This is a genomic window from Desulfovibrio sp. SGI.169 (assembly GCF_050313595.1).
GTDB lineage: Bacteria > Desulfobacterota > Desulfovibrionia > Desulfovibrionales > Desulfovibrionaceae > Desulfovibrio.
The window spans coordinates 1-45,811 of record NZ_JBNPLS010000021.1 but is presented as its reverse complement, the minus strand read 5'-3'; the positions used below and the strand labels follow the sequence as shown (position 1 = coordinate 45,811).

The 45,811-nt window shown below is 58.9% G+C and carries 36 protein-coding genes; 21 read left to right on the top strand and 15 right to left on the bottom strand.

Features of this window, described 5'->3' with window-relative positions:
• Positions 1 to 13: 13 nt before the first annotated feature.
• Positions 14 to 2,644, bottom strand: a complete 2,631-nt coding sequence (locus ACQRA4_RS10540) for a mechanosensitive ion channel family protein (protein WP_427823035.1) — start codon at positions 2,642 to 2,644, stop codon at positions 14 to 16.
• Between the two features lie 121 nt (positions 2,645 to 2,765).
• Between ACQRA4_RS10540 and ACQRA4_RS10535 the strand changes: the two genes are divergently transcribed.
• A complete protein-coding gene (locus ACQRA4_RS10535; protein WP_427823034.1) occupies positions 2,766 to 3,770 on the top strand; it encodes a DUF362 domain-containing protein in 1,005 nt (334 codons plus the stop codon).
• Between the two features lie 11 nt (positions 3,771 to 3,781).
• Positions 3,782 to 4,429, top strand: a complete 648-nt coding sequence (thiE, locus tag ACQRA4_RS10530; RefSeq protein WP_427823033.1) for a thiamine phosphate synthase — start codon at positions 3,782 to 3,784, stop codon at positions 4,427 to 4,429.
• 120 nt (positions 4,430 to 4,549) lie between these two features.
• Here thiE and ACQRA4_RS10525 read toward each other — a convergent pair whose 3' ends face one another.
• The 4 genes from ACQRA4_RS10525 to ACQRA4_RS10510 all read right to left on the bottom strand — a co-directional run bounded on the left by ACQRA4_RS10525 (position 4,550) and on the right by ACQRA4_RS10510 (position 8,413).
• Entirely contained in the window at positions 4,550 to 4,873 is a 324-nt protein-coding gene (locus ACQRA4_RS10525) for a hypothetical protein (RefSeq protein ID WP_427823032.1), read from the bottom strand.
• A gap of 17 nt (positions 4,874 to 4,890) precedes the next feature.
• Positions 4,891 to 5,502 (bottom strand): hypothetical protein, encoded by a 612-nt coding sequence (locus ACQRA4_RS10520; RefSeq protein ID WP_427823031.1) that lies wholly within the window; start codon positions 5,500 to 5,502, stop codon positions 4,891 to 4,893.
• A gap of 90 nt (positions 5,503 to 5,592) precedes the next feature.
• Positions 5,593 to 7,263 (bottom strand): glycosyltransferase family 9 protein, encoded by a 1,671-nt coding sequence (locus tag ACQRA4_RS10515; RefSeq protein ID WP_427823030.1) that lies wholly within the window; start codon positions 7,261 to 7,263, stop codon positions 5,593 to 5,595.
• Between the two features lie 19 nt (positions 7,264 to 7,282).
• Positions 7,283 to 8,413, bottom strand: a complete 1,131-nt coding sequence (locus tag ACQRA4_RS10510) for a hypothetical protein (protein WP_427823029.1) — start codon at positions 8,411 to 8,413, stop codon at positions 7,283 to 7,285.
• A 551-nt stretch (positions 8,414 to 8,964) separates the two neighbouring features.
• Here ACQRA4_RS10510 and ACQRA4_RS10505 point away from each other — a divergent pair.
• The 18 genes from ACQRA4_RS10505 (at position 8,965) to ACQRA4_RS10420 (ending at position 33,601) form a co-directional block, all read left to right on the top strand.
• Positions 8,965 to 10,095, top strand: coding sequence for a DegT/DnrJ/EryC1/StrS family aminotransferase (locus ACQRA4_RS10505; RefSeq protein ID WP_427823028.1), 1,131 nt, complete (start codon positions 8,965 to 8,967; stop codon positions 10,093 to 10,095).
• 19 nt (positions 10,096 to 10,114) lie between these two features.
• Entirely contained in the window at positions 10,115 to 12,133 is a 2,019-nt protein-coding gene (locus tag ACQRA4_RS10500; RefSeq protein WP_427823027.1) for a glycosyltransferase family 2 protein, read from the top strand.
• Positions 12,130 to 13,437 (top strand): UDP-N-acetyl-D-mannosamine dehydrogenase, encoded by a 1,308-nt coding sequence (gene wecC / locus ACQRA4_RS10495; protein ID WP_427823026.1) that lies wholly within the window; start codon positions 12,130 to 12,132, stop codon positions 13,435 to 13,437. The genes ACQRA4_RS10500 and wecC overlap by 4 nt, the downstream gene beginning before the upstream one ends.
• 11 nt (positions 13,438 to 13,448) lie before the next feature.
• The gene (locus tag ACQRA4_RS10490; RefSeq protein ID WP_427823025.1) at positions 13,449 to 14,309 is read left to right on the top strand and encodes a glycosyltransferase family 2 protein; all 861 of its coding nucleotides are present in this window, start codon (positions 13,449 to 13,451) and stop codon (positions 14,307 to 14,309) included.
• The gene (locus tag ACQRA4_RS10485) at positions 14,306 to 15,553 is read left to right on the top strand and encodes a glycosyltransferase family 4 protein (protein WP_427823024.1); all 1,248 of its coding nucleotides are present in this window, start codon (positions 14,306 to 14,308) and stop codon (positions 15,551 to 15,553) included. Before ACQRA4_RS10490 ends, ACQRA4_RS10485 begins: the two co-directional genes overlap by 4 nt.
• Before the next feature lie 2 nt (positions 15,554 to 15,555).
• On the top strand, positions 15,556 to 16,710 hold the full coding sequence (locus tag ACQRA4_RS10480; protein ID WP_427823023.1) for a 3-oxoacyl-ACP synthase III family protein: 1,155 nt from the start codon (positions 15,556 to 15,558) through the stop codon (positions 16,708 to 16,710).
• Entirely contained in the window at positions 16,710 to 16,931 is a 222-nt protein-coding gene (locus ACQRA4_RS10475) for a phosphopantetheine-binding protein (protein WP_427823022.1), read from the top strand. The genes ACQRA4_RS10480 and ACQRA4_RS10475 overlap by 1 nt, the downstream gene beginning before the upstream one ends.
• Positions 16,928 to 17,680, top strand: a complete 753-nt coding sequence (locus ACQRA4_RS10470) for an SDR family NAD(P)-dependent oxidoreductase (RefSeq protein ID WP_427823021.1) — start codon at positions 16,928 to 16,930, stop codon at positions 17,678 to 17,680. The genes ACQRA4_RS10475 and ACQRA4_RS10470 overlap by 4 nt, the downstream gene beginning before the upstream one ends.
• Complete coding sequence (locus ACQRA4_RS10465) at positions 17,680 to 18,351, top strand: acetyltransferase (protein ID WP_427823020.1); 672 nt, start codon at positions 17,680 to 17,682, stop codon at positions 18,349 to 18,351. The genes ACQRA4_RS10470 and ACQRA4_RS10465 overlap by 1 nt, the downstream gene beginning before the upstream one ends.
• Positions 18,344 to 19,636: a glycosyltransferase family 2 protein gene (locus ACQRA4_RS10460; RefSeq protein ID WP_427823019.1), complete on the top strand. Its 1,293-nt coding sequence runs from the start codon at positions 18,344 to 18,346 to the stop codon at positions 19,634 to 19,636. Before ACQRA4_RS10465 ends, ACQRA4_RS10460 begins: the two co-directional genes overlap by 8 nt.
• A 1-nt stretch (position 19,637) precedes the next feature.
• The gene (locus ACQRA4_RS10455) at positions 19,638 to 21,239 is read left to right on the top strand and encodes a methyltransferase domain-containing protein (protein ID WP_427823018.1); all 1,602 of its coding nucleotides are present in this window, start codon (positions 19,638 to 19,640) and stop codon (positions 21,237 to 21,239) included.
• On the top strand, positions 21,227 to 24,622 hold the full coding sequence (locus ACQRA4_RS10450; protein ID WP_427823017.1) for a methyltransferase domain-containing protein: 3,396 nt from the start codon (positions 21,227 to 21,229) through the stop codon (positions 24,620 to 24,622). Before ACQRA4_RS10455 ends, ACQRA4_RS10450 begins: the two co-directional genes overlap by 13 nt.
• A 97-nt stretch (positions 24,623 to 24,719) precedes the next feature.
• Positions 24,720 to 26,549, top strand: a complete 1,830-nt coding sequence (locus ACQRA4_RS10445) for a B12-binding domain-containing radical SAM protein (RefSeq protein ID WP_427823016.1) — start codon at positions 24,720 to 24,722, stop codon at positions 26,547 to 26,549.
• Positions 26,550 to 26,682: 133 nt separating this feature from the next.
• Positions 26,683 to 28,425: a hypothetical protein gene (locus ACQRA4_RS10440; RefSeq protein WP_427823015.1), complete on the top strand. Its 1,743-nt coding sequence runs from the start codon at positions 26,683 to 26,685 to the stop codon at positions 28,423 to 28,425.
• Positions 28,426 to 28,507: 82 nt separating this feature from the next.
• On the top strand, positions 28,508 to 29,638 hold the full coding sequence (gene wecB, locus ACQRA4_RS10435; protein WP_427823014.1) for a non-hydrolyzing UDP-N-acetylglucosamine 2-epimerase: 1,131 nt from the start codon (positions 28,508 to 28,510) through the stop codon (positions 29,636 to 29,638).
• Positions 29,639 to 31,240, top strand: a complete 1,602-nt coding sequence (locus ACQRA4_RS10430) for a class I SAM-dependent methyltransferase (RefSeq protein ID WP_427823013.1) — start codon at positions 29,639 to 29,641, stop codon at positions 31,238 to 31,240.
• A gap of 76 nt (positions 31,241 to 31,316) precedes the next feature.
• Positions 31,317 to 32,456, top strand: coding sequence for an FkbM family methyltransferase (locus ACQRA4_RS10425; RefSeq protein WP_427823012.1), 1,140 nt, complete (start codon positions 31,317 to 31,319; stop codon positions 32,454 to 32,456).
• Positions 32,457 to 32,647: 191 nt separating this feature from the next.
• Positions 32,648 to 33,601 (top strand): radical SAM protein, encoded by a 954-nt coding sequence (locus ACQRA4_RS10420; RefSeq protein ID WP_427823011.1) that lies wholly within the window; start codon positions 32,648 to 32,650, stop codon positions 33,599 to 33,601.
• A gap of 121 nt (positions 33,602 to 33,722) precedes the next feature.
• Here the strand turns inward: ACQRA4_RS10420 and gatA are convergent, their stop codons facing one another.
• The 4 genes from gatA to dnaK all read right to left on the bottom strand — a co-directional run bounded on the left by gatA (position 33,723) and on the right by dnaK (position 39,047).
• Positions 33,723 to 35,186: an Asp-tRNA(Asn)/Glu-tRNA(Gln) amidotransferase subunit GatA gene (gene gatA, locus ACQRA4_RS10415; protein ID WP_427823010.1), complete on the bottom strand. Its 1,464-nt coding sequence runs from the start codon at positions 35,184 to 35,186 to the stop codon at positions 33,723 to 33,725.
• Between the two features lie 10 nt (positions 35,187 to 35,196).
• On the bottom strand, positions 35,197 to 35,493 hold the full coding sequence (gene gatC / locus ACQRA4_RS10410) for an Asp-tRNA(Asn)/Glu-tRNA(Gln) amidotransferase subunit GatC (RefSeq protein WP_427823009.1): 297 nt from the start codon (positions 35,491 to 35,493) through the stop codon (positions 35,197 to 35,199).
• 67 nt (positions 35,494 to 35,560) lie between these two features.
• Complete coding sequence (locus tag ACQRA4_RS10405; protein WP_427823008.1) at positions 35,561 to 36,967, bottom strand: hypothetical protein; 1,407 nt, start codon at positions 36,965 to 36,967, stop codon at positions 35,561 to 35,563.
• Positions 36,968 to 37,127: 160 nt separating this feature from the next.
• Complete coding sequence (dnaK, locus tag ACQRA4_RS10400; RefSeq protein WP_427823007.1) at positions 37,128 to 39,047, bottom strand: molecular chaperone DnaK; 1,920 nt, start codon at positions 39,045 to 39,047, stop codon at positions 37,128 to 37,130.
• A gap of 315 nt (positions 39,048 to 39,362) precedes the next feature.
• Here dnaK and ACQRA4_RS10395 point away from each other — a divergent pair, with 315 nt between their 5' ends.
• Complete coding sequence (locus ACQRA4_RS10395) at positions 39,363 to 40,196, top strand: split-Soret cytochrome c (protein ID WP_427823006.1); 834 nt, start codon at positions 39,363 to 39,365, stop codon at positions 40,194 to 40,196.
• Positions 40,197 to 40,462: 266 nt separating this feature from the next.
• On the opposite strand, the gene ACQRA4_RS10390 is transcribed toward ACQRA4_RS10395, so the two are convergent.
• The 6 genes from ACQRA4_RS10390 to dnaX form a co-directional block, all read right to left on the bottom strand.
• Entirely contained in the window at positions 40,463 to 40,615 is a 153-nt protein-coding gene (locus tag ACQRA4_RS10390) for a hypothetical protein (RefSeq protein WP_427823005.1), read from the bottom strand.
• Entirely contained in the window at positions 40,612 to 42,039 is a 1,428-nt protein-coding gene (locus tag ACQRA4_RS10385; RefSeq protein ID WP_427823004.1) for a methyl-accepting chemotaxis protein, read from the bottom strand. The genes ACQRA4_RS10390 and ACQRA4_RS10385 overlap by 4 nt, the downstream gene beginning before the upstream one ends.
• Before the next feature lie 158 nt (positions 42,040 to 42,197).
• Positions 42,198 to 43,004, bottom strand: coding sequence for a ZIP family metal transporter (locus ACQRA4_RS10380; RefSeq protein ID WP_427823003.1), 807 nt, complete (start codon positions 43,002 to 43,004; stop codon positions 42,198 to 42,200).
• A 71-nt stretch (positions 43,005 to 43,075) separates the two neighbouring features.
• On the bottom strand, positions 43,076 to 43,687 hold the full coding sequence (recR, locus tag ACQRA4_RS10375) for a recombination mediator RecR (RefSeq protein ID WP_427823002.1): 612 nt from the start codon (positions 43,685 to 43,687) through the stop codon (positions 43,076 to 43,078).
• Positions 43,688 to 43,693: 6 nt separating this feature from the next.
• A complete protein-coding gene (locus tag ACQRA4_RS10370; protein WP_427823001.1) occupies positions 43,694 to 44,005 on the bottom strand; it encodes a YbaB/EbfC family nucleoid-associated protein in 312 nt (103 codons plus the stop codon).
• Positions 44,006 to 44,021: 16 nt separating this feature from the next.
• The gene (gene dnaX / locus ACQRA4_RS10365; RefSeq protein WP_427823036.1) at positions 44,022 to 45,797 is read right to left on the bottom strand and encodes a DNA polymerase III subunit gamma/tau; all 1,776 of its coding nucleotides are present in this window, start codon (positions 45,795 to 45,797) and stop codon (positions 44,022 to 44,024) included.
• Positions 45,798 to 45,811 lie beyond the last annotated feature (14 nt).

The following is a 45,811-nucleotide window of genomic DNA, read 5'->3' as shown; positions in this document are numbered from 1 at the left end:
GGGCCATGCCTCATCAAGGAGCAGGGGGCCGCTTTCCATCTGCCGACGCGCTCTCCGGCGTCGCGGCCCTGACGTTTTTCGCCGTGCCGTCCCGCTGTGCGGATCGGGTCTGCGGCGCTCGGTGCGGGAGCCGGCGCGCGGGGCGTCCAACGCGAGCGCGGGACGGCGCCTGCGGGCTTTTGACGCGCGGCGGCATGTCCTTGATATGCACGTCCAGTTGCGGAAAGGCCACTTCAATGTGATGTTCACGGAACTGTTTTTCAATGGCCAGGCGAATGTCCGAGGCGGTGGACACGCCCACATCATAGTCTTTGACCCAGAATCGCAGCAGAAAATCCAGGGTGCTGGCCCCGAAATCGTTGAAAGTGACCGAGGGCGTGGGATACTTGAGCACGTTTTCGTGCCCGTTGGCCACGGCCAGCAGCAGCTTCATCACCAGGGCCGTATTTGAGCCGTAGGCCACGCCCAGCTTGATTTCGCGCCGCACGGTGCGGCTGTTGCGGGTCCAGTTGATCAGACGGCTGGCCACAAATTCGGAGTTCGGCACATAGATGAGGGCGTTGTCGTAGGTTTCCACCATGGTGGCGCGCACGCTGATCTTGCGCACCCGGCCCGTGATGCCGCCCACTTCCACCACGTCTCCGGCCTGGAGCGTGCGGCTGAAGATCAGAATCAGGCCGGAAAGAAAGTTGTTCACAATGGTCTGCATGCCAAAGCCGATGCCCACGGAAAGGCCGCCGGCCACCATCGCCAGGTTGCTCAGCTCCATGCCCAGCGCCCGCAGCACAAACAGGCCGAAGATGGCCCAGACCGCATAGGTGAAGGCCGTCTGCATGGGCGGAATCAGCGTGGCGTCGATTTGCAGGCCCTGCTTGGGCAGTTTGGCCAGAAAGCGAGACCCCATGGCCACGGCCGTGCGCGTGAGATAAAACACGCTGATGATCAGCAGTATCTGGACAATGTTGAACTGGGTTGCGCCCACATTCACGCCCTTGAACACATATTCGCCCAGCAGGTACATGCCGCCGGGCAGGGTGCCCACCCAGAGCAGCACGCCCACCACGGCCGCCACCAGAACAACGGGCGCGGCCAGGGCCACCAGCAGGCGGGCCAGGGCGGCGCGCGCGCCTTCCTTGGGCAGGTGTTCGTTGATGTTGCTGATCAGGGCCATGCCGCCCAGGCTGAGTTCCAGCGCCAGAGAACAGGAGACGAAAAGCAGATAGAGGGCCATGCTGTAGATGTGCAGGCCCGAAAGAGCCAGCAGCAGGCAAAGCCAGAGCACGATGGAGTCGCCGTCCAGCACGCTGGATTCCAGTTGCAGAGAGCCGCAGTTGGCTTTGCGCCAGCGTTGTCGCCAGACCAGGGAGGCAATGAGCAGGGCCGCCCAGAGCGCCAGCACCAGGGGTTTGGTCAGAGGCAGGTAGAGCAGGGCATAAGCGCAGAGGGTCAGGGGCATGAGCCGCAGGAAGGGCGCGGGCTGCTCCTCCACATCCGGGTATTTCAGCAGGCGCAGATCCCAGGCCAGAAAAACCTGCCCCAGAATGATGGACAAATTGCCCAGCGCCAGAAAAAGCCGAAAAAATTCGCCCGCGGCGGACAGGGAACTGCCCAGCAGGGAAAGGCCCAGGCAGAGCCAGGGCAGGCTGACGCGAAAAATATGGCGGGCGGCGCTTCTGGAATCCCGCTTGATCCAGCGCCGGTAAAGCAGCAGCGTGATCACGCCGGTGAACAGCAGGCAGATCAGAAAGCGCAGGGCCGCCGTGCCCCACTGATCCGGCGTGACCGGCATTTCCACGGGCAGGCGCAGCATCATGCCCTGGTAGGAGTAACGCATCTGCTGGCCGAAATCGGCCCAGGCGTCGGGGCTGAGATAGGGCACGGGGCTTTGCAGATAATAGTTTTTCCAGAGAACGGGCAACTGGTTGCTGATGTCCTGGCGGGTTTTTTCCAGCCGGGCGAGCAGGGCCAGGGAGGGGGCCAGCGCCGAATCGCACTGGGCCAGCACGGCGGCCAGGCGCAGCCTGGCCTGACCGATCTCCTGAATATAATTCTGCATTTCCGGGCTGAGCCGCTCGTCGTGCAGGTCATCAGGCAGGCTGTCGGCCATGTAGTTGACGCGCTCCAGCAGGCCCTGCGCTTCGGAACGGGCGAGCATGACCGGCTCCAGCAACTGGTTCAGCTGGGTGACCGTGACCGTGATGCGGCGGCTCACGGCCTCCATGGGGTTGGGCCAGTTTTTGAAGGTGTTGGTCAGCACCAGCAGGCGGCGGGCTTCTTCTTCATAGGGCTGCACCTTGTCCGTCAGGTTGGCCGCCTGGCCGGAGAACGCGTCGCTCAGTCTGACGGCGGTGGCCTTGATGTCGTTGAGCATGTCGCGCTGACCGGCCCAGATCATCTCCCACGGGTCATGCCGGGTCGGCGCGTTTTCCGCCCCGGTCGCGCCGCCGTCGGCCTGCTGTTTTGACGCGGCGTCCGCATCCTTGCTTTGGGCGGCGTTGTTTGTGCCGGACGCGGCCTGGGCGGCCGATGCCGTTTTGACCGCGCTGGCGTCGGCCGCCTGCGCCGTGGCGGAAGCCGCCAGGCCCGGCGCGGCCCACAGGCAGAGCGAAAGCAAAAGCAGTATGCTGAAGCGGAAATGGCGCATGATGAATATCCTTGCTGTGTCGCGTGAATGCGGCTGACCGTTTTTACGCCAAGAAAGGCGGCTTGAAAAGAGCGCAGGCTCTGCCCTTTACAATCGGGGGTTGTGGCGTCATAGTCGCCGCATGACGGACGCCTCTTCCTCCGCATCGCGTTCCGCCGGGGCGGGCGTGCTGCCTGTGGCCCTGCTGGCCTGTTCGGACTATGCCGCGCCCAGGCTCCGGCAAGCCGTGTTTCAGGCCCTGGAGGCCGCCGGGCCACGCGTGAACGCGGGCGCGCGCGTGCTGGTCAAGCCCAATTTAATCACGGCGCAGCCCTTGGCCTGCGCCAGCCCTGAAGTGACGGCGGCGGCCTGCGCCTGGCTGCTGGAACGCGGCGCCAGGGTGGAGGTGGCAGACTCGCCGGGTTTCGGACGCGCCGAGGCCGTGGCCCGCAAAATCGGGCTGGAGGAAGCCTTGCGCCCCCTGAAGCTCAGGGTGCGCGCCCTGAACCGTCCTGTGCCCGTGCGGCTGAGCCTGTCCGCGTCATCCCCGGCCTGTGCCGCGTTTCTGGAAGGGGGGCCGCGTTTCATGATCTCCCGCCGCGCTCTGGAATGCGACCTGATTCTTTCCGTGCCCAGGGTCAAGGCGCACAGCCAGATGCTGCTGACTATGGCGGTCAAAAACTGTTTTGGCTGCGTCAGCGGCCTGCGCAAGGCCCTGATTCACACCCGCGAAGGACGCGACCCCGGCTGTTTCGCGGATTGTCTGGCCGCCCTCTGGGCGGCGCTGCCGCCGGTGGCCGGGCTGGCCGACGGCGTGCGGGCCATGCATGTCACCGGCCCCAGCCGGGGCAAGCCGTTCGCTCTGGGGCTTGTGGGCGCGAGCCCGTCAGCCGTGGCGCTGGACGAGGCCCTCTGCGCCGTGCTGGGGCTGCCCCCCGGCGCGACGCCGCTGGGGGCGGCGCTGGAGCGGCGCAGGGCCGAAGGCTGCGGCGCGGCCGGCTGGCGCGCCGCATATGTGCGCGGGCGACCTGAAGACTTTGACGCGCGCGGCTTTGAATTGCCGCGCGATTTGGCCCATACCTCGTTTCATCCCGCGCGCTTTGCCAAAAGCTGCGCCCGCCGTCTGTGGGCGGCGTGCAAACCCTGAAGGAGACAGCCATGCCCGCCATTTTGCCCGGACAGACTGATATTTACGCTCTGACTGATTCGCGCCTTTCCCTGGGCCGCCCCCTGGCTGTGGTGGCCGGGGCGCTGCTGGACGCGGGGGTGCGCATACTGCAATACCGGGAAAAAAAGTTCAAAGCGGGCAAAATGCTGGAGGAATGCCGCCTGCTGCGCCGGCTGACGCAAAAGGCCGGGGCCTGCTTCATCGTCAACGACCACATTGACATTGCCATGCTGGTGGGGGCCGACGGCGTGCACATCGGGCAGGAGGACCTGCCCGTGCCCGAAGTGCGGCGTCTGGTGGGGCCGGATATGCTCATCGGGCTCTCCACCCATTCTCCGGAACAGGCTGTGGCCGCCGTAAACTCAGGCGCGGACTATATCGGGGTGGGGCCCATTTTCGCCACCCAGACCAAGGAAGACGTGGTGGCCCCGGTGGGCTTTGAATATCTGGATTGGGTGGCGCGCAACATTGATCTGCCTTTTGTGGCCATTGGCGGCATCAAGGCGCATAATATCGCCGAAGTGGCCCGTCACGGCGCGCGCTGCTGCGCTCTTGTCTCGGAACTGGTGGGCGCGCGGGACATACCCGCCCAGGTGGAGGCCGTGCGCCTGGCCATGCGTGAAGGGGCCGGCCGGTAAGCGGCCCGGCTTTCGCCATGCGCAAAACGCTCCGGCCGCCAGACGGAAGCCGGAGCGTTTTCATTTTTTGTCGCATGTCGAAGGCATGCCGGGCCTGTGCCGTTCTGCCCGCTGCGGCATTTATTGCAGCGCCTGCCCCACCGCCTGATGATAACCCCGCATGCGCTGTCTCTCAAGCCGTGAGCGTTGCAGGCTTGCCCGAACGACTTCCTGCGCCTGGGCGGCCAGTTCGCTCAGATGTTCCTGAAGCCGGGTGAGTTCAATAAGGCGCTTGCGGTACTGATCGACGCCGTCAGATTCCAGCAGTTGCCACGCCATGCCGGTAAGCTCGCCGCGCCGCTCCGCCAGTTCCACCGCTCTGTCATAGGCCCCGTCCTCCAGGGCCGCCATTTCCTGGCGGGCGAGATCCAGAGCCTGATCCAGAAGAGAGAGTCCCTGATTCATGGGCGTTCCTTTCGCGCCTACTGGGCTACATGGACATGTTTGACCATCTGGGCGTGCAGATGTTCGCTGACCTCCTGCCATTCCTCGCACATGGGCAGGAATTCGTATTCCAGCAGGTCGGCCAGCAGAATCCAGTCTTCATTTTCCAGCACGTCGCTCATTTCGGAAAGCAGGTCGGCCAGCTTTTCGGCCTTGCGGGTAAATTCCTCATCCGCGCCGCCGAGATAGCGGTCGCGCAGCGCGGTGAGCATGCCCATGAAGTCGCGGGTCACGTCCAGCAGATCCTGCAAGAGTTCCAGGGCGTCGGTGTCCGAGGCTTCACGGAACAGGCGGGCCACATTGCGAGCGCCGCTGCCCATCATCCGGGCCACCTTGCCCATTTCCGCCGACATGTCCACGGCCAGTTCGGCGATGGGCACGGAGCGCACCTCCACGGAAGAGATGTTGTCGCAAGACATGTCTTCGGCCTGATGCGGATAGATTTCCGAAAAACTTTCATTGTTCACGAAAACATCGGTGACCACCCGGTCGTCCATCTTTTCGTCCTGCATCACATTGGCCAGCACTTCTTCCAGATTGGCGAAACTGGAAATTTCCCTGTCGCTTTTGCAACCGTCAACAATAATCATGGTTCCCTCCTTGCTCCCCACGGGGAATTATTTGCCGATACGTTGTGCGATTTGTGTTATGCAAACCATATGCCATATAAATGATTACAATCAGTTATCGTCTGAATCTGCCATCTGGGCGGCCCAGCGCTCAAGATGCCCGGCCAGCAGACCTATGAAACGCAGCAATGCGTCCAGGCGATCGCCGCGTTCCTGCTGCAATTCGCGCCAGAAACAGGCCAGAGAGGCCAGCGGCGGGCAGGCGTTCAGAAGAGTTTGCAGGCGGTCGCAATTGAGCAGAAAGAGCCGCCCCGCTCTCGCGGATTTGCCCGCCAGGCGGCCCTGTTCGGCCAGCATGTCCAGCAGGCGCGCGGCCTGGGCCAGTACAGGCGTCACCTGACGGCGGAAATCCGGAGAGCAGGGCGGCACATGCGTCTGGTCGCCCGCTTGTTTGCGGTCGTCCGCCGCTTCGGCGGCGCGACCGGCCCCGTCGTCGCTCAAGTCGTCAAGAATATGACGCCAGAACAGGCGTTGCTGGCTGAGCCAGAGGCTGCGGTCTTCAGCGTCATGGCCGGAAAGGCTGCGAACCCTGGCAAAGCCCTGTTCGTCGCTTTCCGTCAGCCAGACGCGGGCTTCATGGCAAAGTTCCCGGCTCAGGCCCGCCTGCCAGCCGTCGCCCTCCAGGCGGGCAAGAATCAGGTCGCCGGCGCTGGCCGGGCTGATGCGCGTCAGGCAGGCATGCCCGCGCGGGCAGGTCTGTCTGAAGGGGCAGGGATGGCAGGGCATGGCTGGTTCCAGGCAGCAGCAACCCGGCAGATAGGGGCCGGTGTCCCAGGGCTGGGCCGTGGCCAGAAAAAAGGCCAGGCAGGGCAGGCCCAGGCCGGCGGCCAGATGCATGGTGCCGGTGTCGTTGGTGACCAGCAGGCGCGTTTGGCGCAGCAGGGCCGCCAGTTGGGGGATGTCTGTCCGACCCACGGCATTGACGAAGGGCGTTTGGCTGCGGGCGCTGTATGTCGCATATTCCCGCGCCAGCGGGCGTTCGGAGGGCGCGCCCAGCAGAACCGGGCAGATGCCCGCCTCGCGCCAGAGCCGTTCGCCCAGGGCCGCGAAATGCGCCACCGGCCACTGTCGCCGGGCTTCACTGGCCCCCAGCTGCAGAGCCACAAAACCTTTGGGATGCGCAGCCGGGGAAAGGTTTTCGGGCCGGGCCAGCAATGCCCTGGCATGGGCCACGGCCGCATCGGGCGGGGTGCGCAGGCGAAAACGCCCCGGACGCCCGGCAATGCCGGGAGCGCAAAGGGGCGCGCCGACCATGCGGAACATATCCACCAGATTGAAGGGCGCGTTCAGGCGGCGCAGGGTGGCTCCGCTCAAAAAGGAGGCCCAGACGCCCCGGTTGACGCCAAAACCTTCGGGGTCCAGGCCGAAGCCCAGCACCGCTTCCGGCGCGGGGGCCAGAAGCTTGGAAAGCAGGCGCGCCGGCAGAGTGGGCGTCAGGTTGACGACATGCCGGGGCGCGGCCTCGCGGCGGATGCGCCGAACCATGTCCAGCAGGCGCGCTGTCGCCGCCCGCCAATCCTGATCCAGCGCGGCCATGAGTTTCGCGCCGGGCAGTGGCCAGGCCGCGTCCACATGCCGCAGCAGAGGCAGGGCGGCGGCGAAATTGTCCAGACAGACCAGCCCCACCCTGTGGCCGCTGTCGCGCAAATCCTGAATCAGGGGTTGGCTTTGCAGCAGATCCCCAAAACGGGTCAGATTGAGAAGCAGAACATCAACACTCATGCCGCGCCGCCCCGCCGGCTCAGGCCAGGGCGGTGCGCCCGCCGCCGTCCAGCATGTTCAGAGCCAGGTTTTTTTCCTGCCGGAAGCGGTTCTGCACCGCCGCCTGCACCGCTTCGGTGGAGGAGCCGAACTGCCCGGCGCGCAATTTGTAAACATTGCTGATGAGCTTGCGCTCATAGGCCGGGTCTGTGGGTTTGCCGCTGAGATTGTCGGCCCGGTCGAAAATGCGGGCCGCCCCCGCCGGGCCATGTTGCACGGCGGTGCTCCAGATTACCTCCCGCATGGCCGGGGAAAGCCTGTCCGCTTCCAGGCCGGTGCGCTCCACAATGGCTTCCATGGCGGGCTTGTAATGGCTTTCGCGGATGAACGCCTCCTGCAGCGCCTCGAAACGCTCCGGCTGTTCCCTGGCGATGGCCCGCCAGGCATCGGGCATGCCCCCGCGACGGCTTCCCGTATTGGCCGGGCCGGCCTTGCGCAGGCGCTGGGCGATATCCGGGGCCTCGTTGTCCAGAAAGTTCAGAAAACTCTTCATGCTGCCCACACGCGAGGCGATCTGGTATTTGCCGTAGGACGTGCCGCCGTTACGGTCGTAGCCAATGGCCGCGATGCCGTCGCCGCCGGATTCAAAGCGGGCGGAAAGCTGGCCCAGTCCGTCGTTTTCCGGCATTGGCGCATGGCGCGCGCGTTTGCCGGTGGGGCGGGTGTGGATGAAGTCGCCCATAGACAGATTGCCCACTTTTCCTTCAAAAGCGTTGGTCAGGCTGCGCAGATGCCGGGCGACGCCCATGCCGCGGGCCAGACGCAACGGCGAATCGCCGCCGGAAAGGCTTTGCATCAGACCTTCCATGGCCTGGGTTTGACGCAGGTCAGATTGAGCCTTGGCGAATATCTGGGAACGCGCGAGGTCGCTGGGAGAGCGCCCGGCCAGAACGGGATTGCGCAATTGCAGCGTGCTGCCCGTTTCCCGCGCTTGTCCTGCGGCGGACAGGTTTTTGTCCGCCCCTTTCCGTTCCTGACCGGCCATCAGCGCGGCGAAAGGCGAAAGCCCCCCCGCGGGCGCGTTCTGAGCCCGGCGCTGGGGCGCGGCGGGAGACGGATTCTGCTTCTGCTGCTCGGCCGGAGGCCGTATCAACCATGCGGAGTGTGCCATTTTCTTCCTCCTGGGGCAGGGCGAAGGGCGGACGTGGGGCCGCCTCGACAGGATGAAAGCAAGGACAGTGCCAATGTCTCCCAGGGAGCGCGATACGGGCCTTGCGCGGCGGAACGTCCGTTGAAGGCGGGCCGTGCTGCCCGCGCGCGACAAATTGCCGACGCGGTTGAAAAAGGGGAAAAGCGTCGGCGTAAAACCGACGGGCAGGGAAAGCGCCGCTGCGGCAAAGACCCGCCAGAAGGCGTCATTGTCAGGCAATCATGCGCGGCGTGCAGGTTTTTCGTCAGGCGCCGGCATGAACAGGTCGTAGTCAGGAGCCATGCAATATGGCGAAACGGCATTATTATTGCATGAGCATGCGCGTCAGAGATATTTTGATTCCAGCGGCAATCCTTGCCAAAAACTGCTCTCAAGTGTAGGAATTTCAAAGGTTGGCCGACAGTGTGACCACCGGAGAAACAGCGGAGGAAACACTTTGAAATCTGTTCGGGCGGAATGCGCCGTCCGCGCTGAAGTTCGCTTCATACTCGCACGACACGCCTGACATGACAATGCAACATCCCATATACGTTACAAAAACGCGCCTGCCGGAGCCGGAAGCTTTTTCACGGCTCTGCGGAGAGATTTTTCAACGCGCCTGGATCACCAATAACGGGCAGTGCGTGCAAGAGCTGGAGCGCGCTCTGGCGAAATATCTCGGCGTGTCGCATGTACTGGCGTGCAATAACGGCACGATGGCCCTCATGCTGGCCATCCAGTGCGCCGGGCTGGCCGGAAAAAAGGTGGCCGTCACCCCCTATACCTATGTGGCGACGCTTTCCGCCCTGCTCTGGCTGCATTGCATCCCTGTTTTTGTGGATATTGAACCGGATATGCTCTGCCTCTCGCCGGAGCTGCTGCGCAGACGTTTTCAGGAAGAACCGGATATCGCCGGAGTGCTGCCTGTACACATCTACGGTCTGGCCTGCGATGTGGAAAGTCTGGACGCCATTTGCCGGGAATATGGAGCGCTCCTCATCTACGATGCGGCGCAGGCTTTCGGCTCCCGCTATCACGGCAAAAGTCTGCTGGCGTATGGCGACTACAGCGTTTGCAGCTTCCACGCCACCAAAATTTTTCATACGGCGGAAGGCGGCTGCGTTGTGTCCCACAGCGCTGAGGCCCATAAAGCGCTGTCGCTCGCCCGCGCATTCGGGCACATCAACGATACGCATTACAGCCTGGGCATCAACGGCAAGATGAGCGAACTGCATGCCGCCATGGGCCTGTCCCTGCTGCCGGGCACGGATGAGGAAATGGCGCGGCGCAAGGAGGTGCGCGCCATGTATGACGCGGCCCTGGAGGGGCTGCCCCTGCAGCGCCCGGCCAGGCGCGAAGGGCTGGACTGGAACAGCGCCTATTATCCCGTCCTTCTGCCGGATGAAGAGTGCCGCGCCCGCGTTGACGAGGCGTTGAAAGAACACGGCATTCATCCCCGTCGCTATTTTTACCCCGCGCTCAATACCTTGCCATACCTGCAAGAAGAGTGGCGGGCGCCATGCCCGGTTGCGGAAGATGCCGCCCGGCGAGTTTTGTGTTTGCCCATGCATGGGGAGCTGAACAGTAAGGATACTAAACGAATCGCATCATATGTGCATTTTGCCTTGTCCAGTAGCACAAAATTTTTCTCCTTCAATTTTTAATCAATATCTGAGGCGGGCAGTGGCCAATATCTATTTACTCATCAACCTCAGCATAAGCAACGTCTGGCTTGCCGCCTCCGTTCGCGCCAATCAACAGTTGCTCGCAAAAAATAATATTGACTTGGTTCCGTTCGATAGTACAAATACAGATTTTGTGCCTTATAATATGTCATTCTGGTATGCTTCCGCCAACGAGCCACTTTCACCCGCATTGACGGAAAAACTGGCTGCTGTTCAATCCAGTCTTGATACGGGTCGCAGTATCATTTTCCTTGGACAAAGCGCGGACTTGCATATCCAGAAAACCTTTTTTGCATTTCTCAGAAAACATCTCCGCTCTGAAAATCATTCGGTGATTCCGCTCATGATTATGGGCAAACCAAGTCTTTGCATGGAGTTTTGGTGGCAGGCAAGGCCACAAGGAGTGGACGAAAACCTGGCGGAAAAATATATAAACTATGCCAGAAATACTTCGAAACTTGTATTGCAAGCCCAGGAAGAGTGGGGAAAGGAAGGTCTCATTCTGATTCCGTATCTACATAATTCCATCACTCCCAATACTATTTCGGAAATAACGCATCATATTTTTACATCCATTGGCATAGATGATATCCCTCATATGGCTGCGCCGCTCCCTTTTTACGGGTTCACCAATACAGTTTCTGCTTTGCGTTTGCTGGAAGCCAGGCAGGTGCGCCATAACGATTGGCCACATCTTGACAGCGCATCCTACATGGCGGCGTTACAGAAACTGGAGCAGGACTGGGGGCCAGAGCCTCTTTCCCCCCTGTCCTATAGGCAGGCCCTGTTTGAAAAAGGGCGTGAAGATCAAAAGAAACTGGAAGAGCTTCTTGACCTCCCCGCGCATTCGCTGGACGCGCCGGACTGGTACGGCACACTGCCGGAACTGGCCGCATCAACGCCGCTCAAGCCGGAACGGCTGCAAGCTTTTGCCGAAAGCCTGACGCCCCCCGTGCGTGCTGTTTTGCTCACACGTTTTGCCAATGACCATGATTTTCTCTCGGAGGATCAGAAGGCGCTGGCGCTGGCATTAACCAACACGGAAGGGACAGAGTTCGGGCGCATGGAGGAAGCGCAAGAACAGCCACTGCTCACTGTTCTGACTATGACGCTCAACCATGAAAAATACATTGCTCAATGCATAGAGGGTGTTCTGGCCCAAAAGACGAATTTTCCGGTACAGCATCTGATTCTTGATCATTATTCAACGGATGATACGCCACAGATTATAAACCAATACGCGAAGGAATATCATTCCATCCGTCCAGTGATTCTTAACAATTACAACAGAGTTTATCAAAACGTTCATGATCTGTTTATGCGTTGTAAAAGCGAATACGCCGCGCTTTGTGATGGAGACGATTATTTTATTGATCCGTGCAAGCTGCAAAAACAGATGGATTTTTTGAAGAGTCATCCGCGCTGCTCCCTTTGTTTTCACCCTGTGGCAGTGGTTTTTGAAAACGGGCAGAAGTCGGATGTTTTTCCTTCGCGTAACATTCTGCCGCGCGGCATACGCGAAGAATATTATCTCTCGGATATGTTTAAAGGCAACATGATCCAGACCAACTCCGTTGTTTACAAATGGCGTTTCAGGGATGGTTTGCCCGCATGGTTCCGGCACGATCTCTGCCCGGGGGACTGGTACTGGCATCTGCTCCATGCCGAGCAGGGCAAAATAGGGTTCCTGCCTGACATTATGTCTGTTTACCGCCGCCACGGCAGTTCACTGTTCAAGCATTCGTTTATCAACAGCCTGGAACACCGGCGAAAGTTCGGAATGGCGGAGCTGGAAACCTATCATGTGGTCAATGAACATTTTCAGGGTCGCTATTTTTTACCCTTGGCACAGCTTGCTAACGGGATTCTGTGCGAGTTTTTGAAAATTTTCATGCAAGAAGGCGACAAGCGCCTCCTTGACCTGGCGTGCGAATCATATCCGAAATTCGGTCGGTATTTTCTCAGTCAGGTTACACTGACAAGTCAGCCTCCAGTTGCACAGAAAGGTCCCAAATGATGCTGCAAGACAAAAAATGCCCGGATGTTTGCATCCTCGGACTGGGATATATAGGCTTACCCACAGCCAGCCTGCTGGCCGCCAAAGGGTTTCGTGTGCGTGGGGTGGATGTCAATGATGTTCTGATTCATGATTTGCGTCATGGAAAATGCGCCATTTATGAACCAGCGCTTGATGAGATGGTAAAATCCGCCCTGCAGTCCGGCAATCTCACAGCTGATGTCAAGCCCGGTGAAGCGGATATTTTTATTATCTGCGTTCCCACTCCCTTTACGTCAGGCCATACACCAGATCTTCATTATGTGAAAGCCGCCGTGACCAGTATTGCTCCTTTTTTGCGCAACGGCAATCTTGTCATTCTGGAGTCAACGGTTCCCGTTGGCGCGACAGAAAAAATGGCGGAGATACTGGCGGAAATGAGGCCGGATCTGCGAATCGGCCAGAATTGTTCCGGCAACGCTGTGCCCGTTTATGTGGCTCATTGCCCCGAGCGGGTTTTACCCGGCCGCATCCTGCATGAGCTGGTGGAAAACGATCGTGTTGTTGGCGGCATTGACCGGGAGTCAACCCGCAAGGGCGCAGAGTTTTACCGCAGTTTTGTCAGCGGCAACGTGCAGGGCACGGATTCGCGCACGGCAGAAATGATCAAGCTGACGGAAAATTCTTTCCGGGACGTCAATATTGCCTTCGCCAACGAGCTCTCGCTTATTTGCGAAGAACTGGGGCTTGACGTCTGGGAGGTTGTCGCTCTGGCCAACCGTCATCCTCGCGTGAACATATTGCGGCCCGGCGCGGGCGTGGGGGGGCATTGCATCGCGGTTGACCCCTGGTTTCTGGTGAGCTCCGCGCCACAGACTGCACGGTTGATTCGTGTGGCGCGGGAGGTGAATGACGCCAAGCCGGAGAGCATCATCGCCCATACGCTGTCCGCCGTGGCCGGTCATGAACATGGCACCGTCGCCTGCCTGGGGCTGGCCTTCAAACCGGACGTAGACGACCTGCGGGAAAGCCCGGCCCTGTTCATCGCCGAAGCGCTGGCCGGAAAAAACATCAGCCTTGTTATCTGCGAACCGCATATTCAATGTCTGCCTCCTTCGCTGCAAGGCAAACCCCATGTGCAAAAAATGAATTTGCACGACTGCCTGCAAAAAGGGGACATCATCCTGGCGCTGGTGGGGCACAAGGCTTTTGCCGCTGTTGACCCGGATACGCTTGCACAGAAAACAGTTATTGACGTCTGCGGGTTGTGGCGAGCCAAACAGGCAACGCGGCATGGCCATGAAGCGGGCGGGGATGACCTGTGACAGGGATGAACATGCTTACTCCGCTTCTGGAACTGCTGGAAAGCTCAATGGCCCGACACGGCTGGTCGGGCCGGATGTTTGGCGCGCGTCAATGGCTGCGGGGCGGCTCGCTTGCATCAATGCGCGCAACGCCTGTCAGCGTTGTGGCGATACGGCGTGATGTCCAGCCGGACTCTCCCTGTGACGTTTTTGATTTGCTGAAAAAAGAAGACGTTCCTTTCCAGAGCATATTGGCGGACATTTGGGGAGAAGACGACATGACGGCATCGGGAGCGCAAGAAAACGGCGCGGATGTGCATCTTGTCCTCTCTTCTTCCGCCCCCTGGTACACAGCCTTCAATCTGGGCGCGGCCTGCGCCGGTGGCGAGCTGCTTGTTTTTCTGAGTGGCGCCGCAACGCCGCAAGCGGGCCTGCTTGCCGCATACAGGGGCATCTTTCAGGCGCATCCTGAAACCCTGGCCGCGCGGGGCGTTCTGCACATTCCGGGGCTTGAGGACTGCGCCTGCCAGGTCACGGGCAGTTTTGCCCTTGCCGATGAAACAGAGTTCTGGCCGGTTGATCTGGATGAGAACATGGCCGTGCGGTCGGAAACTTTTTTCGCGCTGGGCGGTTTTGACGAAAGCCTGCTCGGCGGTTACGGGGCGCTGGACTTTTCTATCCGCCTTTTCGGGCGCAGGCCTGACTTCTGTTGCCAGCGCTACGAGCCGCGGGCGCGGGTTGTTCTGGAGGCGCCGGCAAAGCCCGGCCTTCCTCTGGAGGACTACCTGCTACAGCGGCAGAGAGCCTGGCTGCAGTTGAATGATTCACTCAAACGCTATCTGGAACTGTACGGCAAATTCTGGCTGGAGCATGCCAGGGAGGAAAGACCGTGACTGACTGGTCGGCGCAGCATCATGACGCGGGCGTGCTGATGCTGCTCAGCTCATCTCTGCCGCTCAACCCTTCGGGCTATGGGATACGCTCACACGCCATAGCCGGTCATCTGCTGCGGCACGGCGTACGCCTCAGCGTGTTCACCAAGCCCGGTTATCCCCTGACATCCTGGACAGGCCCACAGCCGGTGAAGCCCAGTGACACCGTGGAAAACGTCACCTACAACCGCCTGCCGCTCCATCCTGTCGGCATGGGCGAGTTTGGGGAAGCCTACCGGGCGCAGGCTTCCAGTTTGATTGTCGCTGCAACCAAGCGCTGCCGCGCAACCATCATTCATGCCGCTTCGGATATGGAAAACGGCCTGCCTGCCATGCTGGCCGCAAAGAAAGCTGGAGTAAAAGGCATTTATGAGTATCGCGGCATGTGGCACTATTCCTCTGCCGCGCGCAACACCTGGTTCCCCTGGACAGAACCCTTTCAGCGCAGACAACGGCTGGAGCTGCAAACCGGTCATCTGGCGGACGCCTGTTTTGCCATATCCGAGGCGCTCAAAGCCGAACTGGTCGCCGAAGGTCTGCCGGAAGACAAGATAACGGTTTTGCCCAATGCCGTGGATGTGGAGAGATTCACCCCCTTGCCGCCCGACCGGGAACTGCTGGAAAAATATGCCCTGCACGGTCGCATAGTTGTGGGATTCATCGGCTCGTTCACAGCCTACGAAGGTCTGGAAAGCCTTATGGATGCCGTTCTGGAGCTGAATTGGCGCAACTTTCCGGTTTCGCTGCTGCTGGTCGGGGACGGCGCTGACAACCTGAAACGGCTGAAGGCGCTGCACCGGGCTCGCGGCAGTCATCCGGCCATCATATTTACCGGGCGCGTCCCCTTTGAGGATGTTAAACGCTACTATTCGTTGATTGACATCATGCCCTTTCCCCGCATCCCGGCAAAAGTCTGCCAATGCGTTCCCCCTTTAAAGCCGCTGGAAGCGATGGCAATGGGTAAAACGGTTCTGGTCTCCAATGTGGCTGCCCTGACCGAGATTGTGCGGGACGGAGAAAACGGGCTGGTCTTCGAATCCGGCAATCTGCCCGATCTGGTGAAAAAGCTGGAGACGCTGCTTGTCATGCCGGATTTGCGACAAGGCCTTGCGCACAAGGGCCGCGCCTGGGTGGTGGCCGAAAGAGACTGGCACAAAATCAGTAAGCGTATTTTGCGCGTATACGAAAGATTGCTGGAGAGATAACGGTGTTCTGCACATTTTCCCATGTTCGCCTGGCTGCGGTACATGCCTGTGTGCCGCCCAACGCGGTCTCCATTATGGACGAGCTGGAGTATTACGGCGGAAATCGCAAGAAGGTTGAACGCCTGCGCAGGGCCATAGGTCTGAATGCCCGTCGTATCTGCCCGGAAGGCGTGACCGCCTCGGATTTGTGCTTTCAGGCGGCAAGTGAACTCCTGGACAGCGCCGGCATACGGCGTGAAGAGATTGACGCCCTGTTGTTTCTGAGCCAGACGCCGGACTACCAGATGCCCGCCACGTCCTGTGTTCTGCAGGACAGACTGGGCTTGTCGCGGGAATGCGCGGCCATTGATCTCAGTCAGGGCTGCTCCGGTTATGTCTATGGGCTCTGGATGGCGGCCAGCCTCATATCTTCCGGGGCCTGCAAAAAGCTGCTTTTGCTGGTGGGAGACGTTTTTCCTCCGCGCAATCCCGCCAACCGGGTGGTAAGCCCGATATTTGGCGACTGCGGGACGGCCTCACTCCTGCTGCATGAATCGTCCGCTTCGAATATTGCCTTTGCGCTGGGCACGGACGGCAGCGGTCATGAACTGATCGCCATGCCCGCCGGACGCGCGCGTCGTCCCCTCTCGCTTGACCGGAATGACGACGCCGAACTCTATGAGGACATATTTGACGCTGATGGAAACCCCTGGCGCATGCTTCAGCCCTATATGAATGGACGCAAGATTTTTGATTTCAGTTTGCAGGTGGTGCCCGACCACATCAAAAGCTTTATGGAATCCGCCAATGTCAGCCCGGCGCAGATTGATTATCTCTTTTTACATCAGGCCAACGGTCAAATAGTGGAAAGTGTAACCGACAAGGCGGGTTTCCCCCTTTCAAAAGTCTGGAGCGAAACCTTCAGCCGCTATGGCAATCTGGCCTGCGCCTCCATCCCGGCAAGCATTTGCGACCGGCTGGGCGGAAGCAGGCAGGAACGTGGGCGGATGCTCCTCTGCGGTTTTGGCGTAGGGCTTTCATGGGCGTCCTGCCTTGTTCCAATGGCGGGCCTGCATGTGGGGCCGGTGGCGGATTACAAGGGCAGTACATCAAAAACGTATAATGCCGACTACCTGGCCCATTGGCAAAAAATTTTTCGCGGCAAGGAGGACTTCTGATGGAAATTAAGGAACTTTTGCTGGAATGGCAGGACGTATTGCAGTGCGATGTCCCCCTGGAGGCCGGAACAATCCTGACCGATCTTGAAGAATGGGATTCCCTTTCCCAATCGGGCATGGCGGCGTTCTTTGACCGTAAGCTGGGAATCCGGCTCTCTTCAGATGAAATTGCCAGGTGCCGCACAGTGCGGGACTTGCTCGCCCTGGCAGGAAAAGCATGACCCTGTTCTCACGGGAGCAGCATATTCTTGTTACCGGGGCCAGTTCCGGCATAGGCCGGGCCTGCGCCATGCTGTGCAACCAGCTTGGGGCCAGTGTGATAGCAGGCGGGCGCAATGAGGAACGTCTGGCGGCCTTGCAGGCTCGGTGTGCAAGCCCTGCGCACTGGCACAATGAGGTCAGGGATCTGGTGGCCGACCTTGAGTCCCTGCCGCGATGGATTGCCGGTTTGCGGCAGAAATACGGCAGGCTTTGGGGCCTGATTCATGCCGCCGGTGAAGGTCGTTTGGACAGCATCTCCTATTTTGAGCTGGCTGAGGCCAGGAGTCATCTTGAGCTGAATTTTCTTGTACCCATGCAGATCGCCAAGGGCTTTTCCGACAGACGCAATTTTGCCAGAGGGGGAGCCATGCTTTTTCTCTCCTCGGCTTCAGCGGTCTATCCAGAGAAAGGGCATTGCCTCTACGGAGCCGCCAAGGCCGCTCTGGCCGCGGCCATGAAAACAGTCAGTCAGGAAATGGCGCATAAAGGCTTGCGGGTGCACTGCCTTGCGCCTGGCTGGGTGCGCACGCCCATGCTGGATAGGGCCATAGAGCATATGGGCGAAAGCTACGAAGCAAAAGAGAAGGCCCGTTATCCACTGGGGTTTGGCGAACCGGAGGATGTCGCCTGGATGGCGGCCTTTCTGCTTTCAGACAAGGCGCGCTGGATCACCGGCCAGAATTTCGTGCTGGGCGGAGGGTGCTACTGATGGGCGTGGTCATTGTCGGCAATTCCGGCGCTGCGCGGGAATGTTACTGGCTCTTGCGGGTGGCGCGGGAGGCGGATGAAAAGGTTCCTTCCTTCAAGGGCTTTCTGGCATGGAAAGGGCATGCGGGGCAGCTCTGCGAGCTGGCCCGGTTTTCTCTGGGCAGCTCGGAGGACTACCAGCCGGCTCATGACGATCTGTTTGTCATTGGCATAGGCAAGCCAGAATTGCGGATGGCCGCATATACCTGGCTGAAGGCTCTCAGGGCCAGTTTTTATACATTGAGGCATCCCAATGTATATGTCTGCCCTTCAGCCACGGTGGGGGAGGCCAACATTTTTCAGCGCGACTGCGTCGTGCAGGCAAATGCAAGCATAGGCAACGCCAATTTCTTCAATGGTGGCGTGATTGTTGGTCATGATGCGATCGTCGGCGATGGAAACACCTTCAACCTTTATACCGGCATTTCGGGCCATGCCAGGCTTGGAAACGCCAATCAGCTGGCGTCCCGGTGTGTCGTGCTGGAGCACGCGAAGATAGGCGACTGGAATATTTTTGCCCCGGGCGCGATTGTCTACAAGGGTTGCAAGAATCACTGCCTGATGGCCGGCAATCCGGCGCTGATAGAAAAACGCTATTCGCCGGTAAAAGCGGAAGGGGCCACCAGTGTCTGACGCGCCCCGACTTTCGGTTGTCATTCCCATGCGCAACTGCGGTCGTTGCATCTGCGCCATGCTGGACAGCTTGCTGCTCCAGAATCTCTCCATGCAGATTGTGATTGTCGACGACGCCTCGGAAGATGACGGAACTGCTCGTGTCGAGGCATGGAGCCGACAGACCGGCCAGCCTGTCGAACTGGTGCGCAACGAACGGCGGATGTATTCCTATGGTTCGCGTCTGAAGGGGCTGGCCCGGGTCGCCGCGCCGGTCGTCTGGTGCGTGGATGCGGACGACATCATTCCGGCAAATGCCAGTGTTCGCGCCGCGCTGGAGCTTATGGAGCGCGACAGGCCGGACATCCTGCACTGCAAGGCCTGCGGCGTGACGCCCGGCAGCGGACTGCAAAAAACTCTGGCCTGGACGGAGCCCATGGCCGAGCATCTGTCCGGCGGCGAAATTTTCAACAGTTTTATCGCCCAGGCCTATCCGCCAGCCATACTCTGGAACAAGTTTTTTTCAGCCGGGCTGGTCAGATCCGTGCTGGCAACCGCGCCTGACATCACGGTGCGCTATTTTGACGTCAAATTCCTGGGCCTGCTCTTTCTCTTGCGCGCGCAAAGCTATGTGGCCTGCAACGAGCTGATTTACGAATACCGGATGCGCGCCCATCGTCCTGCGTGGCTGTATGCCCGGCAAGTGGATGCGCTTCTGCTTCTGGAGCAAAGCCTCGCCCCCCTTGTGGGCAGGCACGCGCCGGGTCAGGCGCAGGCCTTCCGGGGCTATTGCCGGCGGCGGCAAATTATCCAGACCGGACATCTTTCTCTGATGGCTGAAGCCGAACTGATGCAGCTTTTTCGGCGGCGGGGCGAGCCGCAAGACTGGTTTTACCAGAATATTCTGGCCAACATTGATTGCGAGAATCTTTTTCGCGCCTTGTATCGCTCCCTTTGCGCCAATGCCGAACGGCTTTATGGCTGGGGTGAGGATATTCTGCGCATATATGGGGCTGGCGGCGAGTGTTTGGCCAGCGACCGCGCATGGCCTGCGCTGGAAAACTTGTCCCTGTCCGCGCGGGAATGGCTTTGCGGCGATTTCGGTTCCAGAACCCGCCGGCGCATGGCTCAGTGCGGCCTGCGCCTTGGTCTCAGCCTGTCGGACTCCAGGCTTGAAAGTGAAAAACTTGCGGACAGCCATTCCGGTGAAACGGCGATAGCCCTGCTACTGGCCAACGCCCAGCTGGCGCGCGCCATCACGGCCATAATGGCCCCGAATGTCGATATTACCCAAAAGGCGAACTGAAATGCGTGAAGTCCATCGAGAACGCCGCGTGGCTCTTACCGTTGATGTGGAGGCCCATCCCATCCGTGCGGCCGAAGACCATGTCAATCGTCTCATATGGGGACGACAGAACGGCCGCGAGGCTGGCATTCAGACCATGATGGATATTGCCGACCGCCACGGCGTACCCATGACCTTTTTTCTGGATTACCCCGAAGCCGAACTGTACGGCGAGGACTTGCTGGACGTGGGCAGGGAGATTCACCGCAGAGGGCATGATCTGGAACCGCACTGCCATGCGGAATATCTCATGAAACCGCTTTTTGGGCTGGATGATCAGTGGGCCATACGCCTGCCAACAGCCACGCGGGCTGAATCGCAAAAAATTGTGGACTGGCTGATCAGTCGGCATGGAAATATATGCGGACGCCCGCCTCTGGCCTACCGCAGTGGGGCATATCTCATCGGCCCCCATTATCTGGATGCGCTGAAAGAAGCTGGCGTCAGTCTGGATGCCAGCTATAATCTGCTCTGCCCGGAAAATCCGTTTAATATAGGCCTGCGCGGCCCTTTTGCCTGGCAAAACGGTCTCAGGGAAATTCCTGTTCCGCTTATTCCTTATTTTGAAAAAGCCAGTCATCTGGTTGGCTGGAATTTTAACTTCAAAGGCTTTTTGCGCTCTTCAGTAGTCGAGAATGTGGCCTCGCATAAAAGATTTCTGGATACCTGGTTCAAGCGGCATGGCGACGCCGCTGTCGCCACTCTGGTCATGCACTCCTGGTCATTCTGGCAGATGGATGCAAAAGGCCATATGAATATACCCCTTGAGGGCAGTGAGGAGCTTTTTGATGCTTTGCTGCGCATGCTCAAAGACAATTTTACAATTGTGAATCTTGGAGAAGTGGCAAAAAACGAAGCGCCGGACGTGCGCCTTGAAAAAGTCAGCCCCCTGGAGGCAACCGGTCATTGCCCAGTCTGCTACGAGCCTGTCAGCCATTTTCAGGATTACAACGCGCCCAAACGGCAATGCCCGTTCTGCAAATCCGTGGAACGTCAGCGTACCCTGGTGGATCTTGTCTATGCCGGGGCCTTGGGGCCGCAAGTTTTTACGGGCAAAGACATTCTGCACATCGCTCCGGGCTGGGCCGAGCAACTGTTGTTGCGGCGTATGCACGAATGCCGCATAACCACATTGAACATTCAGCCCGGTTGCGACATGCAGGCCGATATTCAGGCCATGCCCGAACTGGCGGACAATTCCTTTGATATTGTGCTGGCCAGTGAAGTGTTCCGTCATGTCAAAAATCTGGATAAGGCGCTTGCGGAAATTGCCCGCGTGCTGCGCCCCGGCGGCCTGTTACTTTGTTCCGATTGTCTGGAAAACGCTGATTATGGCCGCGAAATAACAGATGAGGCGGAGCAGATTTTCTGGTACGGCAAGGAAAAGCTGGATGCCTACGGCATTGGCGATTTTCGCCGTTTTGGCCGTAAAGACTGGGAAACGGCGTTTACCCCCTATTTTTACACACGGCTCTTCAAAGCTGACGACAAAGCCACAAGTTCCCCCGCCTGGTGGCTGGCCTGCACGCCCAAGAAAAAGAGGTATACCCCATGCGTCGCATAGCCATTACCGTGGATGTGGAGGCTCATGCTTTTCGCGCCGAAAACGACCACATCAATCGCTTGATTTGGGGGCGTCAACATGGCCGTGAACAGGGCATAGGCTGTATGATGGACATGGCCGATAAATACGGCGTGCCCATAACATTTTTTGTGGATTACCCCGAATACGAAATTTATGGTGAAAAAATTCTGGATGTGGCGCGTGAAGTTATGCAACGCGGGCATGATGCACAGCCACACTGCCATGCCGAATACCTGGCAAAAAAATTTTTTGATACGGAAAACCCCGGTGCGGCGCGTCTTGGCATTGCCACACAAACACAAACCGACAATATCGCGGAATATCTTGTAGAACTTCATACGCGGGCCACAAGTTTCGCCCCTGTAGCGCACCGCAGCCGGGGCTACGAATTAAGCGCGCCGTATCTGGACTCGCTTAAAAATGCCGGCTTTACCCTTGATGCCAGCTATTCCCTTTCCTGCAAACGTGATCCCCTGCGCCTGGGGCTCCGTGGCCCCTTCCGTTTTTCCAACGGCCTGTTGGAAATTCCCGTGCCGTTTGTTCCCTATTTTCAAAACGCGGGGCCGCTGATTCCCTGGAACTTCAATCACCGCTGCTTTCTTACGCCCGATATGGAGGAGAATCTACAGCGACATGAAGCCTTTCTGGATGCCTGGTTTAAGCGGCATGGCGACGGCGCTGTCGCCACCTTGGTCATGCATTCCTGGTCTTTCTGGAAAATGGATTCACGAGGTCTTTTCACCATTCCCGATGACGCCGGCGTTGAGCTTTTTGAACGCCTTCTCGACATCCTCAAAACGAAATATGAAATTGTCGCGCTTGGCAGACCGACTGAAAACGAAGAAGCGTGTTGCGACCAGGAACGCGTTGACGCCCGCCTTGCTGTGGATCATTGCCCCGTCTGCTACGAACCAGTCAGCCATTTTCAGGACGATAGCGCCCCTAAACGTCGTTGTCCGTTCTGCCAGTCCCTGGAGCGGCACCGCACCCTTGTGGATCTTGTTTACAGCGGGGCCTTTGGCCCGCAGGTCTTTCATGAAAAAAATATCTTGCATATAGCGCCGATATGGCCCGAGAGCCTCTTGTTGCGGCGTATGCGCAAATGCCGCGTGACCACCCTGAATATTCAGCCAGGCTGTGACATGCAGGCCGATATTCAAAACATGCCAGAAGTGGCGGACGGCTCTTTTGACATTGTGCTTGCAAGCGGAGTGTTCCGGCATGTCAAAGATTTGGATAAGGCGCTTGCGGAAATTGCCCGGGTGCTGCGCCCCGGCGGCCTTTTGCTTTGTTCAGATTCTCTTGAAAATGCCGACTATGGCCGGGAAATAACAGATGAGGCGGAGCAGATTTCCTGGTACGGCAAGGAAAAACTGGATGCCTACGGCATTGGCGATTTTCGCCGTTTTGGCTGCAAGGATTGGGAAGAGGCGTTTAAACCGTATTTTTATACACGGGTATTCAAGGCTGAGGACAAGGCCACGGGCGTTCCTGCCTGGTGGATGGTTTGCGTCCCCAGAAACGCTGGTGCAGATTCTGCCCTGATGTTGAGTGCGCCGCTACTGGCAGGCAATGCTGCGAGAATTCTTCTGGATGCCAGTGCCGCCCCCATACGGTATTTTCTGCCTGATTTTCAAGACTGGCCAAGTTATCGCAGCAATTTTGATGCACAAAACTTGGACTGGCTTAAAGAAACCATTTTTGTATTACAGTTTACACCTATTTCACAAGTATGTTCACTGAAAGCCAGCCTGGATTTTCCGCTCCGTTATCCTTCGCATATTCACCCCTATCCTTTCCAGTCCTTTACTTATCTGCTGCACGAACTCCAAACAGATACAAACTGTGGCGACAGTGCCGCTTTACAGCGATTAAGCCGTGAAATTGAGCGTTGGATTGACGCCTATGGATTTTCCTCATGCTCGTATGCCTGGGACAGACATACACGATGGATGGTCTGGCATGATACAGCTACGGGATTAAGACTTGATTTTATGGCCTATCTCTTGTTGCGCATTTTGCCATTACCAGAGTATTCAGACGAATTTATTGAAAAAGTTTTTCGTTCAGCAATAGATCATTTTCTCATTCTCTGCGCTGAAAATTTTTTACAAAAACAGTCCAATCATGGTGTCATCCAAATGATTAGTCTGCTTGCTTTCTGCCGTGGGATGCAATTTCTTGGTTGCATACAGGAGGCCACACATCTTGCTTCTTTGCGTCTGCACAGTATGTTCACAACTCTTGCCACGGGCGATGGCATGTGGAAGGAGCACTCCTCTAGTTACCAAGCCTACATGGTTCGTATACTGGATATGGCACAGACTTTCCTGGCTGGAACTCCATGGGTATTAAACTGTGGAGACAAGATGCGCAATTGTCTGGCCTGTCTTATTAAACCGGATGGCAACCTTGCGGAATTTGGTGATACTGAACCCGAACCTTACTCCCTCATAAAACCTGTTGTTGCTCAAGCTATATCTTTCTGCGAGCCTCTACAGAATATTACTCTTCTTTCAGAGTCCGGATATGTCTTTTTACATACTCAATCAGCCACCAATTCGGGGAAAAACTCATTTTTAGCTATGAGCGGCGCATTTCATTCTATAGTCCACAAACATTGTGATGACTTGAGCTTTATCTGGAGTGAAGGAAAACAAAATTTGCTTGTGGATTCCGGTATGCAGTCCAGCTATGAGGGGATCCTTTATTCCGGGCCTCTTTGGGAAAAAGGATTTGATTATTCTGTTCCCAACAGAGTGTACAGTGAATCTATTCATGCGCATAACTGTGTGGAGATCAATGGCGAATCTTACTCCAGAAGGCTCAAGCCCTATGGGGCATTGCCACTTTCCGGCAGACAGCTCTCTGAAACCTGCTGGCTTCTGAAAGGCGAATGGCAAAGGCCGGAAGGCTTCAGGCAGGTGCGACGGCTTGTTTTTTCACCCACCCGCTGGCTGCTCATTCTGGATGAACTGGAGCCGCTTCCAGCCTATACACCGGGAGAGACAAAATTTTCCCAATGGTTTCACCTTGATGCAAGTCTGGACGTGATCTCCCGGGAGCAAAATTCCTCCTGCGCCATACTGCACGAAAAGCGCAGACTGCATTGCCAGAGCTTGGGTTCTGGTGAGTTGAGTTGGCATAAAGGCGAATTTGCGCCGCGCCTGCAGGGCTGGCAGGCAACCGAAAGTACGCGATGGCTTGAATCCTCATGGGCGATAGGCGTGCATCAGCAGGGCAAAACAGCCCGGTTTGCAACATTGTTTTCACTTTGTGGTCCATGCATTGCCTTTGGAAAAAATCACTATATGTTCCATCTACAGTTTGCAGATGAAATATATGACAGTTTTACTCTTTAATCCCAAAAAACAGCCCCCAAAGAAAAAATATGGGAAGGCAGCCATGCAAATTGTGCATTTGCTTAAAAACTGTTTTGGCAAGTGAGAGATACCTGACATGAGTCAGATCGTTTTTGTCAATGCCTACGAATTTGACTATCTGGGCACTCGCGCTTTGGCGGCGTATTTGTTAAAAAACAAGTTTACTGTTCATTGTATTTTACTGGATGACAATAAGGTAGAATATGTCGATTCTCCACAGGAAAATTTTATTGGCTATCAAGTCCATAATCCTCTTATTTCTGAACACCGAGCCATGCATCACCCTTTAACTGAAGCGGACTGGGAAGCTCTGTGCAAGGCTATTCAGTTGGAAAATCCGCAAATCATCGGCTTTAGCGCGCGTTCAACCAATAATTTTCTCGCTAAACCAATAGTAGAGGTGTTCAAAAAGGCGGCTCCCACAGCCTTGCTTGTTGCCGGCGGCTATGGTCCGACACTAAATCCTGAGCTCTATCTTCAGGAAGGCTTTGATGTTGTCGTTCGTGGAGATGGCGAAGAAGCAATTTTTGAAATTGCAAAATGTATTGAAGAAAACAGAACTAAGTCTATATATTATATACAAAATACAATATGGAATAAAAAGTATGGTAAAAGTATAAATAAGCTTCGCGATCAGGAAAAAGATTTGTCAATCTATCCTGCGCCTTTATATGGAGATCAATATTTTTCGTGGATTCAGAACGGAGTTTTGCACAGATATAATGACCCTATGCTTTCTTCTGCTCTATATCGAACATTCTTGGGAAGAGGTTGCCCCGGAAAATGCACCTACTGTTCTGGTGGACATTGGCGTACACTGTATCGCAAAGAGGGCAAGAAAGCCTATGCCAGACGGAACAGAAATTTTGGGGATGTGATTAAAGAGTGTTCTCATCTCCCACCCAATATAAAAACAATTTCATTTTGCGATGAATATTGGAGTCTTACAAGGCAAAAAACGGAATACTTTTTTACTTTGTATAAAAAATATGTGAACAAACCATTTTGGGCATATCTTAACTATGAACAAATGGTAAATAACCCAGAGCTGTTAAATCTGATTATTGACGCGGGATTGGATTGGACAGGAATTGGGTTTCAAACCGGAGCAGCGGATTTTCTGCAAAAATACTATGGCAGGATCGCTCAGTATCCGCTACTCATTGCGTATGCCAATTTGCTTTTCAAAAATTTTGTCACTTTTTCCGCTCAGTTTATTGGCGGAAACTGCTATGAAACCTATGCCGATCTGGAGCAGACTTTGAACCTTATTCGAGAGCTCCCCTGTTCCTTAGAAAATTTAACTTCTGTTGTCATTAGCAATATACGGCTAAGACCACATCCCAAAAGTCCGATTACGTATTCCTGGCCGGATGTCGTAAATTCTCCAATGCCTGTTGAGGAATGGCATTTTCGGGCCATCCTTATGGAGTATTGCCGATTTTTTACACCTGAAGAATTTTCTTCCCTCCTTGCGCAGTTTGAAGAGAAAGAAAGAAGGAAAGAAAGAAAGCAAAAAAATATGGATATGGAACACTTTTTCCAAAACAAGCTGAAAGAAAAACAGCTTTTACACTACCAAGCCCTTATTAAAGATACCGCCGGTCAACCTTGGATATATTACGGCGCAGGCGATTGTTTTATTAAAAACCAAAAATTTTTTTCCAATCTCAAACCAGAGGCTGTACTTGTGGACAAGGAGTATATGCCGGCAGGAAGGTATATTGCCGGCATCCCCGTTTTTGCCGCGGAAGATTTTTTCAATAAAAAACATGATGAGATAAATTTTATGGTATTTCTCAAACATCCACTAAGGGTGCAAAGAAAGCTTCTTCGACATTATGGAATACCTTTCCATAAAATTCATTCGTGCAGTACAATCCTGCGCCAAGATGTCAACCTGTAATTTTTAAATTATATAAACTGCATATTATATAAAAACGGAACAACCACAAACGATAAACATAACAAACGCATAATGAGCGCATACATGCCTCACAACATGATGCTTTTTTTCATACGCTTCGCAGGAGAATGTCATGAGCATTGAAACTATGACCTGGAATGAGCTGGCTGAATTTGAGGGCAAGCGAATCATCATATTTGGCACGGATAAAGACGGCACAGCCCTGATGGAATTTATCAAGAGCCACCATTCTTCCATCACCGTGGATTTCTTTCTCAAGATGCCTTCCGCCACACACATGACACATTTTGGACTGCCGGTACTGACAGTGGAACAAGCCCGAAAAAACGAACGACTGGCAGGCGCAAACATCCTTATCGCGCATGAAAACCCCGCGTCCGCGTGCAACCAGCTTCTGGACGACAACCCGGCGGAAATTCGCCTGGTTTCCCGTCAAATGCACGCCCTTTTCCATTCGGACAACGTGTTATCCCCTCTGCACGCCGAAAAAAAAGTAACGCCATTTTATCTTGAGCGCGGCACTCCCTCCATTCCCGCCCTTGTCGCCAACGCCTACCGAAGCGGCGCCCCCGGTGGCGAATGCGTTTTTGAAATGGCCGACTTTCAGAACCAGGAATATGTAACGTGGCATATGCCTTCCCCCGCGTGCCCACTGTCGCTTGGGGAGTTCAGCATGACAGTTCCGCAGAATGCGCTGCCCATGCGCATGTCCCATTTGAGCTATCTGCTCTGGAAACGCGATGTTCATGTAACCCAACTTTCTCCCTCGCGCCGCTATCTTGTGGGCGTGCGCTATAACTGGTTCTGGTTGGAAATATTGAATACCGAAACCGGTGAACTTACCCGCTGGCACGACCTGCCCCTGGAGGGTGGCCTGTGGGACTATGTGGCCACAGGCGATTTTGACGGCGACAAGGATGAATTTCTTTTTGTCCGTTGGCCTCTTGCGGATTCCATTGCGGGGATGCGGGACGGCAGCAATCGGGTGCGCTGCCAGGTGGGACGGTTGAATCTGGAGACCATGCGGGCAGAAATACTGCACGAATTTGACTTTCAGGATCGCATTCACCAATGCACCATATCGGGTGACGGACGCTACATGGTGTTTGCTCCCATGCGCGTGCTGCGGCCCGGCGGCGACCCCGGGCAATTGCGGCAGGAAGACATTATGCGCAATTTGCAGCAGACAGTGGTGCTCGACAGCATGGCGACGCTGGACTTGCGCACGGGCAAAGTATGGTTTACGGAAATACCGTATCCCATTCCAGCCCATTTTGAGCTTGACCCCTTTGATCCGCATGTTTTCTATGTGTCCACGCACAGTCTTATGCCCCACGCCGATGGCGTGCTGTGCTTCCAGCCCGGAACCCTGCACAAAATGCGCATTCTCGACGGACAAACCATCATGGAGGGCGCCTACACCCACCCCGGTTTTATCCGTACTACACAACACTGCGTTTTCGCCTGGAACGGCGTCCCCTATATCGCGGCCACCAATCAGAACAAGCTGGAAATCATTGACGCCAGGAATATGCGCCTCTGGCACTGCCATAAAATCGCTGATGACCCGTTCTACGACAATGCGGACTTCAATGACCCGGAATTTCTGAAAAAGCCCTTCAACCTGCCGCCCCAGCCGGCGTGGTGCGACTCCGTTTCCGCTTCCGGCGACGGGCGCTACCTTATTCTGTATCTGCATGACCATTTTTCCATTTTTGATATGAAAAGCAAGCAAGTCACGGGGAATGTCATGTATCGTAGCCGTTCAGGCCGCACAACGCATGGACGATACTGGATGCAAAATGCGCCGATGAAATGTATTGAAAATCAATACCGATCCTTTATGGTCAGCTAGGTAGGCATTTTTATATTCAAAGCATTATGATGTATAATATCTGATATTTTATTGTCCGCATCACAGGCGTCAGAGTTCAAGTATGCATATTGGAGGCTCCTTTTTGCCACAACAATTTGCCGTCATAACTGGCACACGCCCAGAGGCCGTCAAACTGGCCCCAGTCATTCAGGCGCTTGCCAACCAGCCTGACATGCGCTCGCTTGTCTGCAATACCGGACAGCATGAGCAGCTCTGCGGGGAGACCCTGGCCTATTTCGGCATCACGGCGGCTGCAAAGCTGGATGTCATGCGCCCGGCTCAGGGGCTTGCCCGGCTCCAGGCGCGACTGCTGGACGCGCTGGACGGTTTTTTGGCTGCCGCGCGGCCGGATGGCGTCATTGTGCAGGGCGATACCATGAGCGCCTTTTGTGGCGCTCTGGCCGCCTTTTACCGCCATATTCCCGTTTTTCATGTGGAGGCCGGCCTTCGTTCTTATGATTTGAATGAACCTTTCCCGGAAGAAGCGTTGCGTCAGATGCTGGCGCGGCTGGCACGCCTTCATTTCGCCCCCACACAGGCCGCAAGGGCGGCCCTCAGCGCCGAAGGGGTAGCGGAAGAAGTCATCCACATTACCGGCAATACGGTTATCGACGCCCTCCAATGCCTGACGCCGGAAGCCCTTGACAGGGCAAGGGAACAGCTTGGGGCGGCGCTCGCCAGCCCCCTGGTGCTGGTCACGGTACACCGGCGGGAAAATCATGGTTCGCGCCTGAAACAAATTCTGCGGGCGGTGCATATCCTCAGCGAGCAATACCCCGCCTGCCGCTTCATCCTGCCGGTACACCCCAACCCCAATGTGGGAACGGTCGTGCGGCGGGCCCTTGCAGGGCTGTCAAACCTCATCCTTACAGAACCCCTGAGCTATCCGGCAATGGTTCTGGCAATGCAAAACGCAATTCTGGCCCTCAGCGACAGCGGCGGCATTCAGGAAGAAGCGCCCAGCTTCGGTCTGCCGGTTCTGGTGCTGCGCTATGAAACAGAGCGCAAGGAAGGGGTGGAACTGGGCCTGGCCAAACTGGTGGGCGCGGATACGGAAACCATAGTGGCCGAGGCGCGGGCTGTGCTGGACACGCCCCAAAACCGTCAGCCCCCCTTTATTAATCCTTATGGAGACGGACAGGCCAGCGGGCGCATTGTGAACATTCTTCGGCGTTATTTTCAGGAGCAATAGATGGATCGCGGTTTTGAGCTTCATATGGGGCATACCGGCAATGCGTGGAGCCAGAACGCCGCGCGCCGCCGCGCGGATTGGCTTTGCGAACAGGCTCGCGGCCGTGTGCTGGATGTGGGCTGCTCCCAGGGGCTTCTGCCCTGGCTTCTGGGGCATCGGGGCCTGAATGTCACCGGCGTGGACATGGACGGGGAGGCCCTGGCCTGGGCAGCGAAAAAGCTGGTCACAGCCGCGCCCGATGCGCGGGCCAATATCAGGCTTGTCCGCGAAGATTTTCTGAATTTTGCTCCGGGGGAGCTGTTCGATACCATTGTAGCCGGCGAATATCTGGAGCATCTGCCGGATGACATGCTGGACAGGCATCTTGCGCATATGGCCGAACTGCTTGCGCCGGGCGGGCGTCTGGTGGTGACGGTTCCCCTTGGCCTGCACCCGCATCCTGACCACGAACAGGTTTTTTTGCCGCGCAATTTATCCGAAAAGCTGGGCGCGCATTTCTCCCTCATGAAAATGGAAGTGGAAGACGCCTACCTGCGCTGCGTCTGCGACGCTTCCACCCCTCGCCGCGTTCCCGATGCCAGTCTGCTGGCGGAACTTGCCGAAAAGGGCATTATTCAGATTCAGCAAAAAGCCGGCGCGGGCAAACGGGCCACAAAAATTACGGAACTGAAACAGGCTGGCAAGTCCATTGGCGACGAGATAGCCCTGTATCTGCGCGAACGCCCGGCCGAAACGCCACGCAATGCCCTGGCGCGAAAACTGGCCGCCAGGGGGCTTGCCGCGCCCTTTGTGTACGACCGCTATCTTTTCCAGACATTGAACGAACTGTACGCGGACACGCCGCTTGTTCCCCAGCCGCGCGAAATTTCCCCCAAGAGTCTGTTTGCCCAGGCCGATAGCCGCGTGGACTATCTGCAAAAACACTTTGGCGACATGACAGGCGCAAACTGCCTTGAAGTCGGCTGCGGGCGCGGCGAAACGTCCGTACGTCTGGCCGAGCGCGGCAACTGCCGGGTAACGGGGGTGGATGTCAATATGTACCCTGAGTGGCCTGAACGCCAGAGCAACAGAGTGAGTCTTGTGGAAGTGGATTTGACGGAACGTGCTCCGTTCGCGCCGGGCAGTTTTGACTTTATCATGTCCTTTGCCGTGCTGGAACATGTGCGGAAGCCGTTTGCCATGCTGGATGCCATGTTTGCGCTGCTCAAACCCGGCGGGCAGGCGTATCTGACAGCAAATCTCTACCGCGGCCCCATGGCCTCGCACCGCTACAGGGAAGTCTTTTTCCCCTGGCCGCATCTGCTGTTTGATGATGACGTTTTCATGCGCTTTTACAAGGACAGAGACGGACGGCGCGGCGTCACGCCCGCCTGGGTCAACAAGCTCACCTATCTGCACTATCTGAACAAGGCGCGGGAGCTGGGTTTTGAGGTTCTCAAATGCACCTATTCCACACGCCCTTTTGACGAGGCCTTTTACGAGTGCTTCGCGGAAAAACTGGGGCGCTACCCCAGGGAAGACCTGGAAAAGGATTTCATCAATCTCAGACTGCGCAAGCCGGGAGACATCAGTTCATCAACAAAACCGCCCAATGATTTTTGATGCCTTCAGTCAAAATAAAATATTCTCTGCTGTTATGCCTGTTGCTGTAGACCATAGCATAGCATATACGAATATTATGAATCTAGAAACAAGCATCAACTCCGCGCCTCTGCTGCGCTCGTGGGATCTGCCGGATTCCGCGCGCCATGTTTGCTGCATCGCCATGCGGGAAGACCTTGTTCTTTTGCCGTCCTTTCTGGAGCGGCGCCCCAAGAGCAAGATTCGCCTGCTGCTCATTCCTGATCTTCCCGCCAATAACCCGGAATACATGCGTTTCTCCGCCAGTGACGGCATGGTTGTCATTCCGGTCTGCGGCTTGCGGGGCGTGGAGCGGGCCGCCAATCTGGAAAAGGTGATTCTTTGCCGGCCGGGGCCGTCGGGGGCCGTGGTGGCGGCGATGCTCTGCCGCTCTCTGACGGCCTGCGGCGTGCGCGACGTGTATCTCTACGCCGGGCGGGAGCGTGGTTTTGGCGCGCGGAAGGCCCTGCCCGATTTCTATCGCCAGCACGAGGCCAGACTGCAAAAGGTCTATGGGCTTTTGGCGGATGAAACCAGCCGTGAGGTGTACGCGGCGCGCATCAAGGCGTTGATGACGGGCGAGGCCGGCTATCTGCCGCTCTCCGCGCATCAGGAATATTATCACCCTCTGGTGCGGCCCGAATACGGGGACATCATGCTGGATGGCGGCGTGTCGGACATGGTGGGCGCCCAGATGCAGTTTGCGCAAAGCGTGGGAGAGACCGGGCGCATATTCGGCTTTGAACCTATTCCGGCCATGGCCGCCATTGCCCGGAAGAAACTGGCGGGCTTTCCCCGGTATCATCTGCAAACCGCCGGACTGGGCGAGAGTACAGGACAAGTCTGTTTCAAAAATCTGCGGGATTCCTCCCATATGGTTCTCAGGCCCGACGACGGCGATTCCATTCTGTGCCAGATGACAAGCGTTGACGATTTTGTGGGCAGGCATCGGCTTGGCCGGATAAGTTGCATCAAGCTTGATGTGGAAGGGGCGGAAATGCTCGCCCTGGCGGGAAGCAGGCAAACCATTCTGAAACATCGGCCAAAACTTATTGTATGCCTGTATCACAAGCCGTCAGACATGATTGACATCCCTCTTTTTATTCATGAACTTGTCAAGGAATACGCCCTGTATATTGCGCACTCGTCATGCGTATTTACAGATACCATTTTGTACGCTTGTCCAATACGGAGTTGAACGCTTTTGAACATTTCGCGGATGCGATGCGCCGCGAAGCCGGGCGGGGCGAAACTGCGCCGCCACACCGGGCAGCCGCGATTCACTTGCGGCGTCAAGCTTCGCCGGAGGCGTGAAACCTGCGGGTCGGAACATGGCATTCCGGCTGGCGGGCATTTTCAGATGCAATATGCTCTAACGGGTGGACGCGCATGATGAACTTCTGCTCCAGTCTTGTCCATGAGATCAATTTTGAACCCACGGCCGCGCAACCCTGTTGTGACGTGCATGGTGTGGAAGTGCCGCGTTTTCCGTTTACCGGCGGCAGGCTGGATATGGCGGCCTATGCGGCGCATATTGAAAAAACTTTTCAGCGCCTGCACGCCGAAGGGGACAGGCTCTGCCGCAACTGCCCGGAACTCAGGGAGATTCAGGACAATCGCATCGAGAATGTACGGATTCTTTTTCAGGCTGTCAGCATCAATATGCACCGGCATCAGTGCAACTGCAAATGCGTGTATTGCGACCTGTGGCGCGGCAAGGGCGGGGGGTACCCCATTTTGCCGGTTCTGCAAAGCCTGCATGAGCAGCATGTTCTGCACCCCCGGTGTCTTTTCAGTTGGGGCGGGGGCGAACCGAGCATTCTGCGCGATTTTGAAGACGCCAGTCTGTGGATCAAGGAGCACGGCTGGTGGCAGTATGTGCATACCAGTTGCCTGCGCTTTTCCCCCGCCATTGCCGCATTGCTGCGGGATGGATGCGGCGGCGTCAATGTCAGCCTGGACAGCGGAAGCCCGGCAGGCTATGAACGGGTAAAGGGGCTCAACGGCTTTGCCAGGGTTTGCGAAAATCTTGAACGGTACATGGCCAGCGCGCTCATGACCGATAATGTGCATCTCAAATACATCGTCTTTGAACTGAACAACAGCCCCGCGGAAATCAGAGCCTTTCTCGCGCTCTGTTCACAGCTTGGCGTCAGCAATGTGCAATATTCCCTGAATTTTCAGGAGCTGAATGGCGCTGGCCCCTCACAGAAAACACTGCTTGGAGCGGCCTTTTTTCAAATCCTGGCCACAGAGATGAACATGAAATGCTCCCCTTCCTTCATCCCCCCCAAATGGCAGCGGGCCATTGACGAATTGCGGGCGGAATACTTTCCCGCATAACAGTGACGCCTGGTCGGGAAAAGCCCTCTTATGAGGGAAGCCGTTGCGCTGAATGCCTGGCGCGGGCATTCCCGCGCCACATCCCCAAGGCAATCGCGGGCCGCTTCCGCCGCGATAGGCTCTACAGCGCGGGCCGCCCGATGCCGGGCAGGGCCTGCTCCAGGGCGTGGCCGACGCCCAGCAGGCGGGCTTCGCCAAAGGCCGGGCCGATGAGTTGCAGGCCCACCGGCATCCTGCTGTCCGCGCCCAGGCCCACGGGCAGCGACAGGCCGGGCAGGCCCGCCAGATTCAGGGACAGGGTGTGGGCGTCCATGAGGTAGGTCTGGAGCGGGTCGGCGGCATGGCTGCCCAGCTCCCAGGCGGTCACCGGCGAAACCGGGGCGCAGAGAATATCGCATTGATCCAGCGCGGCCAGGTATTCGTCGCGTATCAGACGGCGCACCTGGGCGGCCTTGCGGTAGTAGGCGTCATAATATCCTGAGGAGAGCACATAGGCCCCGAGCATGATCCGGCGCTTGACCTCCTGACCGAAACCTTCGGAACGGGATCTGACATAAAGCTCCTCAAGGTTTTTCACGTCAGGGGCGCGGCGGCCGTAGCGCACGCCGTCAAAGCGGGCCAGGTTGGAGCTGGCCTCGGCCATGGCGATGATATAGTAGGTGGCGATGGCCGCGTTGGTATGCGGCAGGCTCACCTCCACCAGTTCCGCGCCCTGTTCGCGCGCGCGAGAGAGGGCGGCGTCGCAGGCGGCGCGCACTTCCGGGGCCAGACCGTCGCCAAAGAACTCTTCGGGCAGGCCCAGGCGCGCGCCCCTGAGGGCGTCGCCCCGCGTCAGGGCGGCGGCATAGTCGTCCACAGGGCGCGGATCGCAGGTGGAATCACGCGGGTCATGCCCGGCAATGACCGTCAGCACACGGGCGCAGTCTTCCACGGAGCGGGTCAGGGGGCCGATCTGATCCAGCGACGAACCATAGGCGATGAGCCCGTAACGCGAAACGCGGCCATAGGTGGGCTTGAGGCCCACGCAGCCGCAGAAGGAAGCGGGCTGGCGAATGGAACCGCCCGTATCCGTACCCAGTGAGGCAAAGCACTGGCCGGCCGCCACCGAAGCCGCCGAACCGCCGGAGGAGCCGCCCGGCGTCTTGGCCGTATTCCAGGGGTTGCGGGTTTTCTGATACGCCGAATTTTCCGTGCCGGAACCCATGGCAAATTCATCCATATTGGCCTTGCCCAGCAGCACAGCCCCGGCTTGACGCAGCTTTTCCACCGCAAAGGCGTCGTAAATGGGGGTGAAGCCCTCCAGAATGCGCGAACCGGCCGTGGTGGGCATGCCCTTGGTGGACAGGGCATCCTTGACGGTCACGGGCACGCCCCAGAGCGCCCGCGCGGGGTCCGGCCCGGCGGCGTCCAGTTGGCGGGCGCGCGCCAGCGCGCCGTCCGCGTCCACATGCAGCATGGCGGCTATTTGCGGTTCCGTGGCCTCCATGCGTTCCAGACAGGCCTGAACGGCCTCCGCGGCGCTGATTTCCTTTTTCTGCAAAGCCGCGGCCGCCGCCGCGAGCGAAAGCGAACATATCTCGGTCATGCCAATGTCCTTATACTATTCTCGGAACAATGAAGTATTCTCCGTCCGCTTCCGGCGCATTGCCCAGCGCTTCCTCGCGCGAACGCCGGTTGACGGCCTGATCTTCCCGGCCCCGGGCCGTGTGTTGCGCCGGGCTGTAGAGGGGTTCCACATTGTCGGTATCTACCCGAGCCAGCACGTCCATATAGCCCAGAATGTCCCCGAACTGGCGGGCAAAGAGTTCCTGTTCCTCGTCGCTGACGCGCAGCCGGGAAAGCGCGGCCATGTGCGCCACTTCTTCCCGGCTGATGGTGTTGTGTGCTGCCATTGCTGATCCTTTGGTGCGAAAATTGACCTTGTGTGATGAACCTGCTGTTTTGCAAAAGCGCGCGGTTTCAGCGCCGCGTGGGCAGACGCAGCTTGTACGAGGGCTGCGGCGTGGGGCTCAGGGGCAGGGCCGCGGGCGTTGTCGCGGGCTGAACCGCTGTGCCGGACTGGGAGGGCATAGCCGGCGTCTGATCCGCCGCGGGCGGCAGGCCGGGCACAAGGGGATTGCCCTCGGCGTCCACGGCGGGCAGACCCTGCATGCGCAACGCGGCCCGTTGCAGCACGGCTGTCCGGGTCTGCTGAAATTGCTCCAGATTGAGCGGGCTTATGCCCGTGGGAGAGGGCTGGAAGATGAAAAGACGCTGATGGGCCACGCCCGCGCCGTCCCATGTGATGGGGGCCATGCCCCTGATCATTTGCGCGGCGCGCCCGGCCCGGGCCGTGATTTCCGGCGTCGTCAGCCGTGAGTTCAGGCCCAGATTGACGGCGAAGCGCGTAAAGTCATAGCCCAGAGCCACCCAGAAGTCATTGCCCGGGGCCTGCAGGGCGCGCGGGGCGCGCGCCGCGTTCCACGCGCCGGGAAATACGGCCAGGGCGTATTTTTCAGCATTGGGCGTCTGCCTGCCGGACAGGCTTTGCTCCCAGAGGGTGGTGCCCAGCAGCACCAGGCGGTCTTCGCCGTTATAGAGCAGACTGGTGGTCAGCATATCCATGTTTTTCCAGGAGTCGGGCAGGAAGAGAGCCTCAAAGGCGGTCTGCGGCACGGGCGTGCCGTTGCCCCCGGCCTGAGTGGGGTTGATCAGGGGAGCCACGGCCGTGCTCCAGGAACTGGCGTCAGCCGGGTCATAGGCGGCCTTGTGCAGCGGCATGTTCCGCCTGGTCAGGCTTTGCTCCAGCAGGCCGGTCATGCGCGCGCCATAGGCGTCCGAGGGGTAGAAGGCCCCGTAGGTGCGAATGTTCAGACTGTCTGCGGCAAAGGCGATCAGGGCGTCTATCTGATCCTGCGGACTGGGGAAAAAGCGCCAGGCGCGCGCGCCTTCGTCGCCTTGTTCCAGACTGGGCAGAAAGGTGAAAAACGCCCGCTGGTCCACAGCCCCGGCGGAGCGGGCCTGGGCATAGTTGCGGGCCTGCAGGGGGCCGCCCACCACGGCGCAGGCCGGGGGCAGGGCCGAAAGTTTGTCCAGCCAGCCCGGCGCTTCGGTGTTTATGGTTTCCAGGCGTATCGTGATGCCGTCGGCGGCCAGCTCTTGCCGGGCCAGGGCCGCGCCCCGGCCGATCTTGCCGCTGATGGGCGCATAGGGGCCGGAGGCCGGCAGGGCCAGCGCCACGCAGGGCCCCTGAGCCGCGGGGGCGGCGGGAGCCGTCGGCGCGGCTCCGCGCTTGAGAAAGGGCAACTGGCAGGCGGTCAGGCTGAGAACAGCCGCCAGGGTCAGGGCGGTGGCACAGAATCTCAGGCGGTAACGGGGGCTGCGCATGGCGGCTCCTTTGAGACATATGGTGAAAACGCATCCGCCGGAGCATGGGCGCTGAAGCGGCCATGACTCTCGAAGCAATAAAAAAAGGTCCGGCTTTTTACGGCCAGACCTTTTTAGTACAGCGCAGGCGTGCTGGCAAGCCGGGGAAACCGGCCGGGATTTATTTCTTCACTTCGGTGTAGTCGGCGTCCACCACATCGTCGTTGCCGCTGCCGGCGGAAGCGTCCGCCCCGGCGGCGGAACCGGGCTGACCGCCGGCGGTTCCCGCGCTCTGCTGGGCCTGCTGCTGGTAGAGCTGCTCGGCCAGCTTGTGCGAAGCCTTGGCCAGTTCCTCGGTGGCGTTCTTGATGGCCGCGGCGTCCTCGCCTTCCATAAGTTTGCGCAGCGAGGCGATTTTGCCTTCAATGTCGCTCTTTACGGCGGCGTCGGCCTTGTCGCCCAGGTCGGCCAGAGATTTTTCCGTGCCGTAAATCAGGCTGTCGGCATGGTTGCGGGCTTCAATAAGCTCCTGCTTTTTCTTGTCGTCGCTGGCATGGGCTTCGGCCTCGCGCACCAGGCGCTGAATATCCTGCTCGGACAGGCCGGAAGACGCCGTGATTTTGATGGACTGCTCCTTGCCGGTGCCCATGTCCTTGGCCGAAACGTTGACGATGCCGTTGGCGTCGATATCGAAAGAAACCTCAATCTGCGGCACGCCGCGCGGGGCCGGGGGAATGCCGGTCAGGTCAAAGCGGGCCAGGGTCATGTTGTCGCCGGCCATGGGCCGTTCGCCCTGAAGCACATGGATGGACACCGAAGGCTGGTTGTCCGCCGCCGTGGTGAAAACCTGGCTTTTGCGCGTGGGGATGGTGGTGTTGCGCTCAATCAGCCTGGTGAACACGCCGCCCATGGTTTCAATGCCCAGGGAAAGCGGGGTCACGTCGAGCAGCAGCACATCCTTCACGTCGCCGGTGAGAATGCCGCCCTGAATGGCCGCGCCCATGGCGACCACTTCGTCGGGGTTCACCGAACGGTTGGGCTCTTTGCCGAAGAACTTGCCCACCACCTGCTGAACCAGGGGCATGCGGGTCATGCCGCCCACCAGAATGACTTCATCAATCTGGCCGGGTTCAAGACCGGCGTCAGTGAGGGCCTTGTTGCAAGGCTCGATGGTGCGATCCACCAGGTCGCTGACCAGAGATTCCAGCTTGGCGCGGGAGATTTTGATCAGCATGTGCTTGGGTCCGTTCTGGTCGGCGGTGATGAAGGGCAGGTTGACCTCGGCCTCCATAGCGGTGGAGAGGTCTTTCTTGGCCTTTTCCGCCGCTTCTTTCAGACGCTGGAGGGCCATGCTGTCCTTGGACAGGTCAATGCCGTTTTCTTTTTTGAATTCTTCCACCAGGTGGTTGATGACGCGCTGGTCAAAGTCTTCGCCGCCCAGGAAGGTGTCGCCGTTGGTGGCGCGCACTTCCACAACGTTGTCGCCCACTTCCAGAATGGAAATATCAAAGGTGCCGCCGCCCAGGTCGAAGACGGCGATTTTTTCATTGGCCTTCTTGTCCGAACCGTAGGCCAGGGATGCGGCCGTGGGCTCGTTGATGATGCGCTTGACTTCCAGGCCGGCGATGCGGCCGGCGTCCTTGGTGGCCTGGCGCTGGGCGTCGTTGAAGTAGGCGGGCACGGTGATGACCGCTTCCGTAACCGATTCGCCCAGATAGGCTTCGGCGTCGGCCTTGAGCTTGGCCAGAATCATGGCCGAAATTTCCGGCGCGCTGTAAACGCGGCCGTCCACCTCCACCCCGGCATCGTCATTGGGGGCCTTGGTGATGAGATACGGGGAATGCTCTTTCCAGCGGTCCACCTCGGGGCTGTCATACCTGCGGCCCATGAGACGCTTGATGGCGAAAATGGTGCGCTTGGGGTTGGTCACGGCCTGGCGCTTGGCAATTTCGCCCACCAGGCGTTCCTTGTCGGTAAAAGCGACCACCGAAGGCGTGGTGCGGCCGCCTTCGGGGTTGGTGATGCATTTGGGGTCCTTGCCTTCCATGACGTAGACGCAGGAGTTGGTGGTGCCCAGGTCAATGCCGATAATCTTGGACATATGGGAATCCTCCTCAGGGAAAATCTTTTGAAGCCGAGCTTCGCGCCATGAGGGCGTCGGGGCTTTCTTTGTCTCCGGCGTCGGGTGGGGGCTCTCTCCGGGCACGTCGGCGGACATCGAAAAAAGTGCTGTTTCGGGCGGCGACGCCGCGCGGAACATAAGGTAAGTACTTCTTTGGCCGCGTCCAGTGCCGCGCGGGAATTTTTTGCAAAAAACCTGTTTCCCACCCGGGATTCTGTTGACCTCGCGCGCGGGGGAGGCTAGTGATTTTTAACAAGCTGAGAATAAGAGGAATTAGCGTAAAAGGAGGATTTGATGGACGCGAACAGAAGACATTTGCTTTGCGGAATCGGGGGCCTGGCCGTGGGCGGCGCTGTGGCGGGCCTGGTGGCGCCGGCTCTGGCCGCGCCGCAGGCTTCGGGCGGCGCGCGCTTTGCCCAGGTCGGCGGCGATTTCGGCTGGCAGCCGCACAAGCTTGATGCGGACGAGTGCGCGCCCGTGGCGTACGAGGGCTACTGGCACAAGGGCTATGCCTGCGGCTACGGCGCGTTTTACAGCATCATCGGCATGATGGGCGAAAAATTCGGCGCGCCGTACAACCAGTTCCCCTTTGCCATGCTGGAAGCCAACAAGGGCGGCATCTCCGACTGGGGAACCATCTGCGGCGCGCTTTACGGCGCGGCGGCGGCCTTTGCCCTGTTCTGGGGCCGCAAGGAACGCACCCCCATGGTCAACGAGCTGTTCCGCTGGTATGAAACCACGGCTCTGCCCATTTACAATCCGGGCGACAAGGCCACGGGCTTCAAGGGCGATCTGCCGTCCAACGTATCGGGCTCCGTGCTTTGCCATATTTCGGTTTCCAAATGGTGTTACGAGCACAAGCTCGAAGCCACCAGCAAGCAGCGCAGCGAGCGTTGCGGCCGTCTCACGGCCGACGTCTGCCGCAAGGCCATTGAAATCATGAACGCCAAGATTGAGCAGGGCAAGAACTACAAGGGTTCCTTCCCGATCCAGAAAGCCGTGGCCGGCTGTGGCGAATGCCATATGACCAAGGGCAACGACGCCAACTGGGGCAAGGGCGTTATGGACTGCACCCCCTGCCACAGCGGCGGCAAGGCTGTGGCCGACAAATTCAAGAATCACCCGTAGCGAAGACCGCCCGCCGACAGCGGACAATAGTAAGAGGCCGGAGCTTTGCTCCGGCCTCTTACTATTGACAAAGCCCGCGAAGCGGGGTTTGCGCCGTCTAAGCCGCTTGCGCGGCTTGACGGAAAGACACGAAAATCAGTCGCTTACGGCGCGGCGAAGCCGCGACCTGCTCCTGATTTCCGGGGCCGCTGACAAAGGGTCAGCAGCCGGCCGGAGCTTTGCTCCGGCCTTTTTGCGGCTGACAGGGTGCGGGAGAATCCGCCGCGTTAGGCCGCGGCGCTCTCTCCGTTTTCCTGCATGCCCTGGGCGCGGATGCCGTCCAGGATATCCTTGAGCACATGGGCCTGGTTGGCCATGTCCATCACCTGATTGGAAGCGCCCTGCATGGCTTCGGCGATGTCCGCGCTCAACTGGTTCACTTCGGAGATGCTGCGGTTGATTTCCTCGGAGGCGGCGGACTGCTCCGTGGCGGCCGCGGCGATGGCCGACACCCGGCTGCTGGAGTCTTCGGCCAGGGTGGAAATCTTTTCCAGAGAGTTGCCGGACTCTTCGCCCATATGGCCCGCTTCCTCAATGCGTTCACGGCGTTGTCCACCGTGACGGCGCTTTTGCCGGTGCCCTGCTGGATGGCCGCAATGGCGGATTCCACTTCCTGGGTGGCCTTCATGGTCTTTTCGGCCAGCTTGCGCACCTCGTCGGCCACCACGGCGAAGCCGCGCCCCGCCTCGCCGGCCCGCGCCGCCTCAATGGCCGCGTTGAGGGCCAGCAGGTTGGTCTGGTCCGCCACATCGCGAATCAGGGTAAGCACCGTGCCGATGTCTCTGGCCTGCTGGTCAAGCCCGGCCATATCGCTCTTCAGACTCACGGACTGTTCCCGTACCGTCCGCAGGCTTTCAATGGTTCGCCGGACAAGGCTGTCGCCTTCCCCGGCCTGCTGCTGCACGGAGGTGGCGGCCTCGGCCGCGCCCTCGGCATTGCTCGCCACTTCCAGCACCGTGGAGTTCATTTCGTTCATGGCCGTGGCCGCTTCGGCCAGACGGGCCGAGGCCACGCCGGCCTGATCCTTGACGTCCGTAAGCGAAGCGGTCAGCGTTTCGGCGGCGTCATTCAGGGTTGTGACCACGCCTTCCAGTTGCTCCACCATGGCGGAGCGGGCCTTGGCGGCGGCTGTTTTGCTCGCTTCTTCCAGGCGGATTTTTTCGGTGATGTCCTCGCCGATTTCCACATGGCCGATGGGAGCGCCCGATGCGTCATGCAGGAAATCCAGCGTGATTTGCATGGTTTTGCCGTTGGGCATGTGGTTGATGACCCGCTTGTTGCCCAGACGCAACTGCTCAATGCCGCACTGGGGCGTGTCGCAGATATTGCCTTTCTTTTCAGAGCAGTGCAGGCCGCGCACCTCGTCCATGCTGGCTTTGTTCATGGATTTGAGCGAGGCCGTGTTGCAGAAGGTCCAGTGCATGTTCATGTCAGTGACCGAGATGGCCCAGGGCAGGGTATTCAGAATGCCTTCATACCAGCCGGCCTGTCCCTCGCACCGCGTCACCATGCTCGTGGCGGCCTCGGCCAAAGGCTTCAGGCCGCCACAGGCGTTTGCCTCCAGCGTCGCCTTTTTGTCCCCCTTGCTGACGGCGAAGATGTAACCATAGATTTTATTCAGGGGCGCCAGGCGGTTCGCCGTAAACAGCGCGCCCAGCGCGCCAATGACTACGGCCGCGATCAGACCGGGCAAGGCGTCGTCAAAGGCTGCGCGGCCGCAGACGAACAGCGTGCCGCAAGAGAGGAGCAGGGCGCCGATCTGGACGAGCAGCACGGTGGTGGTGATGTTGAGACGCATATGCATGATCTCCTCAGCGATTAAATTGTGGCTGGCCGGCATTATTCACATGGGTTGCGGGTAAGTCGCCAGCGGGTGTGCATGATCATCTATCGGCATTTGCGGACGGAACGTTATGCGTGCGGCTTTTCGCGCGGAAAAAAGCGGCGCGCCCCCCCCGACCGTCAGCCCGCCAGGGCGGAAAGCATGATCACCAGACAGACGCCCGCGATACAGGAAACAGTGGCCAGGTTGCCATTGCCCGAGGCATTGGCTTCGGGCGTCACTTCTTCCACCACAACATATATCATGGCGCCGGCGGCAAATGCGAGCGCCACGGGCAACAGCCCGGCGGCGCTGCCGGCGGCCAGCGCGCCCGGCACGGCGCCCAGAGGGGCTGTAACGCCGGAAAGCACGCCGTAAAAGCAGGATTTGCGCGCGGAAAAGCCCTCGGAGCGCAGGGCGGCGGAAACCACCAGCCCTTCCGGCACGTTTTGCAACATGATGGAAAGGGTCAGCACCAGAGCCGTGCTCAGCCCCGCGCCCGGGGCGGCCATGCTTTCGGCGCCGGCGGCGCCGTAACCCACGCCGATGGCCAGACCTTCCGGGATGTGATGCAGGGCCATGGCCGTGACCAGCAGAATGCTGCGCCGCCAGCTGGTGGAAAGACCTTCGGTCGTATTCTGCAACATATGGATGTGCGGCAGCACACGGTCCAGACACAAGAGAAAGGCCGCGCCCAGCAGCAGGCCCGCCGCAATGGGCAGGAAGGCCAGACGCCCCAGGGGGGCGGCCAGCTCCAGGGCGGGCCGCAGCAGGCCCAAAAAGGCCGCGCCCAGCATCATGCCCCCGGCCGCGCCCAGCAGGCAATCCATGGCCCGGCGCGAGAACGCGCGGCGGGTGAAGATGAGCGCCGCGCCGAGGCTGACGGAAAGCCAGGAGAGCAAACCGGCCGCCAGGGCCTGGAAAGCGGGATGAGAGATCATATCCACAGGCGCGCCTCCGCCTTGCAAAACGCGACGCCGTTCAAAAGGCCGCCGCCCGGTTCAGATCACGCGTGTTCTCAGGTCAGATCCTGCCTGTACTGCAGGGATTGGCGCAGGGTTTCCCTGTCCATGTACTTGACCTCCGCGCCCAGGGGGATGCCCTGGGCCAGACGCGAGACGCGGATGCGGGGAAAACGCTTGCGCACCATCTGGCGAATGAAGGAGGCCGTGTTTTCCGCCTCCAGGGTGGCCCCCAGAGCCAGAATCAGTTCCGCCACCTCGCCTTCCTCCAGCCGCCGGGTCAGCCTGGCCAGGTCAAGGCTCTCCGAATCCATGCGTTCCAGGGGGGCCAGCAGGCCGCCCAGAATCATATACTGGCCCCGGTAAAAGCCGCCTTCGTCCAGCGTCAGCATGCTGTCCCATTCGGCGACCAGGCAGAGCGTGTCGCGCGCGCGTCCGGCATCCGCGCATACGGGGCAGGGGTCCGTGGAGGACAGGCCGCCGCAGCGCGAACAAAGATGCAGATTGTCGCGCAGGTCATGGATGCCCCGGCCCAGGCGGCGGGTTTCGGCCTCCGGCCACTTGAGCAGGGTCATGGCCGCGCGCATGGCCGATTTGGGCCCCAGGCCCGGCAGACGGGCCAGTTGCTCCACCAGGGCCCTGAGCGGTTCGGGGATACGCTCTTGCATGGACGCCTAGAATATGCCGGGCAGCCTGATGCCGCCGGAAATATTGTTCATTTCGCGTTCCATGGTCTCACGGGCGATGCGTCCGGCCTCGTTGACCGCGGCCAGAATCAGGTCTTGCAGCATTTCCACGTCGCCGCCTTCCAGCGCCTTGGGGTCGATGGTCAGCCTGCGCAGCTCCTGCTTGCCGGAAACTTCGGCCCTGACCATGCCGCCGCCGCTGGCCGCCTCATACGAGCGCTCGGCCATTTCCTGCTGAAGTTTGGTCAGCTTGTTCTGCATGACCTGCGCCTGACGCAGGATGTCATTCATATTTCGCATGTTGTCTCCTTGGGGATTATTTGATTTCCGTACAGTGAACAATAGACGCCTGGAGCACCTCCAGACAGGGTTGCAGCTCCGGCTTTCTGCTGAACTCCTCAATAAGCTCGGCCTCGCCGCGCGGCGGACGCGGGGCAATGAACTCCAGCCGCGGCGCGCCCGCTCCGAAAGCCGCCAGCGCCGCTTCCAGCGCGCCGCGCTGTTTCTCCATCTGGTGAAGCAGGGTCTGGGCCTTGGGCGTCAGACGCAACCGGCGTTCCTGCCAGTCAACGCCCAGGCCGCGCAACAGATGCGGCTGCGGCGCGGGCCGCCCGGCGCTCTGCTCGGCCGCGCAAAATTCGCAAAAAGCCTGCCAGTCGCGCTGAAAGCCGGGGCGCGCGGCCTGCCCGGCCTCCGCCTTTGCGCCAGGCGTCGGGTTTGGGCCTGTTGCGGCGGGCGTGGCGGGCGCGTTCACCGGTTCCGGATCAGCCGGAGCGGGATCAGGCTCCTGTTCGGCTTCCGTCTCCGGCGCGGCCGCCTTTTCCGGCGCGCGGCTTCCGGCTGCCGGGCGCTGCGCGGGCTGCTGCGGCGCGGCTTGCGTGGGCGGCGTGTCCGACCGCGGGGCGACGGACGCGGCCTGAGCATCAGGTGGAACAGTGGGGGGGGGCGTGGGCGCATCATGCGCCGCTTCCTGTTGCGGCAGGCGTTCCAGCGGCAGCAACTGGGGCAGCAAGGCCAGGTTGAGCAGCAGCAGTTCCAGAGCCGCCGCCGGTTCCGGGCTCTGCACAATGCCGCGCTGGGCGTCCAGGGTCATTTGCCAGGCCGCGTGCAGATGCCCGGCGGAAAAGCGCGGGGCCAGCGCCTGCTGAAAGGCGGCCTCGTCAGCGGGCAGGCGCAGGCTGGGCAGCATGGCGGCCCCGCCCTGACGCAGCAGAAAAAGATTGCGCAGGTTGCCCGCCAGTTCCCGCACGAAAAAGCCAATGTCTACACCCTGCTGGAGAATCTGGCGTGAAAGCTCGGCCACGGCGGCGCAGTCGCGCCCGTGCAGGGCCTCGAAGAGGCGGCCGAACAATTCCTGCCCGGCCAGGCCCAGCACATCGCGGGTCATGGCCGTGGTCAGGCTTGCGCCGCCCAGGGCCAGGGCCTGGTCCAGCAAAGACATGCCGTCGCGCACGCTGCCGGCGGCCCGTCGGGCCAGCAGGCGCGCCGCGCCTTCCTCAAACGCTATCTTTTCTTTGCGCAATACGCCGCTGAGGTGCTCGGTCAGGGCGTCTTCGCCCAGATGGCGGAAGACGAAATGCTGGCAGCGGCTGACAATGGTCACCGGAAATTTGTGCGCCTCGGTGGTGGCAAAGATGAAGACCACGCGCTCCGGCGGTTCCTCCAGCGTCTTGAGCAGGGCGTTGAAGGCGTTGCGGGTGAGCATGTGGGCTTCGTCGATGATGAAAATCTTGTAGCGGCCCTCCATGGGCGCGTAGCCAACGGTTTCGCGCAGGGAGCGGGCGTCTTCCACACTGTTGTTGGAAGCGCCGTCGATTTCGGTGACGTCCACATGGACGCCCTGGGTGATCTTGCGGCACTGGGCGCATTGGTTGCAGGGCTCGGGGGCGGGGGCGCGCTCGCAGTTGAGGGCTTTGGCAAAGATGCGGGCGATGGTGGTCTTGCCCACGCCGCGCGTGCCGCTCAGCAGGTAGGCCGCGGCGGGGCGGTCCTCGGCGGCGGCGCGGGACAGCACGGCCTTGACCATGTCTTGTCCGGCCACCTGGGCGAAGGTCTGGGGGCGGTATCGCGCCGCGAGAGAAAGATGCTTCATGCGGGCCTGTTGCG

What these genes read in the sequence shown, in the direction of transcription:
- ACQRA4_RS10370 (WP_427823001.1), bottom strand. Translation starts at nt 44,005, where the DNA reads ATGCGAAATATGAATGACATCCTGCGTCAGGCGCAGGTCATGCAGAAC.
- ACQRA4_RS10385 (WP_427823004.1), bottom strand. Translation starts at nt 42,039, where the DNA reads ATGCATATGCGTCTCAACATCACCACCACCGTGCTGCTCGTCCAGATC.
- ACQRA4_RS10475 (WP_427823022.1), top strand. Translation starts at nt 16,710, where the DNA reads ATGGAAATTAAGGAACTTTTGCTGGAATGGCAGGACGTATTGCAGTGC.
- ACQRA4_RS10505 (WP_427823028.1), top strand. Translation starts at nt 8,965, where the DNA reads ATGCAACATCCCATATACGTTACAAAAACGCGCCTGCCGGAGCCGGAA.
- ACQRA4_RS10450 (WP_427823017.1), top strand. Translation starts at nt 21,227, where the DNA reads ATGCGTCGCATAGCCATTACCGTGGATGTGGAGGCTCATGCTTTTCGC.
- ACQRA4_RS10510 (WP_427823029.1), bottom strand. Translation starts at nt 8,413, where the DNA reads ATGGCACACTCCGCATGGTTGATACGGCCTCCGGCCGAGCAGCAGAAG.
- ACQRA4_RS10515 (WP_427823030.1), bottom strand. Translation starts at nt 7,263, where the DNA reads ATGAGTGTTGATGTTCTGCTTCTCAATCTGACCCGTTTTGGGGATCTG.
- wecB (WP_427823014.1), top strand. Translation starts at nt 28,508, where the DNA reads ATGCATATTGGAGGCTCCTTTTTGCCACAACAATTTGCCGTCATAACT.
- dnaK (WP_427823007.1), bottom strand. Translation starts at nt 39,047, where the DNA reads ATGTCCAAGATTATCGGCATTGACCTGGGCACCACCAACTCCTGCGTC.
- gatC (WP_427823009.1), bottom strand. Translation starts at nt 35,493, where the DNA reads ATGGCAGCACACAACACCATCAGCCGGGAAGAAGTGGCGCACATGGCC.
- ACQRA4_RS10470 (WP_427823021.1), top strand. Translation starts at nt 16,928, where the DNA reads ATGACCCTGTTCTCACGGGAGCAGCATATTCTTGTTACCGGGGCCAGT.
- ACQRA4_RS10535 (WP_427823034.1), top strand. Translation starts at nt 2,766, where the DNA reads ATGACGGACGCCTCTTCCTCCGCATCGCGTTCCGCCGGGGCGGGCGTG.
- ACQRA4_RS10455 (WP_427823018.1), top strand. Translation starts at nt 19,638, where the DNA reads ATGCGTGAAGTCCATCGAGAACGCCGCGTGGCTCTTACCGTTGATGTG.
- wecC (WP_427823026.1), top strand. Translation starts at nt 12,130, where the DNA reads ATGATGCTGCAAGACAAAAAATGCCCGGATGTTTGCATCCTCGGACTG.
- recR (WP_427823002.1), bottom strand. Translation starts at nt 43,687, where the DNA reads ATGCAAGAGCGTATCCCCGAACCGCTCAGGGCCCTGGTGGAGCAACTG.
- ACQRA4_RS10405 (WP_427823008.1), bottom strand. Translation starts at nt 36,967, where the DNA reads ATGCGCAGCCCCCGTTACCGCCTGAGATTCTGTGCCACCGCCCTGACC.
- ACQRA4_RS10525 (WP_427823032.1), bottom strand. Translation starts at nt 4,873, where the DNA reads ATGAATCAGGGACTCTCTCTTCTGGATCAGGCTCTGGATCTCGCCCGC.
- dnaX (WP_427823036.1), bottom strand. Translation starts at nt 45,797, where the DNA reads ATGAAGCATCTTTCTCTCGCGGCGCGATACCGCCCCCAGACCTTCGCC.
- ACQRA4_RS10430 (WP_427823013.1), top strand. Translation starts at nt 29,639, where the DNA reads ATGGATCGCGGTTTTGAGCTTCATATGGGGCATACCGGCAATGCGTGG.
- ACQRA4_RS10445 (WP_427823016.1), top strand. Translation starts at nt 24,720, where the DNA reads ATGAGTCAGATCGTTTTTGTCAATGCCTACGAATTTGACTATCTGGGC.
- ACQRA4_RS10520 (WP_427823031.1), bottom strand. Translation starts at nt 5,502, where the DNA reads ATGATTATTGTTGACGGTTGCAAAAGCGACAGGGAAATTTCCAGTTTC.
- ACQRA4_RS10540 (WP_427823035.1), bottom strand. Translation starts at nt 2,644, where the DNA reads ATGCGCCATTTCCGCTTCAGCATACTGCTTTTGCTTTCGCTCTGCCTG.
- ACQRA4_RS10425 (WP_427823012.1), top strand. Translation starts at nt 31,317, where the DNA reads ATGAATCTAGAAACAAGCATCAACTCCGCGCCTCTGCTGCGCTCGTGG.
- ACQRA4_RS10395 (WP_427823006.1), top strand. Translation starts at nt 39,363, where the DNA reads ATGGACGCGAACAGAAGACATTTGCTTTGCGGAATCGGGGGCCTGGCC.
- ACQRA4_RS10440 (WP_427823015.1), top strand. Translation starts at nt 26,683, where the DNA reads ATGAGCATTGAAACTATGACCTGGAATGAGCTGGCTGAATTTGAGGGC.
- thiE (WP_427823033.1), top strand. Translation starts at nt 3,782, where the DNA reads ATGCCCGCCATTTTGCCCGGACAGACTGATATTTACGCTCTGACTGAT.
- ACQRA4_RS10465 (WP_427823020.1), top strand. Translation starts at nt 17,680, where the DNA reads ATGGGCGTGGTCATTGTCGGCAATTCCGGCGCTGCGCGGGAATGTTAC.
- ACQRA4_RS10490 (WP_427823025.1), top strand. Translation starts at nt 13,449, where the DNA reads ATGCTTACTCCGCTTCTGGAACTGCTGGAAAGCTCAATGGCCCGACAC.
- gatA (WP_427823010.1), bottom strand. Translation starts at nt 35,186, where the DNA reads ATGACCGAGATATGTTCGCTTTCGCTCGCGGCGGCGGCCGCGGCTTTG.
- ACQRA4_RS10420 (WP_427823011.1), top strand. Translation starts at nt 32,648, where the DNA reads ATGATGAACTTCTGCTCCAGTCTTGTCCATGAGATCAATTTTGAACCC.